Here is a 56,660-nt window from a genome sequence, read left to right as displayed (position 1 = left end):
GGTTCTTCAGCGCGCGGCGGCCGGAAGCCTCGGGCGTCGGTTCGTAGGCGCCGGGCGTCTGGTGCTGCTCGTATGCGGCGAGCCATTCGGCGCGCAGCGCGGTGGCGAGCTGGCGGCGCACGAACTGGCGCGCGCGATGCACGGCGGCCGGATCGGCTTCGGCCATCTGGTCGGCGAGGTAGGTTTCCGACGGCAGCGTCAGCGCGAGTTCGCGGAACGCGGGCGACAGCGTCGCGTCGGTCAGCACGCGGCGGAAGGCGGCAACGAAGTTCTCGCCGAGCGTGAGCGGCTCGTTCGCGGCGGCACGCGCGGCGAGCGTCAGCAGCGCGCGCGTCGCGAGGCGCTGGCCGGCTTCCCAGCGGTTGAACGGATCGCTGTCGTGCGCGAGCAGGAACGCGAGGTCGTCGTCGCTGTAGTCGTACTCGACGATCACCGGCGACGAGAAGTTGCGCAGCAGCGACGGCAGCGGTTGTTCCGGAACGTCGACGAACGTGAAGGTCTGTTCGGTGTCGGTGAAGTCGAGCACGCGCGTCGTGCCCACCGCGGCGGCTTCGCCGTCGAGGCGCAGCGGCAGGTCGCGGCCGTCGCGGCCGATCAGGCCGATCGCGAACGGGATCAGCAGCGGCCCTTGCTGCGTTTCGCGCGCGGCCGGCGACGCGTCGCCGTAGCCCTGCGCGAGCGTGACGGTATAGCGGCGCGCGGCCGCGTCGTACGCGGTGCGCACCGACACGCGCGGCGTGCCGGCCTGGCTGTACCAGCGCTCGAACTGCGCGAGGTCACGCCCGTTCGCGTCGGCCATCGCATGGCGGAAGTCGTCGCAGGTCACGGCGTGCCCGTCGTGGCGCTTGAAATACAGGTCCATCCCCTTGCGGAAGCCGTCGCGGCCGAACAGCGTCTGGTACATCCGCACGACTTCCGAGCCTTTCTCGTAGACGGTCATCGTGTAGAAGTTGTTGATCTCGACGTAGCTCTCCGGGCGCACCGGGTGCGCCATCGGGCCGGCATCCTCGGCGAACTGCAGCTGGCGCAGCACGCGCACGTCCTCGATGCGCTTGACCGCGCGGGCCGCCGATTCGATGGCGTCGCCCGCGGCCATGTCGGCCGAGAATTCCTGGTCGCGGAACACCGTCAGGCCTTCCTTCAGGCTCAGCTGGAACCAGTCGCGGCAGGTCACGCGGTTGCCGGTCCAGTTGTGGAAGTACTCGTGGCCGACCACCGATTCGATGTTCGCGAAGTCGGTGTCGGTCGCGGTCTCGGGGTTCGCCAGCACGTACTTCGTGTTGAAGATGTTGAGCCCCTTGTTTTCCATCGCGCCCATGTTGAAGTCGCCGACCGCGACGATCATGAAGCGGTCGAGATCGAGCTCGAGGCCGAAGCGCTTCTCGTCCCAGCGGATCGAATGGATCAGCGAATCCATCGCGTGACGCGTCTTGTCGAGATCGGCCGGCTCGACCCACACCTGCAGCAGCTTTTCCTTGCCCGAGCCGGTCGTGATCTTCTCCTCGATCGCGACGAGCTTGCCGGCGACCAGTGCGAACAGGTAGCTCGGCTTGCGGAACGGGTCTTCCCACTTCGCGAAGTGGCGGCCGTCGGGCAGGTCGCCGGAATCGACGAGGTTGCCGTTCGACAGCAGCACCGGGTAGGCGGCCTTGTCGGCGCGCAGCGTCACCGTGTACGACGCCATGACGTCCGGGCGATCGAGGAAGTAGGTGATGCGGCGAAAGCCTTCGGCTTCGCACTGCGTGAAGAAGTTGCCGCTCGATACATAGAGACCCGACAGCGTCGTATTCTGGTCGGGCGCGCATGCGCTTTCGAGCGTCAGCTCGAATGCATCGGGGACGTTCTCGACGGTCAGCCCGTGCTCGTGCGCGCGCACGGCGCCATGCGGCGCGCCGTCCAGCCGTGCGCCGACGAATTCGAGCGCTTCGCCCATCAGCTCCAGGTGCGGCGCGGGCGCGGCGTCCGGGTTGCGGCGCACGCGCATCGTATTCCTGACGATCGTACGGGCCGGCGCGAGATCGAATTCGAGCGCAACGGCATCGATGAGAAAGGCCGGCGGCGTGTAGTCGGCGCGGCGGATCACGGTGGAGGAAGCGTTGTCGGACATGGTCGTCGAGATCGGTGGAGTGGGGGACGGGCCCGTGGCACGGGCCGGGCGAACCGGGCCATTGTACAAAGGCTTGCGGCTGCGTGCCGGGCGAACTTTTTACCGGTTCCGGGAGTCCGCGTATTATCGGCATCCCGTTACGGTTCGCGCGGTGCGACGAACGGGTGACGGATCGAAGAGGATCAACATGAAACGCGAATGGATTCAACGCGGTGCGGGCTGGGCGGCGGTGCTGTGCGTGGCGCTGCTGACCGGCTGCACCAGCTACGTGACGACCCAGGTCACGGCCTTCTCCGACTGGAGCGGCAGCGACGCGACACGCACCTATGCGTTCACCCGCACCGACGCGCAGAAGAACAGCATCGAGCAGTCGACTTACGAGCCGATCGTCGCTAACGAGCTGTCCACGTATGCGTTCCGGCAGGTGCCGCAGGCGCAGGCGCGCTATCTCGTCGGGCTGACCTATGCGGTCGGCAGCGATCTCGTGACGGTGCCGCAGCCCGTTTATTACGATCCGTGGTTCGTCGGGCCGGGGCCGTACTGGCGGCGCGGGCCGTGGGGCCCGTGGGGGCCCTGGGGGCCGATGCCGGCCGGTTATGTCGCGCAGACGTACCAGGTGTTCGACTACACGCTCGGCATCCGCATCACCGAGCGCGCGACGGGCAAGGAGGTCTACAACGTGTCCGCGCGCACGACCGGCGACAACGGCACGCTGCTGTACGCGATGCCGTTCCTTGCGCGCAGCGCGCTCGCCGATTTCCCGCTGTCGAACGGCGCGGTCCGCTCGGTCCGGCTGCCGGTCGACAAGCGCGGCGGCCCGGCGGCACCGGCCGCCAACGAGCGCGTGGTGCCGGCTGCGCCCGCTTCGGGCGCAGCCGCCGCCAAGTAACGCGGCATCAGCCTCGGCGCGGCCGTCCGGCCGCGCCTGCCGTTTTCTTCCCCGTCAGACCCCGACGCCCAGCAGCGCCAGCGCGCCGAGCACGACGAACAGCACGGCCGCGATGCCGTGCACGAGCTTCGTCGGCAGGCGGTGCGCGAAACGGTCGCCGAGCAGGATCGCGGGCACGTTCGCGAGCATCATCCCGAACGTCGTGCCGGCCACGACACCGATGTAGTCCTGGAAGCGCGCGGCCAGCGCGACGGTCGCGATCTGCGTCTTGTCGCCCATTTCCGCGAGGAAGAACGCGACGAGGGTCGCACCGAACACGCCGAGCCGCGAGCGGTTGGCATTGGCCTCGTCGGCGTCGAGCTTGTCCGGCACGAGGATCCACAACCCCATCGCGATGAACGAGAACGCGAGCGCCCAGCGCATGATCGACGGCGTGACCAGCGCGCCGAGCCATTCGCCGAGCGCGCCGGCGAAACCGTGGTTCACGAGCGTCGCGACGAGCACACCGAGAATGATCGGCACCGGCTTGCGATAGCGCGCGGCCAGGACGAGGGAAAGCAACTGGGTCTTGTCGCCGATTTCAGCGAGGGCGACGGCGCCGGTGGAGATCAGGAAGGCTTGAGACACGTATGGGGTTCCACGGGCCGGTGTTGTGCGTGCGAGCGACGATCCACGGCGCGCCGGGCCCTGATGCGGCGCACTGTGAACCATCGGTCTCGCCAGGCCTAGGTGGCTGCGCCCGCCATGGCCGCAAGGCCAAGTCTGTTGACGGACGCCTCCGTCACGATGCGCGCCGGGGGCGCGGGACATCGAGCGGAGCGGCTACTCCCCAATGAGCGGCGAATTCTAGCACGGCGTGTCGCGCGCGGGAAAGCGGTCGAGCGGTGCGGTGCCTGGTGTCGGGGCGGGAATTGGCGTTCGGCAAGCTCCGGCCGTACAGCAGGCCCGGCAGGCGGGTAGCGGCCGCAGGCAGACGCGGCGGCGAACGCCCGCGCCTGCCGTGACACCCCCCGGAACGCCGTTACGCGGCGGGGCGGCGCGCCGCCCCGCGCTCGTGGACGAGTTCGCCGGCCGCATAGGTGCGGTACACCGCGCGGTCGTCGCCGAGCAGCGCGAACGCGAACAGCAGTTCCTCGAGCGAATCCGCGCGCTTCGTCCGGCGCGCGAGCAGCGGCGTGGCCTGCGGATCGAGCACGACGAAGTCGGCCTCGGTGCGCGGCTTGAGCGTGCCGACCGTGTCGGCGAGGTCGAGCGCCTGCGCGGCGCCGGCCGTCGCGAGCCAGAACATCCGCGTCGCGGTCAGGTGGTGGCCCGACAGCCGCGCGACCTTGTGCGCTTCGTTCATCGTCTGCAGCATCGAGAACGACGTGCCGCCGCCGACGTCGGTCGCGAGCGTGACGGGCACGTCGTGTTCACCGGCCTTGTCGAAATCGAACAGCCCGCTGCCGAGGAAGAAGTTCGACGTCGGGCAGTGCGCGACGACGGTGCGCGTCTCGGCCATCCGGCGGCGGTCCTCGTCGTCGAGGTGGATGCAGTGGCCGTACACCGCGCGCGGGCGCAGCAGCCCGTAGCGATCGTAGATGTCGAGATAGCTGCGATGGCCGGGGAACAGCTCGGCCACCCATTTCACCTCGTCGACGTTCTCCGCGACGTGGCTCTGTACGAACACGTCCGGATGGCGGCGCGCGAGTTCGCTGCACGCCTCGAGCTGCGCTTCGGTCGACGTCGGCGCGAAACGCGGCGTGAGCGCGTACATCTGGCGGCCCTTGCCGTGCCAGCGGCCGATCAGCTCGGCACTGTCGTCGTAACCGGATTGCGCGGTATCGCGCAGGAATTCGGGGCAGTTGCGATCCATCAGCACCTTGCCCGCGATCATCCGCAGGTCGCGCGCGTCGCTCGCCGCGAACAGCGCATCGGCCGACTGCTTGTGCACCGTGCAGTAGACGAGCGCGCTCGTCGTGCCGCAGGCGAGCAGTTCGTCGACGAAGAAGTCGGCCACCTCGCGCGCATGCTCGGGATCGCCGAACTGGCGCTCGGTCGGGAACGTGTACTTGTCCAGCCACGGCAGCAGGCCCGGCGCCGGCGACGCGATCATGTCCGTCTGCGGATAGTGGATGTGCGTGTCGATGAAGCCGGGCACGATCAGCTTGTCGCGCAGGTCATGGACGATCGCGTCGCGCGCGAGCGTCGCGGCGAGCTGCGCGTACGGGCCGGCCGCGACGACTTTGCCGTCGTCGACGATCAGGAGGCCGTCGGTCTCGTAGTTCGCGGCCTGGCTCGATTGCGCCGGGTCGCCGTTGAAAGTCAGCAGCTGGGAACGGAAAGCGGTTTGCGTCATGACGAATGGTCCTGCATCAAGGTAAGGCGAACAGAAGAAAGCGATCGACGCCGGAGGGCGGCGGGACGGCGTTTCGCGAGCGGTAGCGGCATGCTGCGTGCGGCACGACCGGAGGCGATTGCGCGGGCGAACGTGGCGGCCGAAGCCGCCGTCGAGTGGTTGCCGGTGGGCCTCGCCGCCGCTGCGTTCGCGACCGGAGCGGCGGCGAACGCAGCGGCAAACCGCGACGGCAAGCACGGGCGGGCGACGACGAATGGCGCGCTCGCCGCGCGGGCACGCACGCGACCGTTCCGGCGCGACGCCGGGCCCGTGGTTGCGAAGCGGATGCCGTTGCCGTGTTTCATCTGTCTGGCGTTCCTCGATGCGGGCCGTCAGGCGGCCTGCCAGTACGCGTCGAGGCGTGCGTACAGTGCGTCGCGCTGCGCCGGATCGATGAACGATGCCTCGAAGCCGTTGCGGATCACCGCATGGACTTCGGCATCCGTGAGTTGCAGCCCTTCGGCCGTCGCGAAGTAGTTTTCATTGACGTAGCCGCCGAAATAGGCCGGATCGTCGGAGTTGATCGTCACCGCGACGCCGCGATCGAGCAGCGCCTTCAGCGTGTGTTTCGCCATGTCGTCGAACACGCACAGCTTGAGGTTCGACAGCGGGCAGACGGTCAGTGCCGTGCGCGTCCTGGCGAGACGCTCGACCAGGGCCGCGTCCTCGATGCTGCGCACGCCGTGGTCGATCCGGTCGACCTTCAGCACGTCGAGCGCCTCGTAGATGTACGCGGGCGGGCCTTCCTCGCCCGCATGTGCGACGAGCTTCAGCCCGAGCGCGCGTGCCTTGTCGAACACGCGCGCGAACTTCGTCGGCGGATGGCCGAGTTCGGACGAGTCGAGGCCCACGCCGATCAGGCGATGGCGATAGCGCTCGAACAGCGGCAGCGCGGATTCGAACGTCGCGAGCGCGTCCTCTTCGGACAGGTGGCGCAGGAAGCACAGAATCAGCTTGCTCGACAGCCCGCGCCGCTCGTAATCGGCGAGTGCGCGCTCGATGCCCGCGACTACCGTCTCGATCGGCACGCCGCGTTCGGTGTGCGTTTGCGGATCGAAGAACAGTTCGGTGTGGACGACGTTGTCGGCGAGCGCGCGTTCGCAGTACGCGGCCGTCATGTCGTAGAAATCCTGCTCGGTCAGCAGCACGCTCGCGCCGGCGTAATAGATGTCGAGGAACGACTGCAGGTCGGTGAACGCGTAGGCGGCGCGCAGCGCGTCGATCGAGTCGTACGCGAGCTTCACGCCGTTGCGCTGCGCGAGCGCGAAGATCAGCTCGGGCTCGAGCGAGCCTTCGATGTGGATGTGCAGCTCCGCTTTCGGCGCGCGGGCAATCTTGTCCTTGAATGTCGGGGTCATGGCGTCGTTCTTGGTCGGTCAGTAGGTAGGGGAAGCCTGCGCGGCCGCGTTCGCTTCGACGGCTTGCAGCAATTGCGCAGCCACCGAGATCGCGATCACTTCGGGCGCCTTGTCGATGATGCCTTCGACACCGATCGGGCAGCGCATCCGCGCGACCTGGGCCGGGTCGATGCCGATCGCCGCGAGGCGATGATCGAACTGCACGCGTTTGGCGTGCGAGCCGGTCATCCCGAAGTATGCATAGTCGCCGCGTCGCAGGATGCGCTCGGCCAGCACGAAATCGAGTGCGTGGTCGTGCGTCATCACGACGAAGTAGGACTGCGGCGGCGCCGTGTCGACGGCGTCGGCCGGGGCAGCGGCCGCCTCGATCGCGAGGTTGCCGATGCCGGCGAGCGCGTCGGCCGGCGGGAACACCGCATCGGGCCCGTCGATCCAGCGCACCTGGCACGGCAGCGTCGCCAGCACCTTCACGAGTGCAGTGCCGATGTGCCCGGCGCCGAACAGCACGACGGGGAACGCATACGGCGCGATCGTTTCGGTCATCAGCGACACGCCGCCGGTTTCCCACAGCAGGCAGTCGGCACGCGCGGCTTCCGATTCGGGCTCGCTCAACAGCGGCGCGCCCGGCGAGGGGCCGAATGATACGCTACGCACGGTCGCGGCGCCGGCCGCGACTCGCTTCGCGAGCGACATGATCCAGCCGAGATCGCCGACGTCGAGCCGCTCGAACGCGAGCACCACGGCGCCGCCGCAGCACTGGCCGAGGCTCGGGCCGAGCGCGAGCCGTTCGAGCCGGCGCGCATGCGGCACGTGCGCGCCGTCCTTCAGCAGATGCCGCGCGATCTCGATCGCCTTCCATTCCAGATGACCGCCGCCGATCGTATGGCGGGCCGTGTCGCGCGTGACGAGCATCTTGGTGCCGGCTTCGCGCGGCGCGGAGCCGTCGGTGTGCGCGACTGTCACGAGCACGGCGGCTTCGCCGTGCGCGAGCAGTTGCTGCAGATCGCCGAGCCAGGCTTCCATCAGCACACCCCTTGCGAAACGACGCGGCACGACACGCGGCGCGGGCTGGCGAGCGTGGCGGCAATGATGACGGACGGGAACGGGGCGGGCCGGCCGCACGGCGAATGCGGTGCGGCGGCGCGGCGACGGTGCGCGCGGACGGCACCGCCGGATACGCGGACGCCATGAGGGTGACGGATGCGGATGGTTTGCGTTGTCATGATGAATCCAGTCGACATTGCGGATCGGGCGCGCGTTACGCAGGGGTGGTGAGACCGCCTGGCCTCGCGCACGTAGATCGCCATCCAGTCCCGAAGATAGCACCGCACGGCGACGGGAACATCGCGGGGCGGTGATCCGGGCTATCAGGAGGCGATCATGTCGATCATAGGCCCGCCGCCCGGGATCGGGGCGCCGATGCGTGCACATCGGGCCAAAACGCAGGCGTGGCGGGGCTGGGCGCGGAAGTCGCGCGATGCGCGTTCGCCCGGCTATCCGGGTGGCGGCGAGGTAGGTGTTTACGCGGGGCCGCCCGGGTACGGCCGGTCAGGGGCGACCGGCCGGGCCGGTTCGGAGAATGCTCCGGTGCCGGGCTTGCCGGCCGGCGGCGTGCGGCCCGGGTGAGCGGGCCGCGCGCAGGCCGGTGCGAAACCGGCCGGTCAGGCCGCGAGCTTGCGGCGATGGCGCCAGAGGCTCGCGACGACGGCAACCAGGATCGCGGCGAAGCCGATCAGCGCCCAGCCGGGCAGCAGGATGCCGAAGATCGGCGGGTAGACGGTCTCGCACAGCCCGGCGACCTTGAACATGCCGGGGAACCACTGCGCGGGCGGCAGGCTGTCGACGATCGGCTGCAGCGTGTCGAAGCCGCAGCTGAAGCCCGGATTCATCTGGATCGACAGATGGCGGGCGGCCGTGCCGACGCCGCCGGCCGCGGCGATCGCGATCAGCAGCTCGAGCACCCAGATGACGCGCCAGTTGCGGATCCCGGCGGCCAGGAACGCGAAGATCCCGATCGCGCAGAAGAAGTAGCGCTGGATGATGCACAGCGGGCAGGGATCTTCGTTCTTCACGTACTGCAGGTAGAGCGCACCGGCCAGCAGGGCGATGCACACCCAGCCGAGCAGCATCAGCAGGCGGCGTTCGCGGCGGATTGCGAGCGTGTAGTCGTTCATGTCGGCGGGGTTCCTCGTGGGTCGGTCCGGAAAACAATCGCGCGATTTTAGCGCGAACGGTCTGGCACGAAACTGACAGCGCGCGTGCGGCAACCTGCCGCACCGCGCGCCCTGTCCGCCGGCGCTCGGCTGGCTGCGTTCAGCGGATCGTATTGAGCACGGCCTCGACGGCCTGGCCGATCGCGAGCAGCGCGTCGTCGCGATGCGGTGCGGCCGCGAGCATCAGGCCGACCGGCGCCGCGTCGCGCGGATGGCACGGCAGCGACAGCGCGCACGCGTCGAGGAAGTTGAACGCGCTCGGGTTGCGCAGGATCAGCGCGTTGGCGCGTGTGAACGCGGCGTCGTCCGTTTCGAGGTCGGCGATGCGCGGCGGCACGACCGGCACCGTCGGCGCGACGAGTGCATCGAAACGCGCCCAGACCGTGTGCGCGGCTTCGTCGAGCATCGCCGTGCGCGCGGCGAGCAGGTCGAGATAGTCGGCCGCGCTCGCGGGTTCGCCCTTCAGGATGCGTGTGAGCACGCGCGGATCGTACTGGTCGCGGTGCCGAGCGAGCAGCGGGCGATGCCATGCGTAGGCCTCGATCGGCGAGAAGCCGAAGCGGTTGACGTCCGGCAGCCGGTCGAGCGCCGGGAAGCGCACTTCCGTGACGATCGCGCCGGCGGCTTCGAGATGCTTGAGCGCGGCGTCGAGCGCGGCCGCGACGTCGGCATCGACACCGTCCGTCACGTAGTTCGTCAGCACGCCGAGCCGTACGCCCTCGAGCGGCCGGGCGGCCGGCACGTGCGGTTCGAGGCCCGCGAGCATCCGGTCGACGAGTGCGCAGCAGGCGACCGTCAGGCCGATCGGGCCGAACGAGTCGAGCGTCGTCGACAGCGGTACGCCGCCTTGTGTCGGGATCCGGCTCGCGGTCGGCTTGAATCCCGTCAGCCCGCACAGCGCCGCCGGAATGCGGATCGAGCCGCCCGTGTCGGTGCCGAGCGCGACGGCGGCCATCCCGTCGGCGACGGATGCAGCCGCGCCGGACGACGAGCCGCCGGAAATCCGTGCGTCGCCCGGCACGTCGCGGTGGTACGGCGAGCGCGGGTGACCGAAGTGCGGATTCAGCCCGAGCCCCGAGAACGCGAACTCGCTCATGTTGGTGCGGCCGACCAGCACCGCGCCCGCCCGCTTGAGCCGGGCGACGGCGACCGCATCGGTGCGCGCGGCCGGCGCGCCGTCGAGCACGCGCGAACCCGCGCGCGTCACCTGGCCCGCGACGTCGAACAGGTCCTTGACCGACACGGGAATGCCCGCGAGCGGCGACAGCACGGTGCCCGCGGCGCGCAGCCGGTCGTGCGCGTCGGCGGCGGCACGCGCGTTGTCGGCATCGACTTCGGTGAAGACGACCGCGCCCTGGCCCGACGGATCGGCGATCCGGTCGAGCGCGGTGTCGACGAGCGCGCGGCTCGTGGTCCGGCCGGCGGCGAGATCGGCGGCGAGCTGGGCGAGCGGGGGAAAGGGCGTGAAAGTGGTCATGGCGGCTCAGGGGCGAAGATGTTGAAGAAGCGTGGAGCGGAACGAGTCGATATGGTTTTCGACGGCCGCGCGTGCGCCGGCGGCATCGCGCGCGGACAGCCGGTCGAACAGTTCGCGATGCTCGTGCTGGACGTCGGCGAGATGGTGGGGTTCGGACAGCGTGACGAACCAGAAGCGCAGCGAGCGTTCGTGCAGCGCGCGCAGGATCTCGGCGAGAACCGCATTGCGCGCGGCCGCGGCGATCGCCTGGTGGAACGCGCGGTCGAGTTCCATCATGCCCTCGACGTCGTGCGTGTCGACGCATGCCTGTCCTTCGTCGAGCAGCGCGGCCAGGCGCGCGAGATCGTCGGGCGTCGCATGGCGCGCGGCGAGTTCCGCGCAGTGCGCTTCGTTGATGCGCCGCACGTCGATCACCGCGACGATGTCGTCGAGCGACAGCGGCTGCACCATCAATCCCTTGCGCGGCATCACGGACAGCAGCCCTTCGAGCACGAGCCGATGCACGGCCTGGTGCACCGGCGTGCGGCCGATCCCGGTGCGGGCGACGAGGTCGGCTTCGTTGAGTGCGGCGCCGGGCTTCAGGCGCATCGTGATGATGTCGCGCTGGATCAGCGCATAAGCGCGGTCGGCGAGGCTGGCCGCCGGTGCGGCGGGGCGGTCGCGGGTGACGTCGGTCAGGGCATTCATGCGGTGTGCGGCGCGGCGGCCGGACGGGGCGCGATCATGGCGCGGGCGATCGGGAAGCGTGGACGATGGCTGGATATTATTGTGATATATCACTGGTGTCCAGTACCGGCGGCGGTGCACCGGCTTGCCGGCGCGAGGGACGGGGGCGCTTGCCGGCGCAGTTTGCCGCCGACTTGCAACAATATCGACAGGATGTTGCAGGTTTGCCGCGCGATCGTGCGCTGACGCATAATGAATCCTCGTTTATCCATACGCGTGAGCGACGTACCAGACCATCGTCATGAGCGAAAACACGCCTTCCCCGGCCGGTCTGCCCGGCACCTCCTCCGTTTCTTCCGATTCCCCCCGTACCGATCCGGCGAAAGCGCCCGATGCGCCGGCAGCCCAGGCCGCCGCGCAGAACGTCGCCGCGGACGGCGCGTCGCCGGTCACGGCGGCGTCCGAGCCGGGTGCGTCCGGTGCAACGGGCGCCGCCGTCGATGGCGCTGCTGCCGCGCCGCCGAAGCATGGCGCGCCGCCGCCGGGGTTCGGCGCGCAGCCCGACTTCGACACGCCGCGCCCGCCGCCGGCGAGCGCGCAGAATGCGCCGCCGGCCTACCTGAAGCAGAGCGACACGCCGTGGTCGGTGTTCGGCCGGATCGTGGCCGCGCGCGCGCGCCGGCTGTTCGACCGCGCTGGCCAGCGCATCACGCAGCGCACGCTGCGCATCGGCGTGTCGGCGCGGATCTTCCATCCGGAACCGGGAGCGAAGGGGCTGCGGGGCAAGACGCTGCAGTATCTCGAGGAATCGATCGCGCACTGGGTGATGTCGCGCGACGTGCTCGTGTTCATGATTCCGACCGTCGGCCACCAGGGCATGATTCACCCGAGCAACATCCGCCTGCGCGACTACGCGAAGCATCTCGACGGGCTGCTGCTGCAGGGCGGCGCCGATGTATCGCCGCAAACCTACGCCGCGTCCGACGCCCGCCCCGAATGGCCGGGCGATCGCGTGCGCGACATGTACGAACTCGAGCTGCTGCACGAGTTCGTCGAATCCGGCAAACCCGTCCTCGGCGTATGCCGCGGCTGCCAGTTGATCAACGTCGCGTTCGGCGGCTCGCTGTACCAGGACATCGCCACCGACGTGCCCACCGCGAATGCGCACGTGAGCGAGCATTACGACCAGCATCGACACGCGATCCGCTTTCCCGATTCGTCGACGCTCGCAAGCATGTTCCCCGGGCGCAGCGAGGCGATCGTCAACTCGATTCACCATCAGGCGATCCGCGATCTCGGCCGCGATCTGAACATCGAGGCCGTGTCGGCGGGCGACGGGATCATCGAGGGCATTCGTCATCGGCGTTCGCCGTTCGTCGTCGGCGTGCAGTGGCACCCCGAGTTCCATCGCGCCGGCGGCTCGGAGCTGCTCGACTGCACGCCGCTGCTCGATGCGTTCCTGCGCGCGGCGCGCGAAACCCGCCTGTAGCCAGCCACTTTCTTCGCGTCGTACGAAGGCCGGCCGCATCCCGATAAATTCGAGATGCGGCCATTTCGTTTTGAACGATAATCGCGAGTTCCGATTCGTTCGCCGGAGTCCGACGTTGGTTTTCCGAAATTTTTCCCCTGCACGATGCGCAACGTGGATCGTTGCGCTGGCTGCCTGCACGCAAGCAGGCACGGCCTGGTCCGCCGACGCGACCGCGCCGGCCGCCGGTACGCGCCCGGCGGTCACGAGCCTGCGCGGCGACGCGGCGGCGTCCGCCGCGGTGGCGACGGATGCATCCGCGCAAGGCAATGTCGCCGAGCTGACGCAGATGCTGCACGATGGCCGGATCGTCGAAATGCGCACGACGTACAACGGCAGCTACGGTGCGAGCCTGATGTTCGATCCGCGCGAGATGACGTACTACGTCGCGCTGTTCCAGGACAAGCACCTGTGGCGTGTGATCCGGTCGCAGGAGAAGAGCCGCGCGGAGATGGTGTACGCGAACTTCGTTCAGCAGACCGTACAACTCGCCGATATCGAGATCCGTCGTACCGAGCTGGAGGCGCAGAAAGCGTTTCTCGAGCGTGTGATCGCGCTGCAGGCGAACCGGGCGCAGCAGTTGCAGGCCGACCTGAGCGTTGCGCGTAGCCAGCAGGCCGAAGTCGCGCAACGGCAGCGTTCGGCGCAGGAGCAGGCACAGGCGCTGCAGGTCGAGAAGCGGGCCGCGCAGATGCAGTTGCGTGATCTGCAGGAGCAGGTGCGGCAACTCGAGAAGCAGACCGAGACGGGGCTGCCGGCACACAAGTAACGATGCGTCAGACGGACGGAGAGAGACGGGCAAAACCCGGCGAAGCTTGCTTCGCCGGGTTTTTTTATGGCGCGGCCGTCAGCGCGCGAACGCGTCCGGCGTATCGGTCAGGCGGCGGTGGGACAGTTGTGCCGTCCAGTCGAAACCGGCGGCGGGCGTGTGCGATGCGCGCTCGGGTTGGGTAGCGCGCAGCGCGCTTGCCATCGCGATCAGCGTGAGCGGATCGTCGAGCGTGTCGCGTGGTTCGGCGATTGCGGGCGACGCGGGGGCGAACTGATCATGTGCGCGTGGGGCAACCGTGCTGCTTCGGACCGGTGGGCGCGCGGCCAGCCGCGACGCGGCCGCGGGCCGGGCCGGTGCTGCCGTCGCGCCGCGTTTGTCGTTCGAACGGAGTGACGATGCAACGGCCGTGGGCGGCACGTTGGACGTTGCGTCGGGACGAAGCGGTGCCGGACGACGCGCGACGTGGTGCATGGCCTGCGGCGCTTCGGTCGTTGTCGCGACAGGCGCGGCCATCGTGCGCCGCGGTGGCGTGCTCGTCGACGTACCCGGCTGTACCGTCGCGACCTGCACGGTGCCGGACCACGACGTAGCGTGATCCGGCACGCTGCCGGCCGCTTGAATCGCGTATGTGGGCCCGAAGCCCGCTGGCGGTTCATATGCGGCGATCAGCCAGCCGATGATGCCGAGCGCGCCGATGCTCCAGCAGATCGCATACCGCGCACGCCGGTCGTGAGAGCGGCGGATGCGCGCGCCGGCAACGCCAGCCGGCACGACCGGCGCGCCAGCCGAAACCGGCATCGATAACGCCACGGGCCGCGGCTGCCAGCGGCATGTGCTGTGCGGCCGGTCGACGTCGATGCAGGATGTCGTCAGCGTGGCGAGACAGTGCCTGTCGGGCCGTGCACCGGGCGCGCCGCGAAAGGTCCATTCGCGGCCGAACGACGGAGCGATATCGAGCGGCTTGACGCGAGGGCGGGCGAGTGCGCCTTCGACGGGGACGAGTGGCGATGGGGTCATGAGGGCGGTACGCCGTGCGACACGGGCAACCGTGCCGGCCGCGGCGCGGCAATGTCGTCGCAAATCGTGACATTGTGGTCAGGTGGCGAGAGCAGGTCGATCAGATCAATCCGATTTTTTCTTCCGATTCGGGGCGACTCGTACGAGAAGAGTGCCGCGACGGCAATGGCAACGGTCGCGGCGGCACAAGGCAAATGTCGGGTTGGCGTGGCATGATGCGCGAACCATGCCGGTGCGCGCGTCGTCGCGCGGCGCGCCGCCGGCGGGCAGCGATGCCCGTGCGCGCCGGCCCGGCGCCGCGTGCGTCGTCGGATCCATGCGGCGCGGATTCGCGCCATCCGAGCTGAGCGAGAAAAACATGTCCACAGCGTCACACGCCGTCACGCAGGAATCGAAATTCCGCACCGTGTTCCGCGTCGTCAGCGGCAACTTCCTGGAAATGTACGACTTCATGGTCTACGGCTATTACGCGTCGGCCATCGCGAAAACCTACTTTCCGAGCGGCAACGCATTCGCGTCGCTGATGCTGTCGCTGTCGGTGTTCGGCGCGGGCTTCCTGATGCGCCCGGTCGGCGCGATCGTGCTCGGTGCGTACATCGACCACCACGGCCGGCGCAAGGGGCTGATCCTGACACTCGGGCTGATGGCGCTCGGCACGCTCACGGTGGCCGCGATACCCGGTTACGCGACGATCGGCGTGCTCGCGCCGGTGCTCGTGCTGCTCGGCCGGCTGCTGCAGGGCTTTTCGGCGGGCGTCGAACTCGGCGGCGTGTCGGTCTACCTGTCGGAGATCGCGACGAAGGGCCACAAGGGGTTCTATACGTCGTGGCAGTCGGGCAGCCAGCAGGTGGCCGTGGTGTTCGCCGCGTTCGTCGGCGTGCTGCTCAACCGTGCGCTGCCGGTCGAGGAGATGACCGCGTGGGGTTGGCGCATTCCGTTCCTGATCGGCTGCCTGATCGTGCCGTTCCTGTTCCTGATCCGGCGTTCGCTGAAGGAGACCGACGAGTTCCTCGCGAAGCGTCATCGTCCGACGATGGGCGAGATCATGCGTTCGATGCTCGACAACTGGGGCGTCGTGGTGGCGGGCATGGGGATGGTGATCATGACGACGGTGTCGTTCTACATGATCACCGCCTATACGCCGACGTTCGGCAAGGAAGTGCTGCACCTGTCGTCGCTCGACGCGCTCGTCGTGACCGTCTGCGTGGGGATTTCCAATCTCGTGTGGCTGCCGCTGTCCGGTGCGTTGTCCGACCGCATCGGTCGCCGCCCGGTGCTGATTGCGTTTACCGTGCTGACGCTGCTGTCGGCTTACCCGGCCGTGCTGTGGCTCGTCGGCGATCCGTCGTTCCTGCGGCTGCTCGCGGTCGAACTGTGGCTGTCATTCCTGTATGCGTCGTATAACGGCGCAATGGTCGTCGCGCTGACCGAAGTGATGCCGGCCGACGTGCGCACGGCCGGTTTCTCGCTGGCATACAGCCTGGCGACGACGATCGGCGGCTTCACGCCCGCGATCTCGACGCTGCTGATTCATCAGACCGGGAACAAGGCGGCGCCGGGGCTGTGGCTGAGCGTTGCCGCGATTTGCGGGCTGATCGCGACACTCGTGCTGTATCGCACGCCCGAGGCTCGCAACCAGTACAAGGCGGCCTGACAGGCAAGCGCATGTCGCGCGGCGCCGGCCGCGCGCGTCGCATGGAAAAAGGGAGCCCGGGTGATGAACGGCGCTCCCTTTTTTCGTCCGCGTTCAGGCTTCGCGCAGCATGTCGGCGACTGCTGTCGCCACGTCGAGCCATTGCCCCGGTGCGGGCTGGCGGGCGAGCCTGGCCTGCGGATACCACGGGCAGTCGTCGCCGGTGAACCAGCGCCAGTCGGGCGCGAACGGCAGCATGACCCACAGTGGCTTGCCGAGCGCGCCGGCGAGATGCGCGACCGCGGTATCGATCGTGACGACGCCGTCGAGCCGTTCGATCAGCGCGGCCGTGTCGGCAAAGTCGTTCAACCGGCCGTCGAACCGGTGCACGCGCGGATGCGCGTCGACGCGCGCGCGTTCGTCCTCGTCGAGTGCGGGTTGCAGCACGATCCAGTCGATATCCGGCAGCGCGAGCAGCGGCGCGAGCGCGTCGAACGGCATCGAGCGGTTTTCCTGCGCCTGCCGGCGCCCCGACCATGCAAGGCCGAACTTGCGCTTCGACTGCCCGCCGAGCGAGCCGCGAAAACGCCTGCCGGCGCCGTCGGGGGCATCGAGGTAGCGCGAGCCCGCGACGATGTCCTCCGCCTGAAGCCCGAGCAGGAACGGCAAGCTCATCAGCGTGCAGGCGACATCCGCGGTGGGCGGTTTCGCGGTGCCTTGTGCGACGAGGGTCACGCGCCAGCGCGCGGCCGCCGGCGCCAGCAGCGTAACGAGTTCCGGCTGGACTTCGAGCACGACGCGCGCGCAGCGAGCGCGGGCGAGCGGCACGAAGCGGACGAACTGCAGCGTGTCGCCGAAGCCCTGTTCCGCGCGGATCAGCAGCGTGCGCGACGCAATCGGTTCGCCTTGCCAGCGCGGCAGCGTGCCGAGCGGCGTCGCGCCCGGCGTGTCGTGGCGCGCTTCATAGGCGGGCAGGCCGCGCGTGAAGTCGCCGAGCGTCAGCAGCGTGACCGCGCGGTGCAGCCGTGCCAGCGTGAGATCGGGGGCGACACGCAGCGCCTGGTCGAACGCGCGTAGCGCCATCTCGTGCGCACCGAGCGCGTGATGTGCGTTGCCGAGGTTCAGCCAGGCCAGGCTGAACGACGGATCGAGACCGACCGCTCGCTCGTAGAAGGGCAGCGCGTCGCGGTGGCGCGCCTGCGCGCTCAGTGCGTTCGCGAGCCCGAACAGCGCGAGCGGAAACGGCGGATGCAGCGCGAGCGCGGCTTCGAACGCGGCGGCCGCCTCGGCATGCCGCCCGACCGCGTCGAACGTGTTGCCGAGATTGAAGTGCGCGGCGACGAAGCGCGGCTGCGCGGCGATCGCGGCCTGGAAGTGCGCGATCGCATCGTCGGCGCGGCCCATCGCGTTCAGCGCCATCGCGAGGTTGTTGTGCGCCCCAGCATGCCCCGGCCGCAACTCGAGCGCGCGATGGAACGCGGCGAGCGCATCGTCGTGGCGGCCGAGCGCGTTCAGCGCGTTGCCGAGATTGTTGTGGATCGATGCATCGTCGGGCGTGAGCCGCAGCGCGCGGCCGAATGCGTCGATCGCATCGTCGTGGCGCTGCAGCGCCGCATACGCGTTGCCGAGGTTGTAGTGCGCGAGCGGAAATTCGGGCGCGAGCGTCAGCGCGTTGCGAAAGCGGTCGACCGCCTCGTCGAGCCGGCCGAGCGCCTTCAGCGCGTTGCCGAGATTGAGCTGCAGCGCGGCATCGTCCGGACGCAGCGCGACGGCGCGGCCGACGAGGTCGGCCGCCTCGGCGTGCTGGCCCTGCTGGTGCCGCAGCACGCCGAACAGATGCAGCGCGTCGGCGTTGGCGGGATCGGAGGCGAGCGCGTTGCGATAGCCGTGCTCGGCCTCGGCGAGGCGGCCCGCGCGGTGTGCGGCATACGCTCGGTCGAATGCGGTATCCATGACGCGAAAACTGACGGAAAGGGCGTATTTTCCCACACCGCGCGGCGCCGCCGCGCGTCGGCCGATCGGCATATGGCCCCGTCACGTGGAGCGGCGTAGACTTGCAGGATCGCGTGTCATCGAGGTTCTCATGGCTGACACACTGCCCGATATCCGGCCCGTGCTGATCGTCGGTGCGGGGCCGACCGGCCTTGCCGCGGCGATGAGCCTCGCGCGAGCCCGCGTGCCGGTGCGCATCATCGATCGGCTTGCCGCGCCCGCGCCGCATTCGCGCGCGATCGGCATTCAGGCGCGCACGCTCGAACTGCTGGAGCAGCATCGCGCGGTCGAACCGTTTCTCGCGCTCGGCCATCGTGCGCATGCAGCCGCGCTCCATGCCGACGGCCGCGTGATCGCGCGGCTCGATTTCGATCCGCTGCACACGCGCTATCCGTACCTGCTGTTTCTCGACCAGACCGTCACCGAGCGCCTGCTCGCCGAGCATCTGGCCCGGCTCGGCGTGACGGTCGAGCGCGGCGCGACGCTGACCGCATGCGATGCGGGCGGCGCGTCGCTCGACGTGTCGATCCGCCGCACCGACGGTCGTGACGAATCGTTCGCGCCGTCGTACCTGATCGCCGCCGACGGCGCGCACAGCACGGTCAGGCATCTGCTCGGCCTGGGCTTCACCGGGCAGGCGTTCGAGCAGACGTTCCTGCTCGCCGATTTCGCGGCGATACCCGACTGGCCGGACGAAGAGATCCACCTGTTCGCGACACCCGAAGGCATGGCCGGCCTGTTTCCGATGGGGGGCGGCCGTTACCGGCTCGTGGCCGACCGGCCGCCCGGCAGCGACGCGTCGTCCGATGCGCCGGTCCCGTCGCTCGCGGAATGCGACGCGATCGTGCGTGCCCGTGCCGGCGCGTCGATCTCGCCGAGCGATCTCGCGTGGTCGTCCTATTTTCACCTGCACAGCCGGATGGTCGACCGGCTGCGTCACGGCCGCGTGTTCTTCGCGGGCGACGCCGCGCACGTCCACAGCCCGGCCGGGGCGCAGGGCATGAACACCGGCATCCAGGAAGCGTTCAATCTTGGCTGGAAGCTCGCGCGCGTGCTCGGCGCGGGCACGCCCGAACGGCTTCTCGACACGTATCACGCGGAACGTCATCCGATCGAGCGCGACGTGTTGCGGCAGACCGGTTTCGTCACGCAAGTCGTCGAAGCCGAGCGCGGCGCGATGAAGCTGCTGCGCGATCATGTCGTGCCGCTGCTGGCGTCGTTCGGGCCGATGCGCGACGCCGTGCGGCGTACGGTCAGCGAACTCGGCGTGCAGTACCGGAAGAGTCCGCTCACGCTGGAGCGCGTGCTCGACGGCGGGCCGCGCGCAGGTGAGCGGGCACCCGATGCGTACGTACGCGTGGTCGACGGGCCGCTCGGTCAGGCGCCCGGCACGGCGCGGCTATACGACCTGCACGATCCGGCGAGCTTCACGTTGCTGCTGCTGGAAGAGCCGCCGGATGCCGACACCGGCGCGTTGCCGCCGATACCGGCCGATGCGCAGGTGCTCGCGCAGGGGCTCGAACGGATCATGCCGGACGCGGTGCGCGTCTGGCGCGTCACCGATGCCGAAGGCGGGGATGCCGGGCTTGCGCAGGAATACGGCCGCTCGCGGCCGTCGTTTTATCTGCTCCGGCCCGACGGTTACGTGGCCGCGCGCGGGCGCACGGCGACCGACGCGAACGCGTTGCTGCGCCACTGCGAAAGCTGGTTCGCGGGCATGTCGCGGCCCGCGTAGCGGGGCGGTCAGGCCTTTGCCGCGGCAGGCACGAGGGATGCGCGGTGCGCGGCGATCGCGTCGCGCACGATCGGTGCCGCGCGTTGCGCAGCCTCGCATGACGGATCGTCGAGCGCCGCGAGAAGCGCGCGGCGCATCCGCGGCTCCCAGAAGCGCCGGATATGGTCGGCGATGCCGGCCAGCGCCTCGTCGCGATCGGGCATCGATTCGAAGAATGCGCCGATCTGGTTGGCCATGTCGATCAGGTGTCCGTTGTCCATCGCTTCCTCACTTGCCCGTGGTCTCGCCGGCGGTCGCGGCCGCACGGCGCTCGAGCAGATCGAGCTGCTCGGCGTTGAAGCGTGCGTAGGCTTTCTGCCAGTCGGACGGCTGCGCGACGGGTAGCACCTGGACGGCCGTCACCTTGTACTCGGGGCAGTTCGTCGCCCAGTCCGAGCTGTCCGTCGTGATCACGTTCGCACCCGATTCGGGGAAGTGGAACGTCGTATAGACGACGCCCGGCTGCATGCGTTCGGTCACGAGCGCGCGCAGCACCGTCTGCCCCGCGCGCGACTCGATGCCGACCCAGTCGCCGCTGCGGATCCCGCGATCCTGCGCGTCGTGCGGATGGATCTCGAGGCGGTCCTCCTCGTGCCAGCGGACGTTCTCGGTGCGGCGCGTCTGCGCGCCGACGTTGTATTGCGACAGGATGCGACCCGTCGTCAGGATCAGCGGATAACGCTGCGTGACCTTCTCCGGCGACGCGATGAACTGCGTGATCACGAACTTGCCCTTGCCGCGCACGAAGGCGTCGATGTGCATCGTCGGCGTGCCTTCCGGTGCGTGCTCGTTGCACGGCCACTGGATGCTGCCGAGCGCGTCGAGCTTCGCGTACGACACGCCCGAGAACGTCGGCGTGAGTCGCGCGATCTCGTCCATGATTTCCGACGGATGCGCATAGTCCATCTCGTAGCCGAGCGCGCGCGACAGCATCAGGGTGACTTCCCAGTCCGCGTAGCCCGCGAGCGGCGGCATCACCTTGCGCACGCGCGAGATGCGGCGTTCCGCGTTCGTGAACGTGCCGTCCTTCTCGAGGAACGACGAGCCAGGCAGCAGCACGTGCGCGTATTTCGCGGTCTCGTTCAGGAAGATGTCCTGCACGACGATGCATTCCATGGCCGACAGTGCGGCCGCGACGTGCTGCGTATTCGGGTCCGACTGGACGATGTCCTCGCCCTGGCAGTAGAGCCCCTTGAAGCTGCCGTCGAGCGCCGCGTCGAACATGTTCGGGATGCGCAGCCCCGGTTCGGGTTGCAGCGTGGCCGACCACGCCTGTTCGAACTGCGTGCGCACGATCGTGTCGCTGATGTGCCGGTAGCCGGGCAGCTCGTGCGGGAACGAGCCCATGTCGCACGAACCCTGCACGTTGTTCTGGCCGCGCAGCGGATTGACGCCGACGCCTTCGCGGCCGACGTTGCCGGTCGCCATCGCGAGGTTCGCGATGCCCATCACCGTCGTCGAGCCCTGCGCGTGCTCGGTCACGCCCAGCCCGTAGTAGATCGCGGCATTGCCGCCCGTCGCATAGAGGCGCGCGGCTTCACGGACCCGTTCCGCCGGCACGCCCGTCACGTCGGCGGTCGCCTCGGGAGAGTTGTCGGCACGCGATACGAATTCGCGCCACTGCTCGAATGCGCGCGTCTCGCAGCGCTCGGCGACGAACGCGTCGTCGACGAGCCCCTCCGTGACGATCACGTGCGCGAGTGCGTTGACGATCGCGACGTTGGTGCCGGGGCGCAGCTGCAGATGGTGGGTGGCCTTCACGTGCGGGCCGTCGACGACGTCGATGCGGCGCGGGTCGATCACGATCAGCTTCGCACCCTCGCGCACGCGCCGCTTCAGCCGCGAGCCGAACACCGGGTGCCCGTCGGTCGGGTTCGCGCCCATCACGACGATCACGTCGGCCTGGCCGACCGAGGCGAACGTCTGCGTGCCGGCCGATTCGCCGAGCGTCGTCTTGAGGCCGTAGCCCGTCGGCGAGTGGCACACGCGTGCGCAGGTGTCGACGTTGTTGTTGCCGAATGCGGCGCGCACCAGTTTCTGCACGAGGTAGGTTTCCTCGTTCGTGCAGCGCGACGACGTGATGCCGCCGATCGAGTCGCGGCCGTACTTCTGCTGCAGCTTGCGGAATTGCGTTGCCGCGTAGGTGAGCGCTTCGTCCCAGCTGACTTCGCGCCACGGGTCGGTGATCTTCTCGCGGATCATCGGCTTCGTGATGCGGTCCTTGTGCGTCGCGTAGCCCCATGCGAAGCGTCCCTTCACGCACGCATGGCCTTCGTTGGCGAGGCCGTTCTTGTGCGGCGTCATGCGCACGACCTGCGTGCCCTTCATCTCGGCCTTGAACGAGCAGCCGACGCCGCAGTACGCGCAGGTCGTGACGACGGAGTGTTCCGCCTGCCCGAGTTGCACGACCGATTTTTCCTGCAGCGTGGCGGTCGGGCAGGCGGCGACGCATGCGCCGCACGATACGCATTCCGACGCCATGAACGATTCGCTTTCGCCGGCGGCGACGCGCGATTCGAAGCCGCGTGCGGCGATCGTCAGCGCGAACGTGCCTTGCGTTTCCTCGCAGGCGCGCACGCAGCGGTTGCAGACGATGCATTTCGACGGGTCGTACGTGAAGTACGGGTTCGACTCGTCCTTGCGGTCTTTCAGGTGATTCGCGCCGTCGAAGCCGTAGCGCACTTCGCGCAGCCCGACGACGCCCGCCATGTCCTGCAACTCGCAGTCGCCGTTGGCGGGGCAGGTGAGGCAGTCGAGCGGATGGTCGGAGATGTACAGCTCCATCACGTTGCGGCGCAGCGACTGCAGCCGGTCCGACTGCGTGCGCACCTTCATGCCCGCTTCGGCCGGCGTCGTGCACGAGGCGGGATAACCGCGCCGGCCTTCGATCTCGACGAGGCACAGCCGGCACGAGCCGAACGGTTCGAGCGAATCGGTCGCGCAGAGCTTCGGGACGTTGACGCCGGCTTCGATCGCCGCGCGCATCACCGACGTGCCGGCCGGCACGGTGACCGGCTGGCCGTCGATTTCGAGCGTGACGTCGGTATCGGCATGCCGTTGCGGCGTGCCGTAGTCGGTATCGTCGAACGGGTCGCGGGCACGCGCTTGCGCGGCGCTCTTGCACGCGCATTGGCCCGAGCCGCAGCCGCCTTGGCGGACGTTGTTCGTGTCGAGGGACATGCAGGGCTCCTTCTGGGTCAGGCCGCAGCCTTGACCGGACCCGACGCGGCGTCCTTGCCGGCGGCGAGCCCGAAATCTTCGGGGAAATGGTCGAGCGCGGACAGCACCGGATAGGGTGTCATGCCGCCCATTGCGCACAGCGAACCGGCCAGCATCGTGTCGCACAGGTCGCGCAGCAGCGTGACCTGCCGCTCCGACGTGTCGCCGTGGCGGATGCGCGCGATCGTCTCGACGCCACGTGTCGAACCGATCCGGCACGGCGTGCACTTGCCGCACGACTCGATCGCGCAGAACTTCATCGCGTATTCGGCCAGCTCGGCGAGGTTCGACGTATCGTCGTGGAGCACGATGCCGCCGTGCCCGACGACCGCGCCGATCGCCGTGTACGCTTCGTAGTCGAGCGGCACGTCCCACTGGTGGTCGGGCAGGTAGGTGCCGAGCGGGCCGCCGACCTGGGCGGCGCGCGCGGGCCGGCCGCTTGCCGTGCCGCCGCCGAAATCGAACAGCAGCTCGCGCAGCGTTACGCCGAACGCGAGCTCGACGAGGCCGCCGTGGCGGATGTTGCCCGCGAGCTGGAACGGCAGCGTGCCGCGTGAGCGGCCCATCCCGTAGTCGCGATAGAACGCGGCGCCGCGCGCGAAGATCACGGGTGCCGTCGCGAGCGTGATCACGTTGTTGATGACGGTCGGCTGGCCGTACAGGCCCGCGAGCGCGGGCAGCGGAGGTTTCGCCCGCACGACGCCGCGCTTGCCTTCGAGCGATTCGAGCAGCGCCGTTTCCTCGCCGCACACGTACGAGCCCGCGCCTTTCGCGACGTGCAGCTCGAACGCATGCACGGAGCCGAGCACGTGCTCGCCGAGCCAGCCGGCTTCGCGTGCACGGACGATCGCGGCTTCGAGCGTGGCGATTGCATGCGGGTATTCGCTGCGCACGTAGATGTAGCCGACCGTCGCGCCGGTCGCGACGCCCGCGATGATCATCCCTTCGATCAGGCAGTACGGATCGCACTCCATCAGCAGGCGGTCGGAGAACGTGCCCGAATCGCCTTCGTCTGCGTTGCAGACGATGTATTTCTGCGTGGCGCTGGCTTGCCGGACCGTGCGCCATTTGATGCCGGCCGGGAACGCGGCACCACCGCGGCCGCGCAACCCCGATTCGATCAGCGTTTCGCACGCGGCGTCGCCGTCGAGCGCGAGCGCGTTCTTCAGGCCGGCGAGGCCTTCGTATTGCAGGTAGTCGTCGATCGACAGCGGATCGGTCAGGCCGATGCGGGCGAACGTGAGGCGTTGCTGGCGCGCGAGATAGGGCAATGCGTCGACGAGGCCGACGCCGCTCGGATGCGTGCCGCCGTCGAGCCAGTTTGCGTCGAACAGAGCCGGCACGTCGGCGGCCGACAGGTTCGCATAACCGACGCGGCCGGCGGCCGTGCCGACCTCGACGAGCGGCTCGAGCCACAGCAGCCCGCGCGAACCGTTGCGGACCAGATCGACGGCGACGCCGCGCCGCTGCGCTTCCGCCGTGATGGCGGCGGCGAGCGCGTCGGCGCCGAGTGCCAGTGCGGACGAATCGCGCGGAACGTAGATGCGGGTCGTCATGCGGCCTCCGGGGTATGGGCGACCGCCTCGGCAAGCAGCGCGTCGAATTTCTCCGGCGTGACCTTCGCGTGCAGCACGCCGTTGACCGTCAGCGACGGCGATTGCGCACACAGTCCGAGGCAGTAGACCGATTCGAGCGCGACGTCGCCGGGCGCGTGCGCGTTCGCGACATCGCCGTGCGCCGCGTCGAACCGGCAACCCGTGCGGGCTTCCGCATGCGCGGCCAGCGCTTCGCAGCCCATGCTGCTGCACGCTTCGGCACGGCACATCTGGATCGTCACGCGGGCGGGCGGCGCGGTGCGGAAGTGGTGGTAGTAAGTCAGTACGCCGTGCACTTCCGCGCGCGACAGGTTGAGCGCCCTGGCGAGCGGCGCGACGCAGCCCGGCGGCACGTAGCCCGCGTCGTCCTGGATCGCGTGCAGGATCGCCACGAGCGACCGGCCGGCGCGCGCATGGCGCTCGACGAGCGCGTCGGGCGCTTCGGAATTCGGGGACATCGGTTGTGCTCCTCCAAAATCTCATATGCGCTCCAAATTCATATAGTGCGCACTTCGACTTCGTTCTGATTGATTTTGAACAACGATAAGCGGAAGATTTGGCGGTCGCAATAGGAAATCGGAGTGCATAATTGGTTCGAATCGAATGCGACGCGTATCTGACCGTACGCGACACGGAAGGCCGTGCGGCCAGCCTGTCGGATGTCGCGCCGTTGCTGGAACTCGTGGCCGACACGGGCAGCATCGCGCAGGCCGCGCACGCGAAAGGGCTGTCCTACCGGCACGCGTGGGGCATGCTGCGCGCGCTGGAGGCGTGCATCGGCGGGGAACTGATCGAAACCGCGCGCGGCAAGGGCTCGACGCTGTCGGCGCTCGGGCAGGCGGTTGTCGATGCGCAGCGCCTCGCGCGCAGCCGGCTCGACGGTAACCTGCGGACGCTGGCGGCCGAGGTGGCGAGCGACCTGAACCGGCGGCTCGCGCAGCGCGACGGCGCCGTGCGCATTCATGCGTCGCACGGCTACGCGGTCGCGACGCTCGTATCCGCGCTCGTCGATGCGCAGGCGGCTGTCGACATCAAGTATCGCGAGAGCGTCGAGGCCGTGCAGGCGCTTGCCCGCGGCGAGTGCGACCTGGCGGGCTTCCATCTGCCGCGCGGTGCGTTTCGTGCGCAGTGCGCGCAAATCTACCGGCCGTGGCTCGACGATACGCGCCATGTGCTGATCCACCTGACTCGGCGCCAGCAGGGGCTGTTCGTCCCGCGCGGCAACCCGAAGCAGGTTCGCGGCCTCGCGGATCTCGCGCGCAATGACATCCGCTTCGTCAACCGCCAGCCGGGGTCGGGCACGCGCATGCTTCTGGACCTCGCGCTGCGCGCGATCGGCATTGATCCCGAGCGCATCGACGGCTACGCGTCGGCCGAGCTCACGCATTCGGCTATCGCGGCGTTCGTCGCGAGCGGGATGGCCGATCTCGGCTTCGGCGTCGAACCTGCCGCCCATCATTTCGGGCTCGATTTCATCCCGGTCGTCGACGAGGACTATTACTTCGCGTGCGAACGCGCGCGGCTCGACGCGCGGCCGCTTGCCGGTGTACTGGCGCTGCTGCGCGACGCGCGCTTCGTCGAGCGCGTCGCGCATCTCGACGGCTACGATCCGGCTGCGTGCGGAACGTTGACGAGCATCGCGACGGGGCTGGCCGGCGGCGACGGCGCGAGCGTGCCGGGCGGCAATTCGCGGTAACGCGCGCGCGATCGAACCGCGCTGCAGCAGCGGGGGATTTGCGCTACGCTTGCCGCTTGACCAACGTTCCAACAAGTACGCCGTTCAAGCGTCATCCCGCCATGAAATTTTCCGTTCCCCTCGCCGCGGCAGCGTTGACCGCGGGGCTGCTGGCCGCTGTTTCGCCGTTTGCGCTCGCGCAGAATTCCCCCGGTGTGCCTGGCGGTATCCTGAGCGAACAGTTTCGCCTGAACGAGCATCCGCAGATGCCGTTCGCAGCGTCGACGCCGTCGCAGAAATACCAGAGCGGCAAGAAGTCGGCCTTGCGCCGCAAGGGCGACTTGGGCGATCCGAACGGCTGCAACCTGAAGTGCCCGATGGATAGCCAGTAACCGGGCGGACGGAGCACGTCCGCAAGGGTCATGCGGCGCCGGTTCGCTTGACGGGCGTTGCGTCCACGTACTGGCCTGGCTGGTTGACCGGCGACTGCCGGAGTCTCGTGGGATTCCGGTTCTGTCCGAGCCCCGCGAAGTGTCGCCGCTTCGCGGGGCTTTTGCTTTCCGGCGGAATCTTCATGCGATTCGGTGTCGGGCGATGCCTGCATGCGCGCATCGTCGGCCTGATGGGGGATCTAGGGTTAACCCGTAAATCAGGAAGGATGTCTTTCAGAAACCTGCCTTATTCTTAAGCATCCGCCTACATAAACTTCGGGTTGTCAGCGATGAACAAGGTGTTCACCGCGAACACAGACAAATCTGGAGGTAGGTCATCATGAAGTCGCTCGTTCAAGCTGTTGTCGTTGCTGCCGCTCTCGTTGCCCCGGTCGTGTCGTTTGCCCAGTCGGGTTCGACGATCACCCGCGCGCAGGTTCGCGCCGAACTGGTCCAGTTGCAGCAGGCAGGTTACAACTCCGCTCGCGGCGAAGATCCGCATTATCCGGAAGCGATCCAGGCCGCAACGGCGCGTGTTGCCGAGCAACAGCGCAGCGCGATGGCGCAAGCGCAAGGCGCCGACGCCAGCGGTTACGGCGCACAGGCGCAGGGGGCGTCGGCATCGGGTTCGCGTGCAATGGGCGTGCGCCCGGCCACCGCTGAAGAAATGAAGTCGCTGTATCGCGGCAGCTAAGCCGCACATCGCCCGGTGTGCGTGAGTGCTGGTGCGACGACGCGTCCGACGCTGCGGCACCCGGGCCGGCCGCCGCCTGGCGCGATCGATGATTGTGCGGGCGCGGCAGGACATCCGTCACCTCCTGTCGCCGGAATACCGGTGGCATTCCGCCCGGCCCGTCCGTGGCTGGGCGCTTTTTCGGAAGGGGAAGGGTGCATGCGTTTCGGCGGCAACAAAAAACCCCGCAGACTTGCGTCATGCGGGGTTCGTGCGACGAGCGCGGAATTTGGTGGAGGCGGCGGGAATCGAACCCGCGTCCAGAAGCGCTCCACGACTAGTTCTACATGTTTAGTTCAGTCATTTGATTTAACCGCAGCGACGCGGACGAACACGCTGCACTACGGCGATTCGCTAGGTTTTCGACCCTGGCGTCGCGACGCCGACAGGGCTTAACTGACGTAAATGACCTCTGGCGGTATTGCTACCGGTCTTGCGACACTAGCCCGTCAGTGAACTAGGCAGAGGACGGCGGCCCTTAGGCTGCCAGTGCGAACGTATCGTCGTTTGCAGTTACGATTTTCCCATTGATTAACGAGGTGACGGGTCCTCGACATGCCCTAGCCGCTTCACAACCCCTGTCGAAACCAGGTCGCCCCCGCGGATAAGATCGATCATTATAGCCCAACATCGCGCAGCAGTTCGCGCAGTTGCAGTGTCGTGTCGACGAGATGTTGCGCTTGCCAGTCGGCCGGTGCGGCGCCGTCGCCGCAGTAGCCGTACGCGGCCGCGATCGTCGCCATGCCGGCGGCGCTGCCGGCCTGAATGTCGCGCAGATCGTCGCCGACGTAGACGATGCGTGCGGGCGCGAGCGTCAACTGGTCGGCCGCATGCAGCAGCGGGGCCGGATGCGGCTTCGGGTGCGGCGTTGTGTCGCCCCCGACGACGCAGGCCGCGCGTGGCGCGAGACCGAGCAACTCGACGAGCGGCGCCGTGAGCCGCATCACCTTGTTCGTGACGATCCCCCAGCGCACACCGCGTGCATCGAGTTCGTCGAGCACGTCGCCGATGCCGGGGAACAGCGTCGTATGCACACACAGATCCGTCGCATAGTTGGCCAGGAACTCGTCGCGCATCGCTTCGTATCCGGGTGTGTGCGGATCGATGCCGAACGCGCCGCCGAGCAGGCCTCGCGCGCCGGCCGAGGCCAGCGGCCGCAGCACGTCGAGCGGTGTTTCGGGCAGGTCGCGCACGCGTTGCATCTTGTTGACGGCCGCCGCGAGATCGGGGGCCGTGTCGGCGAGCGTGCCGTCCAAGTCGAACAGCACGGCATCGCAGTGCAGCAGGCGCGGTTCGTCGAGTGTAGCCCGCGCGGTCGAGAGGGGAGTCGTCATGCAGGGTGGAGGGTCATGCGCCGCGGCGGCACGCGACGAGGTAGTTGATGTCGGTGTCGTTCGACAGCGCGAAGCGCTTGCCGATCGGGTGATACGTGATGCCCTTGATCTCCACGATGTGCAGATCCGTCGCACGCACGAAGCCGGCCAGTTCCGATGGGCGGATGAAGCGCGCGTAGTCGTGCGTGCCCTTCGGCAGCATTTGCGCGATGTACTCCGCGCCGATCACGGCGAACAGGTAGGCCTTCAGGTTGCGGTTCAGCGTCGAGAAGAACACCCAGCCACCCGGCTTCACGAGCGTCGCACACGCGGCGACGACATCGCCGGGAGACGGCACGTGCTCGAGCATCTCCATGCACGTGACGACATCATAGGTGCCCGGTTCACGCGCGGCGATCGCTTCCGCTGCGATGGCTTCATAGTCGACAGTGATGCCGCTTTCGAGGCTGTGCAGGTCGGCGACGCCGAGCGCTTCGGTCGACAGGTCGATACCTTTCACCTGTGCGCCGAGTCCGGCCATCGATTCGGACAGGATGCCGCCGCCGCAGCCGACGTCGAGTGCACGCTTGCCGGCGAGGTGCGCATGCGCATCGATCCAGCCGAGGCGGACCGGGTTCAGGTCGTGCAGCGGCTTGAATTCGGCGTTCGGATCCCACCACCGATGGGCGAGGTCGCTGAATTTCTGGAGTTCGTGCGGATCGGCGTTGGTCATGTCGGCAAACGGGCTACGAGAGGAGGGCGGTACTGCGATTCGTCAGCCCCGAGTATATAAGAAGCGGACGAGCGGCGAAGCGGCAGGCGCCTGGACGGGCGTCAAAGAAAAAGCCCCGCCGGGGCGGGGCTTTGAAGCAGTCGAAAACCGCGGCTTAGTTTGCCGGAACGGTCGTCTTCTGGACTTCTTGCGTACCAACCACTTCGACTTCCACGCGGCGATCCGGTGCGAGGCAGGCGATGAGTTGCTTGCGGTTCTTCTGGTTGCAGCCCGTCGTGACCGGGTTGCGCTTGCCCTTGCCTTCCGTGTAGATCTTGTTGGCCGGCACACCCTTGCTGACCAGGTACGACTTCACGGCTTGCGCACGGCGCAGCGACAGACGGTCGTTGTACTTGTCCGAACCGATGCGGTCCGTGTAGCCCGTTGCGACGACCACTTCCGTGTTCATGCCTTCGATCTTCGAAGCCAGTTCGTCCAGCTTTTGCTTGCCCAGCGGCTTGAGCGTTGCCTTGTCGAAGTCGAACAGTGCGTCAGCTTGATACGTGATCTTCTGGCTCGAGATAGCCGGAGCGACCGGAGCGACCGGCGGCTGCGGTGCCTGGGCGACCAGTGCGCCATCGCACTTCGCGTTGGCGGTGGCCGGCGTCCAGAACGCATCGCGCCAGCAGAGCTCGTTCGTGCCGTTCATCCACACCCATTCGCCCGTGCCGTTCACCCAGTTGTCATTGACGGCTTGACGCGACGCCGGCACCGACTGTGCCGAAGCGGATGCAGCCATAACTGCGGTAGCTGCAATGAACGCGAGCTTTGAAAGTTTATTCATATTTCTCCTCTCGAAATTGAGATTACCGCAGGTTTACTGCGAGCCTGTTGACGGTGACAAGTCATACATTGCTCGAAGTATAACATTGGTGCGGCACAAAAAACGCGGCACCGCTCTGTGTAGACTTCGAGCAGCGTCTAACTTTCAGTGCGTTGGCATTTTGCCATATCGTTCCCTTCCTACGAAAAAAAATCCTCCCCACCCTAAGATCGCTTCAACTTTGTGGTGCATGCGCAACACCGCCCTGCCGCAACTTTTAGAGATTGTCAAGAGTGTGTCGGCGAAATTGCGCGAATGTGCGTGGTTGTTTACTCGTGCGCATGAAACAAGTGTGACGGGATCGCCTGCGGCGTCGAGTCGCGTGCGATTTCGGTCGAATCGACGTGGCCGCGATTTTCGCTATTTATATATAGAGGGGGCGGCGAATTGGCGGCTGATGGGCGCATGTTAGAATCTCGCGTTGCGTTGCGCATGCAGCGCCCACGCGAAAGGCGTTCGCCGTCTTCGCTCCGAAACGATACGGATACATGGATCAATTCGCCAAAGAGACCCTGCCCACCTCCCTAGAGGAGGAAATGCGCCGTTCGTATCTCGATTACGCGATGAGCGTGATCGTCGGACGTGCCCTCCCGGATGTCCGCGATGGCTTGAAGCCCGTGCATCGGCGCGTGTTGTTCGCGATGCACGAACTGAACAACGACTGGAACCGCGCGTACAAGAAGTCGGCGCGTATCGTCGGTGACGTGATCGGTAAGTACCATCCTCACGGCGACACCGCGGTGTACGACACGATCGTGCGGATGGCGCAGGACTTCTCGCTGCGCTACATGCTGATCGACGGGCAGGGCAACTTCGGCTCGATCGACGGCGACAATGCCGCGGCGATGCGTTACACCGAAATTCGCATGGCGAAGATCGGTCACGAGCTGCTCGCCGACATCGACAAGGAAACGGTCGATTTCGAGCCGAACTACGACGGCAACGAAATGCAGCCGTCGGTCCTGCCGTCGCGCATCCCGAACCTGCTGATCAACGGCTCGTCGGGCATCGCGGTCGGTATGGCGACCAACATCCCGCCGCACAACCTGAACGAAGTCGTCGACGCGTGCCAGCATCTGCTGGGTAACCCGGAAGCGACGATCGACGAGCTGATCGAGATCATCCCGGCGCCGGATTTCCCGACGGCCGGCATCATCTACGGCGTCGCCGGCGTGCGCGACGGCTACCGCACCGGGCGCGGTCGCGTCGTGATGCGCGCGGCCACGCACTTCGAGGAGATCGACCGCGGCCAGCGGATGGCGATCATCGTCGACGAGCTGCCGTACCAGGTGAACAAACGCTCGCTGCTCGAGCGGATCGCCGAACTCGTCAACGAGAAGAAGCTCGAAGGCATCTCCGACATCCGCGACGAGTCCGACAAGAGCGGCATGCGCGTCGTGATCGAGCTCAAGCGCGGTGAAGTTCCGGAAGTGGTGCTGAACAACCTGTACAAGGCGACGCAGCTCCAGGATACGTTCGGCATGAACATGGTCGCGCTGGTCGACGGCCAGCCGAAGCTGCTGAACCTGAAGGAAATCCTGCAGTGCTTCCTGTCGCACCGACGCGAAGTGCTGACGCGCCGCACGATCTACGAACTGCGCAAGGCCCGTGAACGTGGCCATGTGCTCGAAGGTCTCGCGGTCGCGCTCGCCAACATCGACGAGTTCATCGCGATCATCAAGGCAGCGCCGACGCCGCCGATCGCGAAGGCGGAGTTGATGGCGAAGCCGTGGGATTCGTCGCTCGTGCGCGAGATGCTCACGCGCGCCGAGAGCGAGAACGCGGCGGCCGGCGGCCGCTCCGCGTACCGCCCGGAAGGCCTGAACCCGGCGTTCGGCATGCAGAGCGACGGGCTGTACCGCCTGTCCGACACGCAGGCCCAGGAAATCCTGCAGATGCGCCTGCAGCGTCTGACCGGCCTCGAGCAGGACAAGATCATCGGCGAGTACCGCGAAGTGATGGCGCAGATCGCCGACCTGCTGGACATCCTCGCACGCCCCGAGCGGATCACGACGATGATCGGCGAGGAGCTGACCTCGGTGAAGGCCGAATTCGGCGACGCGCGCCGCTCGAAGATCGAGCTGAACGCGACCGAGCTGAACACCGAGGATCTGATCACGCCGCAGGACATGGTCGTCACGATGTCGCACGCGGGCTACGTGAAGTCGCAGCCGCTGTCCGAGTACCGCGCGCAGAAGCGCGGCGGCCGCGGCAAGCAGGCGACGCAGATGAAGGAAGACGACTGGATCGAGACGCTGTTCATCGCGAACACGCACGACTATATCCTGTGCTTCTCGAACCGCGGCCGCGTGTACTGGGTCAAGGTCTATGAAGTGCCGCAGGGGTCGCGCAACTCGCGCGGCCGCCCGATCGTCAACATGTTCCCGCTGCAGGAAGGCGAGAAGATCAACGTCGTGCTGCCGGTCAAGGAGTTCTCGGCCGACAAGTTCATCTTCATGGCGACGTCGCTCGGCACCGTGAAGAAGACGCCGCTCGAGGCATTCAGCCGTCCGATGAAGAAGGGCATCATCGCGGTCGGCCTCGACGAGGGCGACTACCTGATCGGCGCGTCGATCACCGACGGTGCGCACGACGTGATGCTGTTCTCCGATTCCGGCAAGGCCGTGCGCTTCGACGAGAACGACGTGCGTCCGATGGGGCGTGAAGCGCGAGGCGTGCGCGGCATGCAGCTCGAGGACGGGCAGCAGGTCATCGCGATGCTGGTTGCCGGCAGCGAGGAGCAGACGGTGCTCACCGCGACCGAGAACGGCTACGGCAAGCGTACGCCGATCACCGAGTACACGCGTCACGGCCGCGGCACGAAGGGTATGATCGCGATCCAGACGTCGGAGCGTAACGGCAAGGTCGTGGCTGCCACGCTCGTCGACGCCGAAGATCAGATCATGCTGATCACGACGGCCGGCGTGTTGATTCGCACCCGTGTCTCGGAGATTCGCGAGATGGGGCGTGCCACGCAAGGTGTTACACTCATCAGTCTCGATGAGGGTACCAAGCTCTCCGGCCTGCAGCAGATCGCGGAGGCTGAAGAGGGCGATGGCGAGGCCGACGAGGCGTCGGACGGCGAAGCCTGAAGAACGGATGAGACTCTGGCCGCCGCGGGCGTGAAGCGCCGCGGCCGGCGAGCAACCATTCATATTTCCAAAAGGGAGTGATGATGCAAAAGCAATTCAAGCAACTGGTCCTGCTGGCTGCACTGGTGCCGACGTTCGCGATGGCGCAAGCGCTGTCGAATTCCGCACCGGCGCCTGCCGCGGCAGCTGCGCCGATCGACGCCGACAAGAAGGCTGCGATCAAGGATCTGCTCGACGCGATCGACGCGCCGAAGCTCGTGTCGGCAATCGGCAACAGCGCCGAAATGCAGGCCAAGCAACTCGTGCCGGCAATCCTGTCGGACGCGCTGTCGGAAAACAAGACGCTGAACGACAAGCAGAAGCAAGCTGCCGTTCCGACGCTGCAGAAGAACGCGGTGCCGAAGCTGGTCGACGGCGCAGGCAAGGTGTTCGGTACGCAACAGTTCCAGAACGACGCGATGTCGGCTCAGTACGACGCCTACGCGAGGTACTACAGCACGTCGGAGATCAAGGATCTGACGACGTTCTACAAGAGCCCGACGGGCCGCAAGTTCATCCAGGTTCAGGATCAGGTCGGTCGCGACGTGGTCAACGGCCTGATGCAGAAGTACATGCCGCAAGCGATCCAGGCAACGCGTACGCAGGCTGACAAGGAAGTCGCAGCAGTCAAGCCGGGCAAGTAAAGCCGTCCGGGCACGCCACCGGCCGTTCGGCCGGGTTTGGCGGGAGCCTGACGACAGTGCGATAATGGCCGTTTGCGCGCGAGCGCAAGCGGCCATTTCTTTTCTGGCGCGTTCTGCCGGCGGCGAGCCGGTCGCGTCCCTCCGAGGTTTTCACGATGCGCGTCTTTAATTTCTCCGCCGGCCCTGCGGCGATGCCCGAGGAAGTGCTGCGGCAAGCCGCCGACGAAATGCTCGACTGGCACGGCAGCGGTATGAGCGTGATGGAGATGAGCCATCGCGGCAAGGAGTTCATGTCGATCCACGAGGCCGCGCTGACCGACCTGCGCGACCTGCTCGGCGTGCCGGCAAGCCACCGGATCCTGTTCCTGCAGGGCGGCGGTATCGCCGAAAACGCGATCGTGCCGATGAACCTGCTCGGCTCGCGCAAGACGGCCGACTTCGTCGTGACGGGCTCGTGGTCGCAGAAATCGTTCAGCGAAGCGAAGAAATACGGCACGCCGCATCTCGCCGCAACCGGCAAGACGGAAAACGGCTTCACGCGTGCACCCGCGCGCGCCGAATGGCAACTGTCGGACGATCCGGCCTACGTGCATCTGTGCACCAACGAGACGATCGACGGCGTCGAGACGTTCGAGATTCCCGATCTCGGCGACGTGCCGCTGGTCGCGGATGTCTCGTCGCACATCCTGTCGCGTCCGATGGACGTCGCGAAGTACGGTGTGCTGTTCGGCGGTGCGCAGAAGAACATCGGGATGGCCGGTGTGACGCTCGTGATCGTGCGCGAGGACCTGCTCGACCGCTCGCTGTCGATCTGCCCGTCCGCGTTCGAATGGAAGACCATCGCCGCGAACAACTCGCTGTACAACACGCCGCCCACCTACGCGATCTACATCGCGGGTCTGGTATTCCAGTGGCTGAAGCGGCAGGGCGGTCTCGAGGCGATCGAGGCCCGCAATATCGAAAAGGCGAAGCTGCTCTATGACACGATCGATGCGAGCAGTTTCTATCTGAACAAGGTCGAGCCGGCAGCACGTTCGCGAATGAACGTGCCGTTTTTCCTGGCCGACGAAACGCGCAACGAAGACTTCCTTGCCGGCGCAAAGGCGCGCGGGCTGCTGCAGCTGAAGGGCCACAAGTCCGTCGGCGGTATGCGGGCGTCGATCTACAACGCGGTGCCGCTCGAGGGCGTGAAAGCGCTCGTCGAGTACATGAAGGACTTCGAGCAGCGCGGCGCCTGACGGCGGCGCTGTTCAAACAGCACGGCAAAACGCATGGACGACGAACTGAATTCCCGCCTGAAACCGCTGCGCGATCGCATCGACGCGATCGATGCGCAGCTGATCGCGCTCCTGAACCAGCGCGCCGCGGTGGCGCTGGAGGTGGGCGAGGTCAAGAAGCATTTCAACGCGCCGGTGTTCCGGCCGGAGCGCGAGCTGCAGGTGATCGCGCGGTTGCAGGACATGAGCGCGGGGCCGCTCGCGAGCGAGCACATCAGCGCCATCTGGCGCGAGATCATGGCCGCGAGCCGCGCGCTCGAGCAGACGATCCACGTCGCGTTCCTCGGGCCGGTCGGCACGTACAGCGAGCAGGCAATGCTCGAGTATTTCGGCCAGTCGATCGAAGGGCTGCCGTGCCCGTCGATCGACGAAGTATTCCGCTCGGTCGAGGCCGGGGCTGCCGTATACGGCATCGCGCCGGTCGAGAATTCGACCGAAGGCGCCGTGTCGCGCACGCTAGACCTGCTGCTGCAGACGCAATTGCTGATCAGCGGTGAGCTCGCGCTGCCGATCCATCACAACCTGCTGACGCAGGGCGGCACGCTCGACGGCGTGAAGCGCGTCTGCGCGCATGCGCAGGCGCTTGCGCAATGCCAGCAGTGGCTCGCGGCGAATGCGCCGCAGCTCGAGCGGCAGGCCGTGGCGAGCAACGCGGAGGCCGCGCGTCTCGCGGCGGCCGATCCGACCGTCGCGGCGATCGCGGGCGATCGTGCGGCCGCGCACTACGGATTGCAGATCGCGTTCTCGCTGATCCAGGACGATCCGCACAACCGCACGCGCTTCGTCATCGTCGGCAAGCAGCCGGCCGGGCAAAGCGGTCACGACCAGACGTCGCTGATCGTGTCGGTGAAGAACGAGCCGGGCGCCGTGTTCAAGCTGCTCGAGCCGCTCGCGCGGCACGGCGTGTCGATGACGCGCTTCGAGTCGCGCCCGGCGCGCGTCGGCACGTGGGAGTACTACTTCTACATCGATATCGAAGGGCACCGGGACGATGCGGCGGTGGCGGCCGCGCTCGCGGAACTCGGCCAGAAGGCCGCGTTCCTGAAGATACTCGGTTCGTATCCGCGCGCACGCTGATGCGCGGCGGCCCGTCGCCTGCTCGGGCAGGCGTTGCGGCGAGGCGGGCAGGGCAGGCCGGTTGGCGCTGCCGAAGGCGGGTTCGGCCCGCGTCCGGCGCAGGTTGCGCCGGGTGCGGGCCCGTTGCCCGGAATCTGGAATTCCGCATGCGGGGCGTCGTTCCGCGCGCGTAACTTGGCTCTTGTCGTGTCAGGCTTTGCATTCAACAAACTGGTCATTTTCGGCGTCGGCCTGATCGGCGGATCGCTAGCCCGCGCGCTGCGCGAACGCGCGCCGGGCGGTGCGGGCGAGGTTGTCGGCGTGGGGCGTTCGCGTGCGTCGGTCGAGCGCGCGCTCGCGCTCGGCGTGATCGATCGCGCGGCGGCACTCGACGATGACGCGCAATTGCGCGACGCGCTGGCCGGCGCCGATCTCGTGCTGCTGGCCGCACCCGTTGCGCAAACGGGCCCGTTGCTCAAGCGCATCGCGCCGTGGCTTGAAGAGGCGACGATCGTCACCGATGCGGGCAGCACCAAGTCCGATGTCGTCGCGGCCGCGCGCGACGCGCTCGGCGCACGCATCGCGCAGTTCGTGCCGGGGCATCCGATCGCCGGTCGCGAGTCGAGCGGCGTCGAGGCCGCGTTGCCGGATCTGTACGTCGGCCGCAACGTGGTGCTGTGCCCGCTGCCGGAGAATGCGCCCGAATCCGTCGCGCGGATCGACGCGATGTGGCGTGCGACCGGCGCCGACGTGCGCACGATGAGCACGGAGCAGCACGATCGCGTGTTTGCGTCGATCAGCCATTTGCCGCACGTGCTGTCGTTCGCGCTCGTCGAGCAGATCCTCGGCGAGGCCGACGCGGAACTCAAATTCTCGTATGCGGCGGGCGGTTTCCGCGATTTCACGCGCATCGCGGCGTCGAGCCCGGAGATGTGGCGCGACGTGTGCGTCGCGAATCGCGCGGCGCTGCTCGACGAGCTCGACGGCTATACGCGCGTGCTCACGCGGCTGCGCGCGGCGATCGACGCCGGCGACGGCGCGGCGCTCGAAGCCGTGTTCACGCGTTCGCGCGCCGCGCGCAAGGCATGGCAGGAGCGCGGCGGCGCGCCCGCTGCCGAACCGGTCAAGAAATAACAGGACGATTCCCATGGACTATCTCGATCTCGGCCCGTACTCCAGCGCATCGGGCACCGTGCGCCTGCCCGGCTCGAAGAGCATTTCGAACCGCGTGCTGCTGCTCGCGGCGCTGGCCGAAGGCGAAACGACGATCACCAACCTGCTCGACTCCGACGACACGCGCGTGATGCTCGACGCACTCGGCAAGCTCGGCGTGAAGCTCGCGCGCGACGGCGATACCTGTGTCGTCACGGGCACGCGCGGCGCATTCACCGCGAAGACGGCCGACCTGTTCCTCGGCAACGCGGGCACGGCCGTGCGGCCGCTGACCGCCGCGCTCGCGGTGAACGGCGGCGACTATCGCGTGCACGGCGTGCCGCGCATGCACGAGCGGCCGATCGGCGATCTCGTCGACGGCCTGCGCCAGATCGGCGCGCAGATCGACTACGAGCTGAACGAAGGCTTCCCGCCGCTGCGGATCAAACCCGCGACGATCTCGGTCGATGCGCCGATCCGCGTGCGCGGCGACGTGTCGAGCCAGTTCCTCACGGCGCTCCTGATGACGCTGCCGCTCGTGAAGGCGAAGGACGGCCGGATCGTCGTCGAGATCGACGGCGAGCTGATCTCGAAGCCGTACATCGACATCACGATCCGGCTGATGGAGCGCTTCGGCGTGACCGTCGAGCGCGACGGCTGGCAGCGCTTCGTCGTGCCGGCCGGGGTTCGCTACAAATCGCCGGGGCAGATCATGGTCGAGGGCGACGCATCGTCGGCGTCGTATTTCCTCGCGGCTGGCGCGCTCGGCGGCGGGCCGCTGCGTGTCGAGGGCGTGGGGCGCGCGAGCATCCAGGGCGACGTCGGCTTCGCGAACGCGCTGATGCAGATGGGCGCGAACGTGACGATGGGCGACGACTGGATCGAAGTGCGCGGCATCGGCCACGACCACGGCAAGCTCGAGCCGATCGACATGGATTTCAACCTGATTCCCGATGCGGCGATGACGATCGCGGTCGCGGCGCTGTTTGCCGCCGGCCCGAGCAAGCTGCGCAACATCGCAAGCTGGCGCGTGAAGGAAACCGACCGCATCGCGGCGATGGCGGCCGAACTGCGCAAGGTCGGCGCGATCGTCGAGGAAGGCCCTGACTATCTCGTCGTCACGCCGCCGGAAAAGCTCACGCCGAACGCGGCGATCGACACGTACGACGATCACCGGATGGCGATGTGTTTCTCGCTCGTCAGCCTGGGCGGTGTGCCCGTGCGGATCAACGATCCGAAGTGCGTCGGCAAGACGTTCCCCGACTATTTCGACCGCTTCGCCGCGCTCGCCAAAGCCTGACCCGACTGTTCCGATGAAATCGACCCGACCCTTTCACCCGACTCCCGTCATCACGATCGACGGTCCCACTGCTTCCGGCAAGGGCACCGTCGCCGCGCTCGTCGCCGCGCATCTTGGCTTCCACTTGCTCGACAGCGGCGCGCTGTACCGCCTCGCCGCGCTCGCGAGCGTGCGCTACGGCATCGCGGCAGAGGACATCGACGCGCTGGTGAAGCTGATCGACGATCTCCACATCACGTTCCGGGAGGGCTGCGCGCAGCTCGACGGCGTCGATGTGTCGAACGACATCCGTGCCGAAGCGGTCGGCAACCGCGCATCGGCGATTGCCGTGCATGGGCCGGTGCGCACCGCGCTCGTCGCGCGTCAGCGCGCGTTCCGCAAGACGCCGGGCCTCGTTGCAGACGGGCGCGACATGGGCACCGTGATCTTCCCGGACGCCGTGTTGAAGGTGTTCCTGACGGCCAGCGCCGAGGCGCGCGCGACCAGACGGCATAAGCAATTGATGCAAAAAGGTTTTTCTGCTAATATAGATGACTTGCTCCGGGATCTTCGTGAACGTGACGCGCGCGACAGCAATCGCGCGGCCGCGCCGCTGAAGCCTGCGGCAGATGCCAAGCTGCTCGATACGTCGGCGCTTTCGGTCGATGAAGCGGTCGACCAGGTGCTGCAGTGGTACCGGGCGCTCGGCCAGCCCGCCTGAGAAGGCGGGTAGCAGTAGGTGTTCCGCGTCGCAAGCGCGGAGCGTGTTTCGAACCCTTAACCCCGTGTGGTCGTCGATCTGGCCCTTTCAGCCTGCCATTCCGGCCGGCGTGGCACAGCGATCCATGCACAATCAGATTTTTATGTCCGACCTGCAAACCTCCACCCCGAATACTGAATCTTTCGCGGCTCTGTTCGAAGAGTCGCTGACCCGCCAAGACATGCGCGCCGGCGAAGTGATTTCCGCCGAAGTCGTGCGCGTCGACCACAACTTCGTGGTCGTCAATGCAGGCCTGAAGTCCGAGGCTTACATTCCGATCGAGGAATTCCTGAACGATCAGGGCGAGGTTGAGGTGCAGTCGGGCGATTTCGTGTCCGTCGCGATCGACGCACTCGAAAACGGCTACGGCGACACGATCCTGTCGCGCGACAAGGCGAAGCGCCTTGCATCGTGGCTGTCGCTGGAAAAGGCTCTCGACAACAACGAACTCGTCACCGGCACGATCACCGGCAAGGTGAAGGGCGGCATGACCGTGATGGTCAACGGCATCCGTGCGTTCCTGCCGGGTTCGCTGGTCGACACGCGTCCGGTCAAGGACACGACCCCGTACGAAGGCAAGACGCTCGAGTTCCGCGTGATCAAGCTCGATCGCAAGCGTAACAACGTCGTGCTGTCGCGTCGTGCAGTGATCGAAGCAACCCAAGGCGAAGAGCGCGCGAAGCTGCTCGAGACGCTGAAGGAAGGCGCGATCGTCAACGGCGTGGTCAAGAACATCACCGACTACGGCGCGTTCGTCGACCTCGGCGGCATCGACGGCCTGCTGCACATCACCGACATCGCATGGCGTCGTGTGCGTCACCCGAGCGAAGTCCTGTCGGTTGGCCAGGAAGTCACCGCGAAGATCCTCAAGTTCGACCAAGAGAAGAACCGCGTCTCGCTGGGCATCAAGCAACTGGGCGACGATCCGTGGGAAGGCATCTCGCGCCGTTACCCGTCGGGCACGCGCCTGTTCGGCAAGGTCACGAACATCACCGACTACGGCGCATTCGTCGAAGTGGAATCGGGCATCGAAGGCCTCGTCCACGTGTCGGAAATGGACTGGACCAACAAGAACGTTGCTCCGTCGAAGGTTGTCCAGCTGGGCGACGAAGTCGAAGTCATGGTCCTCGAGATCGACGAAGACCGTCGTCGTATCAGCCTCGGCATGAAGCAGTGCAAGCCGAATCCGTGGGATGACTTCAGCCGCAACTTCAAGAAGGGCGACAAGATCACGGGCGCAATCAAGTCGATCACCGACTTCGGCGTGTTCATCGGTCTGCCGGGCGGCATCGACGGCCTGGTCCACCTGTCGGACCTGTCGTGGAGCGAAGCCGGCGAAGAAGCCGTTCGCAAGTACAAGAAGGGCGACGAAGTCGAAGCGATCGTGCTCGGTATCGACGTCGAGAAGGAGCGTATTTCGCTCGGCATCAAGCAGCTCGAAGGCGACCCGTTCAGCAACTACGTTGCAATGAACGACAAGGGCTCGATCGTCGACGGCGTCGTGAAGACGGTCGATGCGAAGGGTGCGGTCGTCACGCTGACGGGCGACATCGAAGGCTACCTGCGTGCGTCGGAAATCTCGCAGGATCGCGTCGAAGACGCACGCAACGTGCTGAAGGAAGGCGACAAGGTCAACGCGATGGTGATCAACATCGATCGCAAGTCGCGCGGCATCAACCTGTCGATCAAGGCGAAGGATTCGGCTGAACAACAGGAAGCGATCCGCGGCCTGCAGTCGGACACCAGCGCTGCTGCGACCGGTACGACCAACCTCGGCGCGCTGCTGAAGGCGAAGCTCGACGGCCAGAACCAGTAAGCCTCACGAGGTCTGCTGAAGTATGACCAAATCCGAGTTGGTCGCGCAGCTGGCATCGCGATTTCCGCAACTTGTCCTCAAGGATGCGGATTTCGCGGTGAAAACGATGCTCGATGCGATGTCTGACGCTCTGGCGAAAGGGCATCGTATCGAAATTCGGGGTTTCGGCAGCTTTGGCCTCAACCGTCGCCCGGCGCGCGTCGGACGCAACCCGAAGTCAGGGGAGAAAGTGCAGGTGCCCGAGAAGTTCGTGCCGCACTTCAAGCCTGGCAAGGAATTGCGGGAACGCGTCGACGGCCGCGCCGGTGAGCCGCTGAAGGCTGACGATCCGGACGACGAGCGTTGAGCGTCACCCGGATTGCCCGGAACCCATCCGGCGAAGGCTGAAAAGAAAAGCGCCCCTTGCGGGCGCTTTTTTCATTTCCAGCGAATGCGACGCAACGGGTGCGTGCAGGATGTGCGCAGCCGCGGAAACGCTTCCTTTACAATACGGGTCGATTCGGCGCGACGAAGGGGAGTCGCGCGCCGCGGCAAACCTCAACAAAGAGAGGGCTTCATGAAGTTTATCGTCTGGCTGATCCGGGTATTGGTGTTCGTACTGCTGCTGGTGCTTGCGCTGGCCAATACGCAAACCGCGACGCTGAATTTCGTGGCCGGCTATTCATGGCAGGCGCCGCTGATCCTGATCGGCCTCGCGTTCTTCGCCGTGGGGCTGCTGGCCGGCTTGCTGTCCGCGCTGCCTTCGATCTTCCGCCTGCGTCTCGAGAACGGGCGCCTGAAGCGCGATCTGCGCGCGGCGCGCGAAACGCCGGCCGTCATCGACCAGCCGCCGATGCCGCCCGTCATTTAACACGGACGCCGCGCGATCATCGCGCGGTTTTCGTCTCTGCTTCGATATTTCGCATGGATCTGGATTTCTGGTGGTTGCTCGCGATTCCGGTCGCGTTCGCGCTCGGTTGGGCGGCGTCACGCTATGACCTTAAGAATCTCCTGTCGGAGAGTGCCAACCTGCCGCGCTCGTATTTCCGCGGCCTGAATTTTCTGTTGAACGAACAACCCGACAAGGCGATCGACGCGTTCATCGAGGTCGCCAAGCTGGATCCCGAGACGGTCGAGCTGCACTTCGCGCTCGGCAACCTGTTTCGCCGCCGCGGCGAAACCGACCGCGCGATCCGCGTGCACCAGAACCTGCTGAGCCGCACGGACCTGCCGGTCAACGAGCGCGACCACGCACTGTACGAACTCGGCCAGGATTTTCTGAAGGCCGGCCTGCTCGATCGCGCCGAGGAGGCGTTCCACAAACTCGCCGACGGCGATTACGCACTCGGCGCGCAGCGGGCGCTGCTGACGATCTACGAGATCGAGAAGGACTGGAACAAGTCGATCGATACGGCGAAGCGCATCGAGTCGATGAGCGACAAACCGCTCGGCGTCGAAATTGCGCAGTTTCACTGCGAACTTGCGCAGGACGCGCTGCAGCGCAAGAACGCGGCAGCGGCTGCCGAACAGTTGCGCCTCGCGTTGACCGTGAACCCGCAGAACGTTCGCGCGACGATCCTCTCCGGCGACGCCGCGGCGGCCGAGGGCAACCATGCGGCCGCGATCGAGCACTGGAAGCGCGTCGAGGCGCAGAATCCGGCGTATCTGCCGCTCGTCGCCGACAAGCTGATGAAGGCGTACGTCGCGCTCGGCAAGAACGCCGAGGGCGCCGAGCTGCTGATGGGCTATGTCGACCGCTATCCGTCGAACGACCTGCTCGACATCGCATACCAGCACATCGCGGGCTTGCGCGGCCAGGACGCGGCGCACACGCTCGCGCGCACGCAGATGGAGAAGTCGCCGAACCTGTCGGGGATGCTGCACCTGCTCGATGCGCAGATCGCGGCGGCCGACGAGCCACGCCGTAAGGAACTTGAAATGATGCGTGCGCTGATCAAGCAGCGCACCAAGAATTTGCCACGGTATACGTGCCAGAATTGCGGTTTCCGGGCGCGCAATTTCTACTGGCAGTGTCCGGGCTGCAGCGGCTGGGAAACCTATGCGCCGCGTCGCGTCGATCCTGCGATGCCGGGCTGATCCCGGCACGCGGAGCCAACGCGCTGCGGTTGCCGCCGGGTTCGTCCCGGCGGCCAAGTTAGTCAATTACCGGGAAGTACCGGAACATCTATGAAAATCACCATCATCGGCACCGGCTATGTCGGTCTCGTCACGGGCGCCTGCCTGGCGGAGATCGGCCACGACGTATTCTGCCTCGACGTCGATCCGCGCAAGATCGACATCCTGAACAACGGCGGGATGCCGATTCACGAACCTGGGCTGCTGGACATCATCGCGCGCAACCGCGCAGCGGGGCGCCTGCGCTTCTCGACCGACATCGAGGCAAGCGTCGCGCACGGCGAGATCCAGTTCATCGCCGTCGGCACGCCGCCCGACGAGGACGGCTCGGCCGACCTGCAGTACGTGCTCGAAGCCGCGCGCAACATCGGCCGCCACATGACGGGCTTCAAGGTGATCGTCGACAAGTCGACGGTGCCGGTCGGTACCGCACAGCGCGTGCGCGGCGTGGTCGACGAAGCGCTTGCCGCCCGCGGGCTGGCGGGCAGCGTCGCGCATCGCTTTTCGGTCGTGTCGAACCCGGAGTTCCTGAAGGAAGGCGCCGCGGTCGAGGACTTCATGCGTCCGGACCGGATCATCATCGGCGTCGACGGCGACGAGACGGGCACGATCGCGCGCGAGAAGATGAAGAAGCTCTACGCGCCGTTCAACCGCAACCATGAGCGCACGATCTACATGGACGTGCGTTCGGCGGAATTCGCGAAATATGCGGCGAATGCGATGCTTGCAACGCGTATCTCGTTCATGAACGAGATGTCGAATCTCGCCGACAAGGTCGGCGCCGACATCGAGGCCGTGCGCCGCGGGATCGGCTCCGATCCGCGCATCGGCTATCACTTCCTGTACGCCGGCGTCGGCTACGGCGGCTCGTGCTTCCCGAAGGACGTCCAGGCGCTGATTCGCACGGCCGGCGAGAACGGCCAGCCGTTGCGCATCCTGGAAGCCGTCGAGGCGGCCAACCATGCGCAGAAGGACGTGCTGATCGGCAAGATCGAGCAGCGCTTCGGTGCCGACCTGACCGGCCGCGAGTTCGCGGTCTGGGGCCTGGCGTTCAAGCCGAACACCGATGACATGCGCGAGGCGCCGAGCCGCCGCCTGATCGCCGCGCTCCTCGAACGCGGCGCGACCGTGCGTGCGTACGATCCGGTCGCGGTCGACGAGGCGCGGCGCGTGTTTGCGCTCGATTTCGGTACCGATCCGGACGCGCTGGCGCGGCTGCATCTCGTCGACACGCAGGACATCGCCGTGACGGGCGCGGACGCGCTCGTGATCGTGACCGAGTGGAAGGAATTCCGGAGCCCTGATTTCACGCGCCTGAAGGCTGAACTAAAGGCGCCGGTGATCTTCGACGGGCGCAACCTGTACGAGCCGGATGCGATGGCCGAACTCGGCATCGACTACTACGCGATCGGCCGGCCGTATGTCGATCCCCAGTCGTCCTCCCGTGGCTGATCACACGATGAATACTCTCCGCGAGGTCGTTCCGGTGCCGCGTGCGCAACTCGCGCGCTCGCGCGTGCTCGTCGTCGGCGACGTGATGCTCGACCGTTACTGGTTCGGCAACGTCGATCGCATTTCGCCCGAGGCGCCCGTGCCGGTCGTGCACGTGCAGCGCCAGGAAGAGCGGCTCGGCGGTGCGGCCAACGTCGCGCGCAACGCCGTGACGCTCGGCGGCCAGGCCGGGTTGCTGTGCGTCGTCGGGTGCGACGAACCCGGCGAGCGCATCGTCGAACTGCTCGGCAGCAGCGGCGTGACGCCGCATCTCGAGCGCGACCCGGCGCTGCCGACCACGATCAAGCTGCGCGTGCTCGCGCGCCAGCAGCAACTGCTGCGCGTCGACTTCGAGGCCATGCCGACGCACGAGGTGCTGCTCGCGGGGCTCGCGCGCTTCGATGCGCTGCTGCCGCAGCACGACGTCGTGCTGATGTCGGATTACGCGAAAGGCGGCCTGACGCACGTCACGACGATGATCGAGAAGGCGCGCGCGGCCGGCAAGTCCGTCCTCGTCGACCCGAAGGGCGACGACTGGGCGCGCTATCGCGGTGCGTCGCTGATCACGCCGAATCGCGCGGAATTGCGCGAAGTGGTCGGGCAGTGGAAATCGGAAGACGATCTGCGCGCACGTGTCGCGAAGCTGCGCGCGGAACTCGACATCGACGCGCTGCTGCTCACGCGTTCGGAAGAAGGCATGACGCTGTTTTCCGCCACCGGCGAACTGCACGCACCGGCGCTCGCGCGCGAGGTGTTCGACGTGTCGGGCGCGGGCGATACCGTGATCGCGACGGTCGCGACGATGCTCGGCGCAGGCGTGCCGCTCGTCGACGCCGTCGTGCTCGCGAATCGCGCGGCAGGCATCGTGGTCGGCAAGCTCGGCACGGCCACGGTGGACTACGACGAACTGTTTCATTGAGCGCATGCGGCGGCGCGATGAGCGCGCCGCACGCATGGCTCGCACTTTTCAGGCAGGACGATCATGACCCTCATCGTCACCGGCGCAGCCGGTTTTATCGGCGCGAACATCGTCAAGGCGCTCAACGAGCGCGGCGAGACGCGCATCATCGCGGTCGACAACCTGACGCGCGCGGACAAGTTCCGGAATCTCGTCGATTGCGAGATCGACGACTATCTGGACAAGTCGGAATTCGTCGAACGTTTCGCGCGCGGCGATTTCGGCAAGGTGCGCGCGGTGTTCCACGAAGGTGCGTGCTCGGACACGATGGAAACCGACGGCCGCTACATGATGGACAACAACTTCCGCTACAGCCGCGCGTTGCTCGACACCTGCCTCGCACAGGGCACGCAGTTCCTGTACGCGTCGTCGGCGGCGACCTACGGCGGCTCGACGCGATTCGTCGAGGAGCGCGACGTCGAGGCGCCGCTGAATGTCTACGGCTATTCGAAGTTCCTGTTCGACCAGGTGGTCCGTCGTGTGCTGCCGACCGCGCAGAGCCAGATCGCCGGCTTCCGCTATTTCAACGTGTACGGCCCGCGCGAGACGCACAAGGGCCGCATGGCGTCGGTCGCGTTCCACAACTTCAACCAGTTCCGTGCGGAAGGCAAGGTGAAGCTGTTCGGCGAGTACAACGGCTATGCACCGGGCGAGCAGACGCGTGACTTCGTGTCGATCGAGGACGTGACCAAGGTGAACCTGTTCTTCTTCGATCATCCGGAGAAGTCGGGCATCTTCAACCTCGGGACCGGCCGTGCGCAGCCGTTCAACGATATCGCGTCGACGGTCGTGAATACGTTGCGCGCGCTCGACAACCTGCCGCCGCTGACGCTCGCGCAGCAGGTCGAGCAAGGGCTGATCGAATACGTGCCGTTCCCCGATGCGCTGCGCGGCAAGTACCAGTGCTTCACGCAGGCCGACCAGACGAAACTGCGCGCGGCCGGTTACGACGCACCGTTCCTGACCGTGCAGGAAGGCGTCGACCGCTACGTGCGTTGGCTATCCGGCCAGGTTTAAACGGAAGCGTTGCGTCGATAGACTGGGTCTCACGGTCGGCAGCCGCCGGCCGTATTCATCGGAGATCCAGCACATGATCAGAAAATGGTTGGCCGCAGCGGCAATGCTCGGCACGATCGCCTCGGCCTGGGCGGCCGTCGACGTCAACACCGCCAACGAGGATGCGCTCGTCGGCATCAAGGGTATCGGCCCGGCGCGGGCAAAGGCGATTCTCGACGAACGCGGCGCACGCGGTCCGTTCAGGAATGCGGAGGATCTCGCCGCACGCGTGAAAGGCATGGGCGGCCATACCGTCGAGCGGCTTCAGCAGGAAGGCCTGACGATCGGTGCGGCCGGCACGGGTGCCGCGCAGCCGGCCCCGGGCAAGCCGGCCGCCGGCAAGCCTGCGGCCGCACCTGCCCGCACCACCACGCAGAAGTAACGCGTCGCGCGCAGCCGACAACAAGCTCCTTCAGTCGCCGTCGTTGCGACGGCTTCCCGCGGCATGCCGCGGGTTTTTTGCGTGGGCACGGCGCATGCGGCGTCCACGCGTTGCACGGCATGCGTATTCCATCGCCGCAATGGGGTTGCCGGCGCGAGCAGCGGTGCTGGTTTACAATCGATCGATTGATCGGCCTCGTACTCACGGTATATCCATGGCTTACAAAACTATCGAAGACACGATCGGCAATACGCCGCTCGTCCAACTGGTCCGCTTGCCGGACGACGAGATTCGCGCGCGCAACAACGTGGTGCTCGCGAAGCTCGAAGGCAACAATCCGGCCGGTTCCGTGAAGGATCGCCCGGCGCTGTCGATGATCAGCAAGGCCGAGGCGCGCGGGCGCATCAAGCCGGGCGACACGCTGATCGAGGCGACCAGCGGCAACACCGGTATCGCACTCGCGATGGCAGCGGCGATCCGCGGCTACAAGATGGTGCTGATCATGCCGGAGGACCTGTCGGTCGAGCGCCGCCAGAGCATGGCCGCCTACGGTGCCGAAATCATCCTGACGCCGGTGAAGGGCGGGATGGAACTGGCACGTGATCTCGCGGACGAGATGCAGCGCGAAGGAAAGGGCGTGATCCTCGACCAGTTCGCGAACCCCGACAATCCGATTGCGCACTACGAAGCGACGGGCCCGGAAATCTGGCGCGATACCGAAGGGCGCGTCACGCACTTCGTGTCGGCAATGGGCACGACGGGCACGATCATGGGCACGTCGCGCTATCTGAAGGAGCAAAATCCGGCGATCGAGATCGTCGGTGCGCAGCCGGAAGACGGTTCGCGCATTCCGGGCATCCGCAAGTGGCCGGAAGCCTATATGCCGACGATCTTCGATCGCAGCCGTGTCGACCGCGTCGAGAGCGTGAGCCAGGCTGCGTCGGAAACGATGGCGCGCCGCCTCGCGGCTGTCGAAGGCATCTTCGCGGGCATTTCGTCGGGCGGCGCATGCGAAGTCGCGATGCGCATCGCGCGTCAGGTCGAGAATGCGACGATCGTGTTCATCGTCTGCGATCGCGGCGACCGCTACCTGTCCACGGGCGTGTTTCCTGCCTGAACGCGGGCAGATGCGCGTCGCACGCGTACGAAAAGAAAGCGCCGCTTGTGCGGCGCTTTTTCATTGGGCGGGCGGTGCTTACTGCGACTGTGTATCGGTGGTATTCGGCTGAAGTGCGCCGCTCGCTTCCATCTGCGCCTTTACAGCCTCGCCAAGCTGGTACACGGTAAGCGCGTAGAAGAAGCTGCGGTTGTAGCGCGTCAGCACGTAGAAATTCTTGAGCCCGAGCATGTATTCGGTCGCGCGGCCCGGCGACGGCAGGTCGACCACCGTCACGGGCGTGCCGGCTTCGGTCGTGATGTTGACCGTCGGCTCGTTCAGCGTCATGCCCGCGCGCAGCAGTTGCGACAGTGCCCAGTGCGGTTCGGGCTGGCCGTCGGCGGCGGCCTGTGCGATCCCCAGGCTGCCCGTGTCGGGCGTGATCTGCCAGACCACCGGGCGGTCGGTTTCCCAGCCGTGCTGCTTCAGGTAGTTCGCGACGCTGCCGATCGCATCGACAGGACTGCTGCGCAGGTCGACATGGCCCGTGCCGTCGAAGTCGACCGCATATTCGCGGATGCTGCTCGGCAGGAACTGCGGAATCCCGATCGCGCCCGTATACGAACCGAGCACGGTGGTCGGGTCGAGCTGGTTGTCGCGGGTCCAGACCAGGAAATCCTCGAGGTTCTTGCGGAACGTCGCCTGGCGGCTGTCACGATTCGGCGTGTCCGGATAGTCGAACGTGAGCGTCGTCAGCGCGTCGAGCACGCGGAAATTGCCCATGTAGCGGCCGTAGATCGTCTCGACACCGATGATGCCGACGATCACCTCGGGCGGCACGCCGAATTGCTCGGATGCACGCTGCAGCGTTGCCTGGTTCGCCTTCCAGAATTTCACGCCCGCGTTGATGCGGATCGGCTCGATGAAGCGCGAGCGATAGATGCGCCAGTTCTTGACCGTCGGCGACGGGGCCGGTTTCACGAGCTTGACCGCTGTCGCCGAATAGCTGATGCGCGAGAACAGCGCATGCAGGCTCGCGGAGTCGAAGCCGTTGCGGCTGACCATCTCGTCGATGAACGCGTCGACCTTCGCGTTGTTCGCGTAACGCTGCGGAACGATTTCCTCTTCGAAGGTCTGGCCTTGCGGCGTCGGCTGTTGCGGCTGGGCCTGTGCGACGAGCGTGCCCGCGGGCTTCGCGGGTTGCGTCTGCGCGCCGGCGGGCGCGGCGCCGAGGGCCGCGACGACAGCGGCCGCGACGAGCGGAACGCGAACACGGAACAGCGCGGAGAGAAGGGCGGCAGGCTTGCTGGAATTCATGTCGAAGCGGGCGGACAGGGCGATTGGGTTCGGCGCAGTATACCCGACGGATCCGGCGCGCCGGGGCGTGGCAGGCCCCCGTTGTGGTAAGTTAGCGGCGAATTCGCGGCAGACGATGGACATCATTGATGGAGACCTGCGGCGCACCGTGCGCCGCGGATGACAGCTTATGGCAACCGCTTTCTATACGCACCCCGACTGCATGCTGCACGAGATGGGGGAATGGCATCCGGAATGTCCGGCCCGCCTGTCGGCGATCCAGGATCAACTGATCGCGAGCCGCATCGACGATCTGATCGTGCACGAAACCGCGCCGTTCGCGAGCGAGGTGGCGCTGGGCCGGGTGCATACGCAGGCGCACATCGACTACATCCGGAGCATGACGCCGGTCGACGGCTACGTCGAGATCGATCCCGATACGCTGATGAACCGCGATACGTGGCGCGCGGCGTTGCGTGCGGCCGGCGCCGCGATCGCGGCGACCGACGCGGTGATCGAAGGCCGCTATGCGAATGCGTTCTGTGGCGTGCGTCCGCCCGGCCACCATGCGGAGCCTGCGCGTGCGATGGGTTTCTGCTTCTTCAACAACGTCGCGATCGCCGCGCGACATGCGCTCGACGTACACGGTCTGGAGCGTGTCGCGATCATCGATTTCGACGTGCATCACGGCAACGGCACCGAGGCGGCGTTCGCGAACGACGAGCGGGTGCTGATGTGCAGCTTCTTCCAGCATCCGCTGTACCCGTTCTCGGGCGTCGATCACCAGGCGCCGAACATGGTCAACCTGCCGATGCCCGCGCGCAGCAACGGGATGGCGATCCGCGAAGCCGTCGACATGTTCTGGCTGCCGCGCCTCGATGCGTTCAAGCCGCAGATGCTGTTCGTGTCCGCGGGTTTCGATGCGCATCGCGAGGACGACATCGGCAATCTCGGCCTCGTCGAAGCCGATTTCGAATGGTTGACCGCGCAGATCGTCGAGGTGGCGCGCCGGCATGCGCAGGGGCGCATCGTGAGCTGCCTCGAAGGCGGCTACAACCTGTCCGCGCTCGGGCGCAGCGTCGTCGCGCACCTGCGCGTACTGGCCGGCATCTGACGATCGCGTGACCGGCCGGGCCGGACGCGCTCAGCGCGCCGGCACGCGCGCATGAATCCACGCGATCAGCGCGTCGATCACGCGATCGCGTTCGAGATCGTTCATCGTTTCGTGAAAGCCGTCTTCGTACAGCGTCAACGTGCGATCGGGCGAGCCGACGCACGCACCGAACGCACGGCTGCCGTCGGGTTCGGTCAGCTTGTCCTCGGTGCCGTGATAGACGAGCACCGGAACGCGCAGCCCGCCGCGACCGCTTTCGATGCGTGCCATCGCGTCGAGAATCTCCGCGCCGGTGCGCGCGGGCACCGGGCCATGATGGACGAGCGGATCGGCGCGATTGGCTGCGACGATGGCCGGATCGCGCGACAGCAGCGCGGCATCGATCCTGATTGCGGGGAAGGTCGGCCATATGCGGCTGATGACGCGGCTCACAGCAAGCATCCAGCGCGGCACGTCACGTCCCGGCGCGAGCGCCGGGCTCGACAGCACGAGGCCGGCCAGCTCGTGGCCGCGTGCCGGCGCGCGTTCGATCGCGTACAGCGCCGCGACCGCCCCGCCCATGCTGTGCCCCATCAGGAACAGCGGCGAATTGCCGCGTGCGGCTTCGGCGACCAGCGCATCCGCATCGTTCAGATAGCCGTCGAAGCGCTCGACCCAGGCGCGTTTGCCGGGTGACTGGCCGTGCCCGCGCAGGTCGATCGCGAGCACCTCGATGCCGGCCGCATTCAGCCGGCCGGCGAGCGCGGCATAGCGACCCGCGTGTTCGGCAAGGCCATGTACGAGCGCGATCGTCGCGCGCGGCGGCTCGGTGCCGTCGCCAGCCGGCCAGCGGTACGACGCCAGTTCGAGCCCGTCGGCGGTACGCAGGCGGCCCATCGTCGGCGCGGGTGGGGACGATGGCGCCGGTCCGGCGGTGGCAGGTGCGGCGGCCGGCGTGGTGGTGGCGGTCATCTGGCGTGTCCCCTGTCGGTTGGTTGGTGTTCCGGATCATAGTCGCGGCATCGTCGTGGCGCGCCAGCGGCATCCCTCTAATTTCGTGCGGTTATGAAAAGATCGAAATCGATTATTAAGGGGAATGAGGGGTTTGCGGTAAAATCGACGGTTATTCCAGATGCATCGGCGGCCGACTGGCGGGCCAACTCGCCGGCCGGCCGCCGTTTTGTTTACATGATCGAATTACGCAATCTTTCGCAGCGATTTCCCGGGCCGGGCGGCTGGGTCGAGGCGCTGCGCAACATCAACCTGACGATCCCGCAGGGCGAGGTGTTCGGCATCATCGGCCGAAGCGGCGCCGGCAAGAGCACGCTCGTGCGCACCATCAACCTGCTCACGCGGCCGACCGAAGGCAATGTCGTCGTCGGCGGGCTCGATCTCACGCTGCTGTCGGCTGGCGCGCTGCGCGAGGCGCGACGCGAGATCGGCATGATCTTCCAGCACTTCAACCTGCTGTCGTCGCGCACGGTGTTCGACAACGTCGCGCTGCCGCTCGAGCTGGCCGGCGCAAGCCGTGCCGACATCGAGGCCGCGGTGCTGCCGCTGCTCGACCTCGTCGGGCTGTCCGCGCAGAAGGATCGCTATCCGTCGCAGATCAGCGGCGGGCAGAAGCAGCGCGTCGGCATCGCACGCGCGCTCGCGAGCCAGCCGAAGGTGCTGCTGTCGGACGAAGCGACGTCCGCGCTCGATCCCGAGACCACGCGCTCGATCCTCGACCTGCTGAAGCGCATCAACCGCGAACTCGGCCTGACGATCGTGCTGATCACGCACCAGATGGAAGTGATCAAGCAGGTGTGCGATCGCGTCGCGGTGCTCGATGCGGGGCGCGTGGTCGAGGAAGGCCGCGTGATCGACGTGTTCCTGCAGCCGCATCACGAGGTGACGCGCGCCCTGATCGGCGACGTGATCGCGCAGGAGTTGCCGCCCGCGCTGAAGGCGCGCGTGGCCGAGCGGCTGAAGACCGGCAGCGGGCATCTGCTGCGGCTGGCGTTTACGGGCTCGGGCGTCGACCAGCCGATCCTGTCGGAAACGATCCGTCGGTACGAACTCGATTTCAACATCCTGCATGGCCAGATCGACGAGATCCAGGGTCAGGCATTCGGTTCGCTCGCGGTGCTCGCGGGCGGCGAGCCGGGCAAGGTCGGGCAGGCGCTCGCGTTCCTGCGCGAACAAGGTGTGGTGGTAGAGGAGCTTTCGTATGTTGAGTGAGATGTTCGATATGTTCGTGCAGTCGTTCTGGGAGACGCTGATCATGGTCGGCATCTCCGGGGCGGTCGGCGCGCTCGTCGGTCTGCCGCTCGGCGTGCTGCTCTACCTGACCGACCGCCAGGGCGTGCTGCAGAACCTCGCGGTGAATCGCGTGCTCGGCGGCATCGTGAATGCCGTCCGCTCGACGCCGTTCATCATCCTGCTGGTCGCGGTGATTCCGTTTACGCGGCTCGTCACGGGTTCGTCGATCGGCACGGCCGCGGCGGTCGTGCCGCTGACGCTCGCGGCCGCGCCGTTCATCGCGCGTCTCGTCGAGACGGCGCTGCGCGAAGTCGACCGCGGGCTGATCGAGGCCGCGCAATCGATGGGCGCGACCACGTCGCAGATCGTCTTCAAGGTGCTGTTGCCCGAATCGCTGCCGGGTGTCGTCGCGGGCCTGACGATCACGTTCGTGTCGCTGGTCGGCTATTCGGCGATGGCGGGCGCGATCGGCGGCGGCGGGCTCGGCGATCTCGGGATCCGCTACGGTTATCAGCGCTATCTGCCGGAAGTGATGTGGACGGTCGTCGCGATCCTGATCGTGTTCGTGCAGATCGTGCAGTCGTTCGGCGACTGGCTCGTCCGCCGGCTGAGTCACAAATAAGACGAAATTGATCCGTTAGGGGAGAGAGACGATGCAACGACGCTTCATGCTGAAGTTCGCGGTGGCACTCGGCGCAGCCGCGCTGTTCGCGGGTGCGCACGCACAGGCCGAAACCATCAAGGTGGGCGTGACGGGTGGGCCGCACGCGCAGATCATGGAGGCGGTGAAGAAGGTCGCGGCGAAGAGCGGCCTCGACATCCGCATCGTCGAATTCTCCGATTACGTGCAGCCGAACGCCGCGCTCGCGTCGGGCGACCTCGATGCGAACAGCTACCAGCACGACCCGTATCTGCAGGCGCAGGTGAAGGATCGCGGCTACAAGCTGATCAAGGTCGCGGATACCGTCACGTTCCCGATGGGCATCTATTCGAAGCGCGTGAAGTCGCTGGCCGAACTGAAGCCGGGCGCGCGCATCGCGGTTCCGAACGATCCGACCAACGGCGGCCGTGCGTTGCTGTTGCTGCAGAAGCAGGGCCTGTTGAAGCTGCGTGCGGACGCGGGGCTGAAGGCGACGCCGCTCGATATCGTCGACAATCCGCGCAAGCTGAAGATCGTCGAGCTTGATGCGGCGCAGATTCCGCGTTCGCTCGGCGACGTCGACGCGGCCGCGATCAATACTAACTACGCGATGGAAGCGGGGTTGAAACCGAAACAGGACGCGATCGCGATCGAAGGGCCGAGCGGCCCGTACGCGAACGTCCTGGCGATCCGCGAGGCGGACCGGAACAAGCCGTGGGTGGCGAAACTGATCGCGGCCTATCATTCGGCCGATGTGAAGCAGTTCATCGAAGGCAAGTTCGGCGGAGCGGTCATTGCCGCCTGGTAACGGGCGAACAACGGGACGCCCGGAGAGATTAGAGTCGATGATCGAAAACCCGGGCTTTGCGTCCGGGTTTTTTCTCTTTTAAAATAGAACGATCGTTCGCTATCATTGGCGCGTCGTCAAGAAGCGGTATCCTCGACAACCATGATGGTTGGGTCCGCTTGGCCGCGCAGTCATGAGGCCTCGCTATAGAATGGCCTCTGGTCGTATTCGTAACTTTGGAGCGTGTGCATGAAAATCCTGGTGCCAGTGAAAAGAGTGGTCGATTACAACGTGAAGGTCCGCGTGAAGTCGGACAACACGGGCGTCGACATCGCGAACGTGAAGATGTCGATGAACCCGTTCGACGAAATCGCGGTGGAAGAAGCGGTGCGCCTGAAGGAAGCGGGCGTCGCGACCGAAGTGATCGCGGTGTCGGTGGGCGTGACGCAAGCGCAGGAAACGCTGCGCACGGCGCTGGCGATCGGCGCGGATCGCGCGATCCTCGTCGAATCGAACGACAGCGTCGAGCCGCTGGCCGTCGCGAAGATCCTGAAGGCGCTGGTCGACAAGGAGCAGCCGCAACTGGTGATCCTCGGCAAGCAGGCAATCGACGACGATTCGAACCAGACGGGCCAGATGCTGGCCGCGCTGGCCGGTCTCCCGCAAGCGACGTTCGCATCGAAGGTGACGATCGCGGACGGCAAGGCAACGGTTGCACGCGAAGTCGACGGCGGCGCGGAAACGCTGTCGCTGACGCTGCCGGCGGTCGTGACGACCGACCTGCGCCTGAACGAGCCGCGCTACGTGACGCTGCCGAACATCATGAAGGCGAAGAAGAAGCCGCTGGAAACGGTGAAGCCGGAAGACCTCGGCGTGGACGTCGCGCCGCGTCTGAAGACGCTGAAGGTGGCCGAGCCGCCGAAGCGCGCAGCCGGCGTGAAGGTGCCGGACGTGAAGACGCTGGTCGAGAAGCTGAAGACCGAAGCCAAGGTGCTGTAAGAGGGAGCGGAAAGAAATGACGATTCTGGTGATTGCAGAACACGACAACGCGTCGATCAAGGCCGCGACGCTGAACACGGTGGCGGCGGCAGCGAAGATCGGTGGCGACATTCACGTGCTGGTCGCAGGCCACAATGCGCAAGGCGCAGCCGACGCGGCAGCAAAGATCGCGGGTGTATCGAAGGTGCTGCTGGCCGACGCGCCGCAACTCGAAGCAGGTCTCGCGGAAAACGTCGAAGCGACCGCGCTGAACATCGCGAAGGACTATTCACACATCCTCGCGCCGGCGACGGCCTACGGCAAGAACATCGCGCCGCGTATCGCCGCGAAGCTGGACGTCGCGCAGATCTCGGACATCACGGCGGTTGACAGTGCCGACACGTTCGAGCGCCCGATCTACGCGGGCAACGCGATCGCGACGGTGCAGTCGAGCGACCCGATCAAGGTCATCACGGTGCGTGCGACCGGTTTCGATCCGGTGGCAGCGGAAGGCGGCAGCGCGTCGGTCGAGAAGATCGAAGCAGCGGCAGACGCCGGCAAGTCGCAGTTCGTGAGCCGTGAAGTGACGAAGCTGGACCGTCCGGAGCTCACCAGCGCGAAGATCATCGTGTCGGGCGGCCGCGGTCTGGGCAGCGGCGAGAACTACACGAAGGTGCTGGAGCCGCTGGCCGACAAGCTGTCGGCAGCGCTCGGCGCATCGCGCGCGGCAGTCGACGCCGGCTACGTGCCGAACGACTACCAGGTCGGCCAGACCGGCAAGATCGTCGCACCGCAGCTGTACATCGCGGTCGGCATCTCGGGTGCGATCCAGCATCTGGCCGGCATGAAGGATTCGAAGGTGATCGTCGCGATCAACAAGGATCCGGAAGCGCCGATCTTCAGCGTGGCCGACTACGGCCTCGTCGGCGATCTGTTCGCGCTCGTGCCGGAGCTCGTGAACGAGCTCGGCTGACGCAGTGTGACGCTCAGGCGGTAAGCACACGAGAAGAGGGGCGCGACGAGCGCCCCTTTTTTTCGCCATCGA

At 66.8% G+C, this 56,660-nt stretch carries 50 protein-coding genes, 1 other RNA gene and 1 riboswitch (1 of these 52 cut by a window edge); of the genes, 30 read left to right on the top strand and 21 right to left on the bottom strand.

Annotation, left to right across the window (positions count from 1 at the left end):
- Positions 1–2,107, bottom strand: partial view of an aminopeptidase N gene (gene pepN, locus ACTJLD_RS09895; protein ID WP_440658629.1) — the 5' portion only. 587 nt of this gene lie to the left of the window's left edge; the window shows 2,107 of its 2,694 coding nt (coding positions 1–2,107); the start codon lies at positions 2,105–2,107; its stop codon lies beyond the left edge, outside the window.
- A gap of 187 nt (positions 2,108–2,294) precedes the next feature.
- On the opposite strand from pepN, the gene ACTJLD_RS09890 reads away from it, so the two are divergent.
- Entirely contained in the window at positions 2,295–2,996 is a 702-nt protein-coding gene (locus ACTJLD_RS09890; protein WP_440658628.1) for a DUF4136 domain-containing protein, read from the top strand.
- A 54-nt stretch (positions 2,997–3,050) separates the two neighbouring features.
- Here ACTJLD_RS09890 and ACTJLD_RS09885 read toward each other — a convergent pair whose 3' ends face one another.
- The 8 genes from ACTJLD_RS09885 to ACTJLD_RS09850 form a co-directional block, all read right to left on the bottom strand.
- Positions 3,051–3,623, bottom strand: a complete 573-nt coding sequence (locus tag ACTJLD_RS09885; protein ID WP_021163944.1) for a TMEM165/GDT1 family protein — start codon at positions 3,621–3,623, stop codon at positions 3,051–3,053.
- 78 nt (positions 3,624–3,701) lie between these two features.
- Positions 3,702–3,839, bottom strand: a riboswitch (yybP-ykoY riboswitch).
- 178 nt (positions 3,840–4,017) lie between these two features.
- Positions 4,018–5,334 (bottom strand): guanine deaminase, encoded by a 1,317-nt coding sequence (guaD, locus tag ACTJLD_RS09880; protein ID WP_027788087.1) that lies wholly within the window; start codon positions 5,332–5,334, stop codon positions 4,018–4,020.
- Positions 5,331–5,678, bottom strand: a complete 348-nt coding sequence (locus tag ACTJLD_RS09875; RefSeq protein WP_440658627.1) for a hypothetical protein — start codon at positions 5,676–5,678, stop codon at positions 5,331–5,333. The genes guaD and ACTJLD_RS09875 overlap by 4 nt, the downstream gene beginning before the upstream one ends.
- A gap of 27 nt (positions 5,679–5,705) precedes the next feature.
- On the bottom strand, positions 5,706–6,731 hold the full coding sequence (locus tag ACTJLD_RS09870; protein ID WP_175863692.1) for an adenosine deaminase: 1,026 nt from the start codon (positions 6,729–6,731) through the stop codon (positions 5,706–5,708).
- A gap of 18 nt (positions 6,732–6,749) precedes the next feature.
- Positions 6,750–7,754 carry a xanthine dehydrogenase accessory protein XdhC gene (xdhC, locus tag ACTJLD_RS09865; RefSeq protein WP_027788085.1) on the bottom strand — a complete coding sequence of 335 codons (1,005 nt, stop codon included), beginning with the start codon at positions 7,752–7,754 and terminating at the stop codon, positions 6,750–6,752.
- A 638-nt stretch (positions 7,755–8,392) separates the two neighbouring features.
- Positions 8,393–8,905, bottom strand: a complete 513-nt coding sequence (locus ACTJLD_RS09860; RefSeq protein WP_027788084.1) for a disulfide bond formation protein B — start codon at positions 8,903–8,905, stop codon at positions 8,393–8,395.
- Positions 8,906–9,044: 139 nt separating this feature from the next.
- Entirely contained in the window at positions 9,045–10,421 is a 1,377-nt protein-coding gene (locus ACTJLD_RS09855) for an amidase (protein WP_060206530.1), read from the bottom strand.
- A 6-nt stretch (positions 10,422–10,427) separates the two neighbouring features.
- Entirely contained in the window at positions 10,428–11,108 is a 681-nt protein-coding gene (locus ACTJLD_RS09850; RefSeq protein ID WP_027788082.1) for a GntR family transcriptional regulator, read from the bottom strand.
- A 280-nt stretch (positions 11,109–11,388) separates the two neighbouring features.
- On the opposite strand from ACTJLD_RS09850, the gene ACTJLD_RS09845 reads away from it, so the two are divergent.
- Together ACTJLD_RS09845 and ACTJLD_RS09840 are read left to right on the top strand one after the other, a co-directional pair.
- Positions 11,389–12,576, top strand: a complete 1,188-nt coding sequence (locus ACTJLD_RS09845) for a gamma-glutamyl-gamma-aminobutyrate hydrolase family protein (RefSeq protein ID WP_440658626.1) — start codon at positions 11,389–11,391, stop codon at positions 12,574–12,576.
- Positions 12,577–12,691: 115 nt separating this feature from the next.
- Positions 12,692–13,384, top strand: coding sequence for a DUF2968 domain-containing protein (locus tag ACTJLD_RS09840; RefSeq protein ID WP_060060710.1), 693 nt, complete (start codon positions 12,692–12,694; stop codon positions 13,382–13,384).
- 78 nt (positions 13,385–13,462) lie between these two features.
- On the opposite strand, the gene ACTJLD_RS09835 is transcribed toward ACTJLD_RS09840, so the two are convergent.
- Positions 13,463–14,404 carry a hypothetical protein gene (locus ACTJLD_RS09835; protein ID WP_440658624.1) on the bottom strand — a complete coding sequence of 314 codons (942 nt, stop codon included), beginning with the start codon at positions 14,402–14,404 and terminating at the stop codon, positions 13,463–13,465.
- A 358-nt stretch (positions 14,405–14,762) separates the two neighbouring features.
- On the opposite strand from ACTJLD_RS09835, the gene ACTJLD_RS09830 reads away from it, so the two are divergent.
- The gene (locus ACTJLD_RS09830) at positions 14,763–16,058 is read left to right on the top strand and encodes an MFS transporter (RefSeq protein WP_124545196.1); all 1,296 of its coding nucleotides are present in this window, start codon (positions 14,763–14,765) and stop codon (positions 16,056–16,058) included.
- 93 nt (positions 16,059–16,151) lie between these two features.
- Here the strand turns inward: ACTJLD_RS09830 and ACTJLD_RS09825 are convergent, their stop codons facing one another.
- A complete protein-coding gene (locus ACTJLD_RS09825; protein WP_440658623.1) occupies positions 16,152–17,990 on the bottom strand; it encodes a tetratricopeptide repeat protein in 1,839 nt (612 codons plus the stop codon).
- Between the two features lie 130 nt (positions 17,991–18,120).
- Here ACTJLD_RS09825 and ACTJLD_RS09820 point away from each other — a divergent pair, with 130 nt between their 5' ends.
- The gene (locus ACTJLD_RS09820) at positions 18,121–19,764 is read left to right on the top strand and encodes an FAD-dependent monooxygenase (RefSeq protein WP_440658622.1); all 1,644 of its coding nucleotides are present in this window, start codon (positions 18,121–18,123) and stop codon (positions 19,762–19,764) included.
- A gap of 8 nt (positions 19,765–19,772) precedes the next feature.
- Here the strand turns inward: ACTJLD_RS09820 and ACTJLD_RS09815 are convergent, their stop codons facing one another.
- From ACTJLD_RS09815 to ACTJLD_RS09800, 4 genes are read right to left on the bottom strand one after another with little or no spacing between them, the layout of a single operon-like run.
- On the bottom strand, positions 19,773–20,024 hold the full coding sequence (locus tag ACTJLD_RS09815) for a formate dehydrogenase subunit delta (RefSeq protein ID WP_027788075.1): 252 nt from the start codon (positions 20,022–20,024) through the stop codon (positions 19,773–19,775).
- 7 nt (positions 20,025–20,031) lie between these two features.
- Positions 20,032–22,983: a formate dehydrogenase subunit alpha gene (fdhF, locus tag ACTJLD_RS09810; protein ID WP_321907175.1), complete on the bottom strand. Its 2,952-nt coding sequence runs from the start codon at positions 22,981–22,983 to the stop codon at positions 20,032–20,034.
- Positions 22,984–23,000: 17 nt separating this feature from the next.
- Positions 23,001–24,578 carry a formate dehydrogenase beta subunit gene (locus ACTJLD_RS09805; protein ID WP_440658621.1) on the bottom strand — a complete coding sequence of 526 codons (1,578 nt, stop codon included), beginning with the start codon at positions 24,576–24,578 and terminating at the stop codon, positions 23,001–23,003.
- Entirely contained in the window at positions 24,575–25,075 is a 501-nt protein-coding gene (locus ACTJLD_RS09800; protein WP_440658620.1) for an NAD(P)H-dependent oxidoreductase subunit E, read from the bottom strand. The genes ACTJLD_RS09805 and ACTJLD_RS09800 overlap by 4 nt, the downstream gene beginning before the upstream one ends.
- 131 nt (positions 25,076–25,206) lie before the next feature.
- On the opposite strand from ACTJLD_RS09800, the gene ACTJLD_RS09795 reads away from it, so the two are divergent.
- The 3 genes from ACTJLD_RS09795 (at position 25,207) to ACTJLD_RS09785 (ending at position 27,417) form a co-directional block, all read left to right on the top strand.
- Positions 25,207–26,313, top strand: coding sequence for a substrate-binding domain-containing protein (locus ACTJLD_RS09795; RefSeq protein ID WP_027788071.1), 1,107 nt, complete (start codon positions 25,207–25,209; stop codon positions 26,311–26,313).
- 101 nt (positions 26,314–26,414) lie between these two features.
- Complete coding sequence (locus ACTJLD_RS09790) at positions 26,415–26,684, top strand: hypothetical protein (protein WP_027788070.1); 270 nt, start codon at positions 26,415–26,417, stop codon at positions 26,682–26,684.
- 379 nt (positions 26,685–27,063) lie between these two features.
- Positions 27,064–27,417, top strand: coding sequence for a DUF4148 domain-containing protein (locus ACTJLD_RS09785; protein ID WP_027788069.1), 354 nt, complete (start codon positions 27,064–27,066; stop codon positions 27,415–27,417).
- A gap of 269 nt (positions 27,418–27,686) precedes the next feature.
- On the opposite strand, the gene ssrA is transcribed toward ACTJLD_RS09785, so the two are convergent.
- The 4 genes from ssrA to ompA form a co-directional block, all read right to left on the bottom strand.
- Positions 27,687–28,056: a transfer-messenger RNA gene (ssrA, locus tag ACTJLD_RS09780) on the bottom strand.
- A gap of 17 nt (positions 28,057–28,073) precedes the next feature.
- Positions 28,074–28,790: a phosphoglycolate phosphatase gene (gene gph / locus ACTJLD_RS09775; RefSeq protein WP_175810499.1), complete on the bottom strand. Its 717-nt coding sequence runs from the start codon at positions 28,788–28,790 to the stop codon at positions 28,074–28,076.
- A gap of 13 nt (positions 28,791–28,803) precedes the next feature.
- Positions 28,804–29,502 carry a bifunctional 2-polyprenyl-6-hydroxyphenol methylase/3-demethylubiquinol 3-O-methyltransferase UbiG gene (ubiG, locus tag ACTJLD_RS09770; protein WP_027788067.1) on the bottom strand — a complete coding sequence of 233 codons (699 nt, stop codon included), beginning with the start codon at positions 29,500–29,502 and terminating at the stop codon, positions 28,804–28,806.
- Positions 29,503–29,656: 154 nt separating this feature from the next.
- Complete coding sequence (gene ompA / locus ACTJLD_RS09765; RefSeq protein ID WP_021157465.1) at positions 29,657–30,325, bottom strand: outer membrane protein OmpA; 669 nt, start codon at positions 30,323–30,325, stop codon at positions 29,657–29,659.
- A 527-nt stretch (positions 30,326–30,852) separates the two neighbouring features.
- Between ompA and gyrA the strand changes: the two genes are divergently transcribed.
- The 16 genes from gyrA to cysM all read left to right on the top strand — a co-directional run bounded on the left by gyrA (position 30,853) and on the right by cysM (position 48,598).
- Entirely contained in the window at positions 30,853–33,456 is a 2,604-nt protein-coding gene (gyrA, locus tag ACTJLD_RS09760; protein WP_027788066.1) for a DNA gyrase subunit A, read from the top strand.
- A gap of 83 nt (positions 33,457–33,539) precedes the next feature.
- Positions 33,540–34,139 (top strand): DUF2059 domain-containing protein, encoded by a 600-nt coding sequence (locus tag ACTJLD_RS09755; RefSeq protein WP_440658619.1) that lies wholly within the window; start codon positions 33,540–33,542, stop codon positions 34,137–34,139.
- 155 nt (positions 34,140–34,294) lie between these two features.
- A complete protein-coding gene (gene serC / locus ACTJLD_RS09750) occupies positions 34,295–35,377 on the top strand; it encodes a 3-phosphoserine/phosphohydroxythreonine transaminase (protein WP_027788065.1) in 1,083 nt (360 codons plus the stop codon).
- Between the two features lie 33 nt (positions 35,378–35,410).
- Entirely contained in the window at positions 35,411–36,493 is a 1,083-nt protein-coding gene (pheA, locus tag ACTJLD_RS09745; RefSeq protein WP_440658618.1) for a prephenate dehydratase, read from the top strand.
- A gap of 186 nt (positions 36,494–36,679) precedes the next feature.
- Entirely contained in the window at positions 36,680–37,606 is a 927-nt protein-coding gene (locus ACTJLD_RS09740) for a prephenate dehydrogenase/arogenate dehydrogenase family protein (protein WP_059498475.1), read from the top strand.
- 13 nt (positions 37,607–37,619) lie between these two features.
- Entirely contained in the window at positions 37,620–38,924 is a 1,305-nt protein-coding gene (gene aroA / locus ACTJLD_RS09735; RefSeq protein ID WP_440658617.1) for a 3-phosphoshikimate 1-carboxyvinyltransferase, read from the top strand.
- 13 nt (positions 38,925–38,937) lie between these two features.
- Positions 38,938–39,624 (top strand): (d)CMP kinase, encoded by a 687-nt coding sequence (cmk, locus tag ACTJLD_RS09730; RefSeq protein ID WP_006476573.1) that lies wholly within the window; start codon positions 38,938–38,940, stop codon positions 39,622–39,624.
- 142 nt (positions 39,625–39,766) lie between these two features.
- Positions 39,767–41,479 carry a 30S ribosomal protein S1 gene (gene rpsA / locus ACTJLD_RS09725; RefSeq protein WP_027788061.1) on the top strand — a complete coding sequence of 571 codons (1,713 nt, stop codon included), beginning with the start codon at positions 39,767–39,769 and terminating at the stop codon, positions 41,477–41,479.
- Positions 41,480–41,501: 22 nt separating this feature from the next.
- The gene (locus tag ACTJLD_RS09720; RefSeq protein ID WP_006486894.1) at positions 41,502–41,825 is read left to right on the top strand and encodes an integration host factor subunit beta; all 324 of its coding nucleotides are present in this window, start codon (positions 41,502–41,504) and stop codon (positions 41,823–41,825) included.
- 210 nt (positions 41,826–42,035) lie between these two features.
- Positions 42,036–42,329 carry a lipopolysaccharide assembly protein LapA domain-containing protein gene (locus ACTJLD_RS09715; RefSeq protein ID WP_021157458.1) on the top strand — a complete coding sequence of 98 codons (294 nt, stop codon included), beginning with the start codon at positions 42,036–42,038 and terminating at the stop codon, positions 42,327–42,329.
- Positions 42,330–42,382: 53 nt separating this feature from the next.
- Complete coding sequence (gene lapB / locus ACTJLD_RS09710; RefSeq protein ID WP_059485227.1) at positions 42,383–43,555, top strand: lipopolysaccharide assembly protein LapB; 1,173 nt, start codon at positions 42,383–42,385, stop codon at positions 43,553–43,555.
- Between the two features lie 90 nt (positions 43,556–43,645).
- Positions 43,646–45,046 carry a UDP-glucose dehydrogenase family protein gene (locus tag ACTJLD_RS09705; protein ID WP_059695835.1) on the top strand — a complete coding sequence of 467 codons (1,401 nt, stop codon included), beginning with the start codon at positions 43,646–43,648 and terminating at the stop codon, positions 45,044–45,046.
- 7 nt (positions 45,047–45,053) lie between these two features.
- The gene (gene rfaE1 / locus ACTJLD_RS09700) at positions 45,054–46,004 is read left to right on the top strand and encodes a D-glycero-beta-D-manno-heptose-7-phosphate kinase (protein WP_051363294.1); all 951 of its coding nucleotides are present in this window, start codon (positions 45,054–45,056) and stop codon (positions 46,002–46,004) included.
- A gap of 63 nt (positions 46,005–46,067) precedes the next feature.
- Positions 46,068–47,060, top strand: a complete 993-nt coding sequence (rfaD, locus tag ACTJLD_RS09695; protein ID WP_027788057.1) for an ADP-glyceromanno-heptose 6-epimerase — start codon at positions 46,068–46,070, stop codon at positions 47,058–47,060.
- 73 nt (positions 47,061–47,133) lie between these two features.
- Positions 47,134–47,481 carry a ComEA family DNA-binding protein gene (locus ACTJLD_RS09690; RefSeq protein ID WP_021157453.1) on the top strand — a complete coding sequence of 116 codons (348 nt, stop codon included), beginning with the start codon at positions 47,134–47,136 and terminating at the stop codon, positions 47,479–47,481.
- Positions 47,482–47,695: 214 nt separating this feature from the next.
- On the top strand, positions 47,696–48,598 hold the full coding sequence (gene cysM, locus ACTJLD_RS09685) for a cysteine synthase CysM (RefSeq protein WP_027788056.1): 903 nt from the start codon (positions 47,696–47,698) through the stop codon (positions 48,596–48,598).
- Positions 48,599–48,676: 78 nt separating this feature from the next.
- On the opposite strand, the gene mltB is transcribed toward cysM, so the two are convergent.
- Positions 48,677–50,020, bottom strand: a complete 1,344-nt coding sequence (gene mltB / locus ACTJLD_RS09680; protein ID WP_440658614.1) for a lytic murein transglycosylase B — start codon at positions 50,018–50,020, stop codon at positions 48,677–48,679.
- 43 nt (positions 50,021–50,063) lie between these two features.
- On the opposite strand from mltB, the gene ACTJLD_RS09675 reads away from it, so the two are divergent.
- Positions 50,064–50,987, top strand: a complete 924-nt coding sequence (locus ACTJLD_RS09675; protein WP_021157450.1) for a histone deacetylase family protein — start codon at positions 50,064–50,066, stop codon at positions 50,985–50,987.
- A 30-nt stretch (positions 50,988–51,017) separates the two neighbouring features.
- On the opposite strand, the gene ACTJLD_RS09670 is transcribed toward ACTJLD_RS09675, so the two are convergent.
- Positions 51,018–51,938, bottom strand: a complete 921-nt coding sequence (locus ACTJLD_RS09670) for a lysophospholipase (protein WP_440658612.1) — start codon at positions 51,936–51,938, stop codon at positions 51,018–51,020.
- Positions 51,939–52,154: 216 nt separating this feature from the next.
- Here ACTJLD_RS09670 and ACTJLD_RS09665 point away from each other — a divergent pair, with 216 nt between their 5' ends.
- The 5 genes from ACTJLD_RS09665 to ACTJLD_RS09645 all read left to right on the top strand — a co-directional run bounded on the left by ACTJLD_RS09665 (position 52,155) and on the right by ACTJLD_RS09645 (position 56,588).
- The gene (locus ACTJLD_RS09665; protein ID WP_027788053.1) at positions 52,155–53,189 is read left to right on the top strand and encodes a methionine ABC transporter ATP-binding protein; all 1,035 of its coding nucleotides are present in this window, start codon (positions 52,155–52,157) and stop codon (positions 53,187–53,189) included.
- On the top strand, positions 53,179–53,832 hold the full coding sequence (locus ACTJLD_RS09660) for a methionine ABC transporter permease (RefSeq protein WP_006486982.1): 654 nt from the start codon (positions 53,179–53,181) through the stop codon (positions 53,830–53,832). Before ACTJLD_RS09665 ends, ACTJLD_RS09660 begins: the two co-directional genes overlap by 11 nt.
- Before the next feature lie 31 nt (positions 53,833–53,863).
- Positions 53,864–54,658 (top strand): MetQ/NlpA family ABC transporter substrate-binding protein, encoded by a 795-nt coding sequence (locus ACTJLD_RS09655; RefSeq protein WP_027788052.1) that lies wholly within the window; start codon positions 53,864–53,866, stop codon positions 54,656–54,658.
- Positions 54,659–54,886: 228 nt separating this feature from the next.
- Complete coding sequence (locus tag ACTJLD_RS09650; protein ID WP_021157446.1) at positions 54,887–55,636, top strand: electron transfer flavoprotein subunit beta/FixA family protein; 750 nt, start codon at positions 54,887–54,889, stop codon at positions 55,634–55,636.
- A gap of 16 nt (positions 55,637–55,652) precedes the next feature.
- On the top strand, positions 55,653–56,588 hold the full coding sequence (locus ACTJLD_RS09645) for an electron transfer flavoprotein subunit alpha/FixB family protein (RefSeq protein WP_027788051.1): 936 nt from the start codon (positions 55,653–55,655) through the stop codon (positions 56,586–56,588).
- Positions 56,589–56,660 lie beyond the last annotated feature (72 nt).

The organism is Burkholderia sp. 22088 (genome assembly GCF_052045915.1).
GTDB lineage: Bacteria > Pseudomonadota > Gammaproteobacteria > Burkholderiales > Burkholderiaceae > Burkholderia > Burkholderia cepacia.
This window is presented reverse-complemented; position numbering and strand designations above follow the sequence as displayed.

Excerpts from the sequence above, each read along its gene's own strand:
- ACTJLD_RS09860 (WP_027788084.1), bottom strand. The coding sequence starts at position 8,905 with ATGAACGACTACACGCTCGCAATCCGCCGCGAACGCCGCCTGCTGATG.
- ACTJLD_RS09785 (WP_027788069.1), top strand. The coding sequence starts at position 27,064 with ATGAAGTCGCTCGTTCAAGCTGTTGTCGTTGCTGCCGCTCTCGTTGCC.
- ACTJLD_RS09655 (WP_027788052.1), top strand. The coding sequence starts at position 53,864 with ATGCAACGACGCTTCATGCTGAAGTTCGCGGTGGCACTCGGCGCAGCC.
- serC (WP_027788065.1), top strand. The coding sequence starts at position 34,295 with ATGCGCGTCTTTAATTTCTCCGCCGGCCCTGCGGCGATGCCCGAGGAA.
- ACTJLD_RS09675 (WP_021157450.1), top strand. The coding sequence starts at position 50,064 with ATGGCAACCGCTTTCTATACGCACCCCGACTGCATGCTGCACGAGATG.
- rpsA (WP_027788061.1), top strand. The coding sequence starts at position 39,767 with ATGTCCGACCTGCAAACCTCCACCCCGAATACTGAATCTTTCGCGGCT.
- gph (WP_175810499.1), bottom strand. The coding sequence starts at position 28,790 with ATGACGACTCCCCTCTCGACCGCGCGGGCTACACTCGACGAACCGCGC.
- ACTJLD_RS09690 (WP_021157453.1), top strand. The coding sequence starts at position 47,134 with ATGATCAGAAAATGGTTGGCCGCAGCGGCAATGCTCGGCACGATCGCC.
- ACTJLD_RS09705 (WP_059695835.1), top strand. The coding sequence starts at position 43,646 with ATGAAAATCACCATCATCGGCACCGGCTATGTCGGTCTCGTCACGGGC.
- cysM (WP_027788056.1), top strand. The coding sequence starts at position 47,696 with ATGGCTTACAAAACTATCGAAGACACGATCGGCAATACGCCGCTCGTC.
- ACTJLD_RS09660 (WP_006486982.1), top strand. The coding sequence starts at position 53,179 with ATGTTGAGTGAGATGTTCGATATGTTCGTGCAGTCGTTCTGGGAGACG.
- gyrA (WP_027788066.1), top strand. The coding sequence starts at position 30,853 with ATGGATCAATTCGCCAAAGAGACCCTGCCCACCTCCCTAGAGGAGGAA.
- ACTJLD_RS09870 (WP_175863692.1), bottom strand. The coding sequence starts at position 6,731 with ATGACCCCGACATTCAAGGACAAGATTGCCCGCGCGCCGAAAGCGGAG.
- ACTJLD_RS09855 (WP_060206530.1), bottom strand. The coding sequence starts at position 10,421 with ATGACCACTTTCACGCCCTTTCCCCCGCTCGCCCAGCTCGCCGCCGAT.
- ACTJLD_RS09825 (WP_440658623.1), bottom strand. The coding sequence starts at position 17,990 with ATGGATACCGCATTCGACCGAGCGTATGCCGCACACCGCGCGGGCCGC.
- ACTJLD_RS09845 (WP_440658626.1), top strand. The coding sequence starts at position 11,389 with ATGAGCGAAAACACGCCTTCCCCGGCCGGTCTGCCCGGCACCTCCTCC.
- mltB (WP_440658614.1), bottom strand. The coding sequence starts at position 50,020 with ATGATGTCCATCGTCTGCCGCGAATTCGCCGCTAACTTACCACAACGG.
- ACTJLD_RS09835 (WP_440658624.1), bottom strand. The coding sequence starts at position 14,404 with ATGACCCCATCGCCACTCGTCCCCGTCGAAGGCGCACTCGCCCGCCCT.
- ubiG (WP_027788067.1), bottom strand. The coding sequence starts at position 29,502 with ATGACCAACGCCGATCCGCACGAACTCCAGAAATTCAGCGACCTCGCC.
- ACTJLD_RS09850 (WP_027788082.1), bottom strand. The coding sequence starts at position 11,108 with ATGAATGCCCTGACCGACGTCACCCGCGACCGCCCCGCCGCACCGGCG.
- ACTJLD_RS09815 (WP_027788075.1), bottom strand. The coding sequence starts at position 20,024 with ATGGACAACGGACACCTGATCGACATGGCCAACCAGATCGGCGCATTC.
- ACTJLD_RS09805 (WP_440658621.1), bottom strand. The coding sequence starts at position 24,578 with ATGACGACCCGCATCTACGTTCCGCGCGATTCGTCCGCACTGGCACTC.
- ACTJLD_RS09645 (WP_027788051.1), top strand. The coding sequence starts at position 55,653 with ATGACGATTCTGGTGATTGCAGAACACGACAACGCGTCGATCAAGGCC.
- ACTJLD_RS09715 (WP_021157458.1), top strand. The coding sequence starts at position 42,036 with ATGAAGTTTATCGTCTGGCTGATCCGGGTATTGGTGTTCGTACTGCTG.
- guaD (WP_027788087.1), bottom strand. The coding sequence starts at position 5,334 with ATGACGCAAACCGCTTTCCGTTCCCAGCTGCTGACTTTCAACGGCGAC.
- ACTJLD_RS09650 (WP_021157446.1), top strand. The coding sequence starts at position 54,887 with ATGAAAATCCTGGTGCCAGTGAAAAGAGTGGTCGATTACAACGTGAAG.
- ACTJLD_RS09830 (WP_124545196.1), top strand. The coding sequence starts at position 14,763 with ATGTCCACAGCGTCACACGCCGTCACGCAGGAATCGAAATTCCGCACC.
- pheA (WP_440658618.1), top strand. The coding sequence starts at position 35,411 with ATGGACGACGAACTGAATTCCCGCCTGAAACCGCTGCGCGATCGCATC.
- ACTJLD_RS09875 (WP_440658627.1), bottom strand. The coding sequence starts at position 5,678 with ATGAAACACGGCAACGGCATCCGCTTCGCAACCACGGGCCCGGCGTCG.
- ompA (WP_021157465.1), bottom strand. The coding sequence starts at position 30,325 with ATGAATAAACTTTCAAAGCTCGCGTTCATTGCAGCTACCGCAGTTATG.
- ACTJLD_RS09790 (WP_027788070.1), top strand. The coding sequence starts at position 26,415 with ATGAAATTTTCCGTTCCCCTCGCCGCGGCAGCGTTGACCGCGGGGCTG.
- ACTJLD_RS09665 (WP_027788053.1), top strand. The coding sequence starts at position 52,155 with ATGATCGAATTACGCAATCTTTCGCAGCGATTTCCCGGGCCGGGCGGC.
- ACTJLD_RS09820 (WP_440658622.1), top strand. The coding sequence starts at position 18,121 with ATGGCTGACACACTGCCCGATATCCGGCCCGTGCTGATCGTCGGTGCG.
- cmk (WP_006476573.1), top strand. The coding sequence starts at position 38,938 with ATGAAATCGACCCGACCCTTTCACCCGACTCCCGTCATCACGATCGAC.
- ACTJLD_RS09720 (WP_006486894.1), top strand. The coding sequence starts at position 41,502 with ATGACCAAATCCGAGTTGGTCGCGCAGCTGGCATCGCGATTTCCGCAA.
- rfaD (WP_027788057.1), top strand. The coding sequence starts at position 46,068 with ATGACCCTCATCGTCACCGGCGCAGCCGGTTTTATCGGCGCGAACATC.
- ACTJLD_RS09670 (WP_440658612.1), bottom strand. The coding sequence starts at position 51,938 with ATGACCGCCACCACCACGCCGGCCGCCGCACCTGCCACCGCCGGACCG.
- ACTJLD_RS09755 (WP_440658619.1), top strand. The coding sequence starts at position 33,540 with ATGCAAAAGCAATTCAAGCAACTGGTCCTGCTGGCTGCACTGGTGCCG.
- lapB (WP_059485227.1), top strand. The coding sequence starts at position 42,383 with ATGGATCTGGATTTCTGGTGGTTGCTCGCGATTCCGGTCGCGTTCGCG.
- ACTJLD_RS09800 (WP_440658620.1), bottom strand. The coding sequence starts at position 25,075 with ATGTCCCCGAATTCCGAAGCGCCCGACGCGCTCGTCGAGCGCCATGCG.
- xdhC (WP_027788085.1), bottom strand. The coding sequence starts at position 7,754 with ATGGAAGCCTGGCTCGGCGATCTGCAGCAACTGCTCGCGCACGGCGAA.
- ACTJLD_RS09890 (WP_440658628.1), top strand. The coding sequence starts at position 2,295 with ATGAAACGCGAATGGATTCAACGCGGTGCGGGCTGGGCGGCGGTGCTG.
- rfaE1 (WP_051363294.1), top strand. The coding sequence starts at position 45,054 with ATGAATACTCTCCGCGAGGTCGTTCCGGTGCCGCGTGCGCAACTCGCG.
- fdhF (WP_321907175.1), bottom strand. The coding sequence starts at position 22,983 with ATGTCCCTCGACACGAACAACGTCCGCCAAGGCGGCTGCGGCTCGGGC.
- aroA (WP_440658617.1), top strand. The coding sequence starts at position 37,620 with ATGGACTATCTCGATCTCGGCCCGTACTCCAGCGCATCGGGCACCGTG.